Here is a 56,694-nt window from a genome sequence, read left to right on the forward strand (position 1 = left end):
GTTTTTTAGATGTGTTTGCTCGCACGAACATCATCAATCAAATCGGCGTTCTTGTTTCTGTGTTTCCCGGGATTTCGTGAAGAACCTTTTTTTTGCACGGTCACTTGATCCAGAGCGTTGAAGGGCGAAATAGCCACAGGCAAAACCGCTAAAGCGGATTACAGTTAAGGAACATCGTCGAACAAGAACGGTGGGCTTTTGACCAGACCTGTGAGGAACACCGTATGCCGTGGAAAAACTCGGAATCACGCTACAGCACTGTATCAATCACGCTGCACTGGTTGATGCTGGTGCTGCTGGCGCTGGTTTACGCCTGTATCGAATTTCGTGGGATCTTTCCCAAAGGCAGTGGCGGCCGAGCATTGATTACCGAATCGCACTTCATGCTGGGCCTGACGGTGTTCGTGCTGGTCTGGCTCAGACTATTCGCCCGCAGCCTGGGCCCGGCACCGCAAATTTTCCCGGCTTCCCCTCATTGGCAAGTCACGCTTGCCAGGGTGATGCACTGGGCGTTGTACATTTTCATGATCGCGATGCCGATACTGGGATGGCTGGTGACCAGCGCCAAGGGGCAACAGGTGATGTTCTACGGTATAGACCTGCCGATGCTGATTCCGGAAGACAAGACGCTGGCCAAGCAAATCCAGGGTTGGCATGAGCTGGGCGGCACCATCGGTTACTGGCTGATCGGCCTGCATGCGTTGGCGGGAATTTATCACCACTATGTCGTGGGTGATAACACGTTGCTGCGGATGATGCCCAAGCGCAGCTGAACACCACTCATTGAAACCCGCGGCGGCCTTGCAAGCCGCCGGTGTGGATGAAGATCAAGCGCGTGCCCCTGGCGAATGTTCCCGCCTCGATTTGCTGCTTGAGCATCAACAACGCTTTACCGGTGTACAACGGTTCGAGCGGAAGGCCGCTGGTTTGTTCGGTCTGTTCGATGAAGCCGAGTAACAGCGGATCGACCTTGGCAAAGCCGCCCCGGCTGGCATCGAACAGCTCGTAAGCCGAATGCTGCAAGCCGGCCTCGTGGATGATTGATACGACCTGTTGCGCGACCCCGTGATCGTCAGGCACCGCCAGCGCGCCGTACACCTTGCGTCTACCCGCCTCGGCCAGCACCAGGCCAGCCAGCGTCGTGCCCGTTCCGCAGGCCAGCCACCAACCGTGGTAGTCGCTCCAGCCCAGTTCGCTGAGCTGCTCACTGGCCATTGCCCTCAATTGCATACAGCCCAAGGCGCCCGGCAAACCGCCGCCCCCTTCCGGCACCGGGTACAGATCGGGATATTGCGCCTGCCACGGCTGCCAGAAACCCGCTTCGTGCCGTGCTCGATAACCGCCGTAACCCAGCCAGTGCAACTCCATGCCGAATGCCTGCAAGTCGTTCACCGTCGGGGTGTCTTGCGGATGGCCGCGCAGCAGTCCCACCGTATTGAATCCAAAGCGCTTGCCCGCGGCCGCCAGCGCATGCAGATGATTGGAGTGAGCTCCGCCCAGGCTGATGATGCCTTTGGCACCCATCCGGTCGGCGGCTTTGAGGTGTTCGATGAGTTTGAACCACTTGTTGCCGCTGATCAGTGGATCGATCAGGTCAAGACGCAGGATGGCGACTTCGATGCCGGCGGTGCTTAGCCAGTCGAGGTGCAGGGGTTGGAGCGGGGCCTGGGGGAGCCAGTCGTTGGGAGGGAGAAGCATCGGTGCTGGCTCTGGGTAAAGAGCCAGCATCTTAGCAGCCTTGAGAATGCCATCGCGGGCAAGTCCGCTCCCCCATCTGATCTTCGGTGCGACACAGATCGAGTGTGGGAGCGGGCTTGCTCGCGATGGCCATTGGCGCGCTGAACCTGCCGTTACAACTCGGCAGCCAACCGCGAACCCTGATTGATCGCGCGTTTGGCATCCAGCTCCGCCGCCACATCCGCGCCACCGATCAAATGCACATTCTGCCCCGCCGCCACCAGGCCCTCCTGCAATTCACGCAGCGGATCCTGCCCGGCGCAAATCACGATGTTATCCACCGCCAGCAGTTGCGGCTCGCCGGTTTCACCGATGCGGATGTGCAGGCCTTCGTCGTCGATCTTCAGGTATTCAACGCTGTTGAGCATCTGCACCTGCTTGTTCTTCAGACCGGTACGGTGAATCCAGCCGGTGGTTTTACCGAGGCCGTCACCGACCTTGGATTTCTTGCGTTGCAGCAGGAACACGTCCCGCGCCGGTGCATGCGGCTCAGCCTTGATCCCCGCGACACCGCCGCGCGCTTCCAGATGCGTGTCGATGCCCCACTCTTTCCAGAACGCTTCACGGTCCTGGCTAGTGGACACGCCTTGATGCACCAGGAATTCCGACACGTCGAAACCGATACCGCCCGCGCCAATCACCGCCACACGCTTGCCGACCGGTTTGCGCTGCAGAATCACGTCCAGGTAACTCAGCACCTTGGCGTTCTCGATGCCGGGAATGGCTGGAGTTCTCGGGGCGATACCCGTGGCCAGAATGATCTCGTCGTAGCCGCCATCAACCAGTTTCGCCACATCGACACGGGTGTTCAGGCACACCTCGACATTGGTGGTCTGCAGCTTGCGGTTGAAGTAGCGCAGGGTTTCGAAGAACTCTTCCTTGCCCGGCACGCGTTTGGCGACGTTGAACTGCCCGCCGATTTCGCTGGCCGAGTCAAACAGCGTCACCGAGTGCCCACGCTCCGCAGCAACGGTCGCTGCCGACAGCCCGGCAGGACCGGCACCAACCACGGCGATTTTCTTGATCTGTTGCACCGGCAAATAGTTGAGCTCGGTTTCATGGCACGCGCGCGGGTTGACCAGGCAACTGGTCAACTTGCCGCCGAACGTGTGATCCAGGCACGCCTGGTTGCAACCGATGCAGGTGTTGATTTCATCGCCACGGCCAGCGGCAGCCTTGTTGACGAACTCCGGGTCGGCGAGGAACGGACGCGCCATGGAGACCATGTCGGCATCACCTTCGGCCAGAATCTGTTCAGCCACTTCCGGGGTGTTGATCCGGTTGGTGGTAATCAGTGGAATGTTCACCGAACCGCGCAGCTTGGCCGTGACTTTGCTGAACGCCGCACGCGGGACTTTGGTCGCGATGGTCGGGATCCGCGCTTCGTGCCAGCCAATGCCGGTGTTGATGATCGTTGCACCGGCCTGCTCGATGGCTTTGGCCAGCGTCACGATTTCTTCCCAGGAGCTACCGCCTTCCACCAGGTCGAGCATCGACAAGCGGAAGATAATGATGAAGTTGGGGCCAACGGCTTCGCGCACACGACGCACGATTTCCACTGGCAGGCGCATACGGTTTTCGTAGCTGCCGCCCCAACGGTCGGTGCGGTGGTTGGTGTGGGCGGCGAGGAACTGGTTAATGAAATAACCTTCGGAGCCCATGATCTCGACACCGTCGTATTCGGCTTTTTGCGCCAGGGTCGAGCAGGTGACGAAATCGCTGATTTGCTTCTCGATGCCTTCCTCGTCCAGCTCTTTGGGCTTGAACGGGTTGATCGGCGCTTGAATGGCGCTCGGCGCAACCTGTTTCGGGCTGTAGGCGTAACGGCCGGCGTGGAGAATCTGCATACAGATCTTGCCGCCCGCCTCGTGCACCGCGCGGGTCACGATCTGGTGCTTGAGCGCTTCTTCCTCAGTGGTCAGCTTGGCCGCGCCGGAATAGACGCCGCCCTCATCGTTCGGGCCGATACCGCCCGTCACCATCAGGCCAACGCCGCCACGGGCACGTTCGGCAAAGTAGGCTGCCATGCGCTCGAAACCGCCGGGTTTCTCCTCAAGACCGGTGTGCATCGATCCCATCAGGGTGCGGTTGCGCAGCGTGGTAAAACCCAGGTCCAGCGGGGCCAACAGGTGCGGGTAGTGAGCGGCGGCCATTCGGTAACTCCACATCGAGCGATCACGGGAAAAATGCAGGAGCTCTTCGGCTCCCGTCAGTCATGGTGGACAGACTAAGAGTCGCGTCCCTGTCACTCAATGACCGAAACTGACAACTTATTGATCCAAATGCGCAGCGCCCCTTGGCAAGCACCGGCATGCGCCCTACCCTAGTCGCGAACCCTGCACCCGGCTGTTGACTGTTTCCCCATGCGCAAACTTTTGTACCTGACGTTCTCCATGGCCCTGATCGCCGCCCTCACGACCTACGCCATGTGGGCCGCGGACCGTCCGGTGGGTCATTATCTGTCGGACTTGCGCATCAATCTGGCGATCGATCAAGGCACGCCTGCCGATCGCGGCAATCTGCTGGGCATCCAGCCCGAGCTGTTCCCCACCGACTATCAAAGCCCCGCGCGCCTGCACCGCAAGCTGGCGGCCTACTTGCAGAAAGCCCAGGACCAGGGCCTGTTGAATGAAAAGACCATCGTCGTGCTGCCCGAGCATGTCGGCACCTGGTTGATGGTCACCGGCGAAAAAGATGAGCTGTACCAGGCCACCACACTCAAGGAAGCCATGAACTGGCTGGCGGTGAGTAATCCCGTGCAGTTCGTGCGTGCGCTGATCAGCGCCAAAAGCGAAAGTCGTATCGATGATGCCCACTTGCGGATGAAGGCCAAAGGCATGGCGAAGGATTACCAGGCGCTGTTTGGTGGCCTGGCCAAAGAATTCCACGTAACGCTGGTGGCCGGCACGATCGTGTTGCCCGAGCCGAGCGTTATTGAGGGCACGCTGAAAATCGGCCGCGGTGCGTTGTACAACAGCAGCGTGGTGTTCGGGCGCGACGGGCTGCCGATCGGCCAGCCGCAGCGCCAGATGCATCCGGTATTCGATAAAACCGAGGTCCTCGGCGCCAATGAAGACCATACCCTCAATGTCGTCGATACCCCGGCCGGACGCTTGGGCATACTGATCGGCAGCGACAGCTGGTATCCGGACAATTACCGCAAGCTTGACGACCTGGGCGCGAAGTTCGTCGCGGTTCCGGCGTTTGTGGTCGGGCGCGGCACCTGGGACAAACCCTGGCGCGGATACAAGGGATTGTCCACGCCAGGCTCCGTCAGCCTCAAACCCGGTGAGATCAGCGAAGGCCAGGCCTGGCACCGTCTGACACTGACATCGCAACCACCGAGTAGCCAAGCGGTGGCCGGCATGAGCGTGTTTCTTCGTGGTCAGTTCTGGGACCAGGGCAGCGCCGGTCAAAGCTTTCTCAGCAACAACGGACAACAGTTCGCCGACGGCAACGCCCGTGGCGCGCGGTTGCTGAACCTCTGGTTGTGAATCATGAAACCACTGCCGATGCGCCTCGGGGATCTGTCGGTAGGCTTTGTTCATAGCCTGGCCGACGCTGTGCGCAGCCATGGAGCAGACCCTCAGCCATTGCTTGACCAATACGGCCTGGATACGGCGCGGCTGGCCGAGGCCGGTGCGCGGCTGTCGATCCCCCGCTACATGCGTCTGGGCCACAGCGCCATTCAACTGACCAACGATCCGGCGCTGGGTTTGCGCATGGGCCAGCTGAGTCGCCTGAGCCAGGCCGGCCTTGCCGGAATCACTGCGGCGCAGGCTCCGACCGTGCGTGAAGCGGCACGCTGCCTGATTCGCTTCGAGGCGCTGTACGGCTCCAACTATCGGGGGCAATCGAGCTTTCTCGAAGACGCTCAAGGTGCGTGGCTGCGGTTCTACTCGATCAGTCCTTATAACGCCTACAACCGCTTTGTGGTCGACTCGATCATCGCCGGCTGGTTGCAGCAATTGTCCGCCCTCAGCGTCGAGCCGCTTCATGCCGAGCGGATCGACATTGAGTTCAGCGAACCGGACTACCGTGAAGCTTATGCGGTGCTGGGTGATTGTCCGATTCAGTTCGGCGCCGAACACAATCAATTGCGCCTGAGCCTGGCCAGTCTCGCCCAACGCAACCCGCAGCACTGCCCGAGTACCTGGCGCCACTTGCTGCAGCTGTGTGAACGGGAACTGGAGCAATTGACACGCACCCGCAGCCTGCGTGAACGCATCACTCAGTTGCTGGGGCCATTGCTCAATGGTGGCCGGGAACCCGACCTGGAGGAAGTGGCGACACGCCTGAAACTGCCGACCTGGACCTTGCGACGTAAACTCGCCGAGGAAGGCACTCAGTTCCGCGCCATTCTCAATGACACGCGTCGCGACCTGGCCATGACCTATATCCGCGACACGGAACTGGCGTTCGGCGAGATCGCTTACCTGCTGGGATTTGCCTCAGCCGAGGCCTTCCAGCGGGCTTTCAAACGCTGGAATGGCCAGACACCCGGCGAGTTTCGCCGCAGTCATCGCCAAACCGCGTAACGCTTACAACTCTGTAGCGTCTTCCGCGGGCTCCAGCGGGTCCAGTTCAAACGCCTGATACTCGAGCAACTCTTCTTGATAGTCATCCATTGCTAAATCCCCCACATCACTCGTTAAAAAAATGCCTGAATAAATGACCAGCGCCTTGAGCATAAAGTGCCCACGTGAAGGAAAAATGACGCAGGCACGCCGACCAGCGGCTACTTATAAAACGTAGCAGGCAGTCAGGTATTTATCACAGGATTTTTTCGATAGAGGCTGTAGGACTTCAGCCGGGTTTGACGTGGATCAATCCAGAAGCCATTTCGGGATCGGTGTCGTGCGACCCGATCCCGAAATGTTTGCCGATTACTGAGCGGCGGTCGGCATGGCCGGAATAGGCTCGCTCGGTGGTGGCAGGGTTGATTGAGGCGGTGGTGCAACCGTTTCGGTGGACGATGACGGCTCGGAGTTTTCAACCGGAGTGATCGGCGCTGTTTCAGCAGGCGGTGCGACCGGCTCCGAAGCGGCAGGTTCCGATGCGGGGGCTGGTGCTGGTTCAGCTGCAGGTTGCGATACGGGTGCCGGCGCTGGTTCCGCTGCAGGTTGCGCTGCCGGTGCTGGCGCAGGCTCTGCTGCTGGCGCTGGCGTCGGAGCCAAAGGAGCCGGAGCAGCCTTGGCCTCAGGCACACCCAGGTCGGTCTTGGGTTTCTCGACGATGTGCGCAGCCTTTTTCGCTTCCGGCGGCAGGAACAGCTCGACCAGGGTAAAAAAACGTTCGTAGAACTTGGCCGACGATACGGTTTCGCTCGCCACCTTGACCATCGAATCATCGGACGAGCCGATCGGCATCGATACCGAACCCAACACGCCCACGCCCACGCTGGCGGAGTTGTTGGTTTTCTTCAGCGCATAACGATCCTGCAAGGCGTTGGCGAACATGGTCGCGTGATGCCCTTCGCTGCCATCATCGGCACACACCACGCTGAAGCTGATCTCCATGTGGGTCTCGCCAGTCTGCTGGAAGCTTTTGTGTCCACTGACCAGTTTCGCGTCGGTACTGGTGATGATGTAGCCTTGGCTGAGCAGCGCCCGACGGGCGGCTTCGCAGGTCTGAGCATCAGTCACCGGGTAACTGCGCGAAAACGTCCCGGAATCATTGAAGTTCTCATGCTCATAGATGGGGGCTTTCTTCGACGAGCAGCCGGCGGCGGCAGCCAGCAACAGCGCCAAGCCGACAACCCGCATGGGAATTGATTTAAACATTGAACATCCTGAGGAAAACGGTCCGGGGCGTATTGTGCAACAGATCGATGCTTAGCGGAGCATCGATTAGTGTCTTAAAACAGATACACGTCTACTGACTGCCATTTACCGGAAAAAGTCGCGAGGTAAACATACAAGCGACGGACAACCCATGGCGCTTTGATTGCACCCATAAAAAATCCCGGCCTTTCGGCCGGGATTCTTGTGTTACGGGCGACTCGGTCAGGCGTCAGAAACGCTTGATTTCGGCCTGGCTTTCCAACAGCTTGCGGTAAGCCGCAAAGTCTTGCTGGCCAATGCGCGAGGCGAGGAAGCGACGGTATTGAGCCTTCTCTTCATCTGTCGGCGCAGCCGCTTCGTTCACACCGTTCAGTTGAACGATCACCAGGTTGCCATCAGCCAGGGTCACGCTATTGAAGGTCGGTTTGTCCTTCGCGGCAGGTTTCGGCATCCGGAACAGCGCTTGCAGCACGGTAGGGTCAATCCCTTCCTGAGCGCGAGTCACGGCTTGGGTCACTTTCCAGCTCTGACCGTCGATTGCCTTGTTCAACGGGGTCTTGCCATCGCGCAGGCTGGCGATCAACTCATCAGCCTTGGTCTTGGCGGCCGAACTGGCGTGTTCCTTGGCCAACTGTGCACGAATGCTGGTGTTGACGGCTTCCAGCGGCAGCTGTGCAGGCTTCAAGTGTTCCTTGGCGCGCAGCACGATCACGGTTTCCGGATCCAACTCGATGGCGGTGCTGTTGGCACCCTCATCCAGCACTTCAGGACTGAACGCGGCGGTAACCACGGCACGGCTGGCTGCAACACCTTCGCCACCCTCGCGGCCGAACGGCTTGGAGGTGTGAACGGTCAGCTTCAAGTCCTGCGCCGGCTGGGCCAGGTCGGAGGACTCGAACGAAGAGTCTTCCAGTTGCTTGGTCGCCTCGACGAAACGCTGCTCGACCTGCTGGGTTTTCAGCTCGCGGGTCAGCTTGTCTTTCAGGCTCGCCAGCGTCGGCACTTCAGGCGCTTCAACGCCCAACAGCTTGATCAGGTGGTAACCGAAGTCGGTGCGAACCGGTCCGGAAACCTGATCCTTGGCCAACGCATACAGCGCGGTTTCGAATGCCGGATCGTAGACGCCAGGGCCTGCGTAGCCCAAGTCACCGCCGTTGTTCGCCGAACCTGGATCCTGGGAGAATTCCTTGGCCAGGGCCTCGAATTTCTCGCCCTTGGCCAGACGCGCCTGAATCTCTTCGATCTTGGCCTTGGCTTGCGCCTCGGTCACTTTATCGTTCACTTCAATCAGAATGTGCGCAGCCCGGCGTTGCTCGGACAGGTTCGCGATTTCTTTCTGATACGCCGCTTGCAGATCTTCGTCCTTGACGGAGACCTGATCAAAGAAGGAAGACTTCTTCAATTCCAGGTAGTCGATGACGACCTGATCCGGTGTCATGAATTCCTTGGCGTGTTCGTCGTAATAGGCCTTGACCTCTTCGTCGGTGAGTTTCACCGCTGCCGGGTCAACCTTGACGTTCAGGGTCGCCATGTCGCGAGTCTGTTTTTCCAGACGGGCGAAAGCCAGAACCTGTGCGTCGGTGACGAAACCGCTACCTGCCAGGCCAGCGCGCAGCTGACCGATCAGCATTTCCTGAGCCAGCATCTGGCGGAACTGCATACGGCTGTAGCCCAGTTGACGAATCACCTGGTCGAAACGCTCGGGACTGAACTTGCCGTCGACCTGGAATTCAGGCGTTTGCAGGATCACTTGGTCCAAAGCCGCTTCGGAGAAAGCGAATTTCGAGTTTTCTGCGCCTTGCAGCAGCAGTTTGCGATCGATCAAGCCCTTGAGGGCTGATTCGCGCAGCATTTTTTCGTCGAGCAAGGAAGCGTCGAAATCCTTGCCCAGCTGTTGCATGAGTTGACGGCGTTGCATATCGACCGCCTGGCTCAGCTCGTTCTGGCTGATTTCTTCACCATTGACCTTGGCCGCATCATTCTTGTGCGTCGTGGCCTTGAAGATGGCGTCGAAACCGGTCAAAGCCATCAGTGCAACGACGACCCCGATAATGGTCTTGGCAATCCAGCCTTGTGAATTGTCCCTGATATTCTGCAGCATGCGTCCCCCAGAAACGGTTGAACTTCAAAATTAGGCAACCGTGGAGCGTGGGTAGAATCCGGATAGAAGAAAGGCGCATCCGAGGATGCGCCTTCTCGTAACTGGCGGAGCGGACCGATGACTCGAACTTGCGAGCCTCGGCGTCTCGGATCGGCAACTCGCCGACTGGACTACCGCTCCGCTGCCAGGTCAGGTATGACCCCGACCCGGATAGGCAAAAACCTGAATCGAACTTAGTTGACAGCTTCTTTCAGTGCTTTACCGGCCTTGAAACCTGGTTTTTTGGCTGCTGCGATTTCCAGCTGCTTACCGGTCTGTGGGTTACGACCAATGCGAGCTGGACGATCAGTTACGGAGAAAGTACCGAAACCAACCAGAACAACAGAGTCGCCAGCCTTGAGAGCGCCAGTGACGGATTCGATTACAGCGTCCAGCGCACGGCCAGCAGCAGCTTTCGGGATATCAGCGGATGCAGCGATAGCATCAATCAGTTCCGACTTGTTCACTCTAAGTCCCCTTATATCTATTTGAGTATGATTCTAAGTTTTTTGGTGAAAGCAAAAACGAGTGCTGAATGGCCTACAGACACTAAAGAGCCGCTTTATAACAAGGGCTCTAAAAAGCTGTCAAGGAAGCCCCCCAGGCAAATGCGTACTAATGCGTGCTAATTCTTTCCTTAGAGTCAGACTCGCGTTTTTCATCCTTTGCAACTATCTCTGGAACCACATCAGGCAGGGGCTCCGGCGCGTATTGCAGCGCAATTTGCAGGACCTCGTCAATCCATTTAACCGGTTTAATCTGCAGATCTCGCTTGATATTGTCAGGAATTTCCTTCAAATCGCGCACATTCTCTTCAGGAATGATCACCGTCTTGATTCCGCCACGGTGAGCGGCGAGCAGTTTTTCTTTCAAACCACCGATCGCCAGCACCTGACCACGCAGTGTGATCTCGCCTGTCATGGCGACATCCGCGCGCACTGGAATGCCGGTCAATGCCGAGACCAGTGCCGTGCACATGCCCACACCGGCGCTAGGGCCGTCTTTAGGGGTAGCCCCTTCCGGCATGTGGATGTGCGTGTCGCGCTTCTCGTGGAAGTCCAGGGGAATCCCCAGGCTCTTGGCACGGCTGCGAACAACGGTCAGCGCCGCGGTGATCGATTCGACCATCACGTCACCCAGCGAGCCGGTCTTGATCAACTGGCCTTTACCCGGCACGACGGCGGCTTCGATGGTCAGCAATTCGCCGCCCACTTGAGTCCACGCCAGCCCGGTAACCTGACCGATCTGATCCTGCGATTCAGCCAGGCCATAGCGGAATTTGCGCACGCCGAGGAAGTGCTCGAGCATGTCGGCCGTGACCTTCACCGAGAAGCGTTTTTCCAGCGCGTGCTCTTTGACCGCCTTGCGGCAGACCTTGGCAATCTGGCGCTCCAGCCCACGTACACCGGCTTCGCGGGTGTAGTAGCGGATGATGTCGCGGATCGCCTCGGCGTCGAATTCCAGCTCGCCTTTCTTCAAGCCGTTAGCCGTAATCTGCTTCGGCGAAAGGTACTTGACCGCGATGTTGATCTTCTCGTCTTCGGTGTAGCCCGGCAGACGAATCACTTCCATCCGGTCGAGCAGCGCCGGTGGAATATTCATGGAGTTCGAGGTGCAAAGGAACATCACATCGGACAGGTCGTAGTCGACTTCCAGATAGTGATCGTTGAAGTTGTGGTTCTGCTCGGGGTCGAGCACTTCCAGCAACGCCGACGCCGGGTCGCCACGCATGTCACTGCCCATCTTGTCGATTTCATCGAGCAGGAACAGCGGGTTGCGGACGCCCACCTTTGTCATCTTTTGAATCAATCTTCCTGGCATCGAACCGATATAAGTACGGCGATGACCACGAATTTCCGCCTCATCACGCACGCCACCGAGGGCCATACGGACGAATTTGCGGTTGGTGGCATGAGCAATCGACTCCGCCAGAGAGGTTTTACCCACCCCTGGAGGACCGACCAGGCACAGCACCGGTCCGCGAATTTTCTTCACGCGTTTTTGCACGGCGAGGTATTCGAGGATCCGTTCTTTGACTTCTTCCAGACCGTAGTGGTCTGCGTCGAGAATGTCTTCTGCGCGCGCAAGGTCCAGGCGCACTTTGCTCTGGGCCTTCCAAGGCACCTGAACCAGCCAGTCGATGTACGAACGCACCACGGTCGCTTCCGCGGACATTGGCGACATTTGTTTCAGCTTGTTCAGTTCACCCTGGGCCTTGGCCAGGGCATCTTTGGGCAGGCCAGCGGCATCGATGCGCTTTTTCAGCTCTTCGATTTCGTTGTGGCCTTCGTCGCTGTCGCCGAGCTCCTTCTGAATGGCCTTCATCTGCTCATTCAGGTAGTACTCGCGCTGGCTGCGCTCCATTTGTTTCTTGACACGACCGCGAATGCGTTTTTCGACTTGCAGCAGATCGATCTCGGCATCCAGCAACGCCAGAACGTGCTCGACCCGGGCCGACAAATCGATGATTTCGAGGATTTCCTGCTTCTGCTCGATCTTCAGAGCCATGTGCGCGGCCATGGTGTCGACCAGGCGCCCAGGCTCATCGATGCTGTTGAGCGACGACAGGACTTCAGCAGGGACTTTTTTGCCCAACTGCACATATTGTTCGAACTGGGCCAGCAGGCTGCGGACAAACACTTCCGACTCGCGCTCAGGCGCTTCAGTTTCGTCGATCAGCGAGACTTCGGCACGGCAGTGGCCGTCCACTTCGCTGAAGCGTTCCACGGCGCCTCGCTGCTCGCCTTCGACCAGAACCTTGACCGTGCCGTCAGGCAGCTTGAGCAGCTGCAGGACAGTCGCAATCGTACCTACGCGATAAAGTGCATCTTCACCGGGATCGTCGTCAGCAGGGTTTCTCTGAGCCAGCAGAAGGATCTGCTTGTCGCCCGTCATCGCGGCCTCGAGGGCTTCGATGGATTTCTCGCGCCCCACGAACAGCGGGATAACCATGTGCGGATAAACCACAACATCACGCAATGGCAGGAGAGGCAATTCGATGGTTGTCTTCATGATTTCGCCTCTACGGCGGCCATAAGGCCGTAAACAGATGGAAGTAAGCTTGAAACCAAGATGGGGGTTGCCCTGAAAAAAAACAAGCGCAAAGCGGGTGTTAAAAACGCTTTAAAAGAAAAGGGGCCCGAAGGCCCCTTCTTTGTTCCAGCAGCGTGACGCTTAGGCGTCTGGCGCAGCCTTGGCAGCCGGCTCACTGTTTTCATAGATATACAGTGGCTTGGACTTGCCTTCTATGACGCTTTCATCGATCACGACTTTACTCACCTCGGACTGCGAGGGGATTTCGTACATCGTGTCGAGCAACACACCTTCGAGAATCGAACGCAGGCCACGGGCACCGGTTTTTCGTTCCAGCGCACGTTTTGCGACCGATTTCAGCGCGTCGGCCCGGAACTCCAGGTCCACACCTTCCATCTCGAACAACTTGGCGTACTGCTTGGTCAACGCATTTTTCGGCTCGGTGAGAATCTGCATCAGCGCAGCTTCATCAAGCTCGTCCAGCGTGGCAAGTACCGGCAGACGACCGACGAATTCCGGGATCAGACCGAACTTGACCAGATCGTCAGGCTCGACTTCACGCAGGGACTCACCGACTTTCTTGCCTTCTTCCTTGCTGCGAACTTCCGCGTTGAAGCCGATGCCGCCCTTGGTGGAACGGTTTTGAATAACCTTTTCCAGACCTGAGAACGCACCACCGCAGATGAACAAAATGTTACGGGTGTCGACCTGAAGGAATTCCTGCTGCGGATGCTTGCGACCACCTTGCGGCGGAACGGAAGCGACCGTGCCTTCGATCAACTTGAGCAGGGCCTGCTGCACGCCTTCACCGGAAACGTCCCGGGTGATCGACGGGTTGTCAGACTTGCGCGAGATCTTGTCGATCTCATCGATGTAGACAATGCCCATCTGGGCCTTTTCCACGTCGTAATCGCACTTCTGCAGCAGCTTCTGAATGATGTTCTCGACATCTTCACCCACGTAACCCGCCTCGGTGAGGGTGGTTGCATCGGCGATGGTGAACGGAACGTTCAGCAAGCGGGCCAGTGTTTCGGCAAGCAGGGTTTTACCCGAGCCTGTCGGGCCGATCAGCAAAATGTTGCTTTTGCCGAGTTCGACGTCGTCATTCTTTTTGTCACGCTGGTTCAGGCGCTTGTAGTGGTTGTACACCGCTACTGCCAAAACCTTTTTCGCACGCTCCTGACCAATCACGTATTGATCAAGGATGCCGCTGATTTCTTTAGGCGAAGGCAATTTATGCGCGCTGCTTTCGGCCTGGGCTTCCTGCACCTCCTCTCGGATGATGTCGTTGCACAGGTCGACGCACTCGTCGCAGATAAAGACCGAGGGGCCGGCAATCAACTTGCGTACTTCATGCTGGCTTTTGCCACAGAAGGAGCAATAGAGCAGCTTGCCGTTGTCCTCGCCGTTGCGGGTGTCAGTCATTCGTTCGATCCAAATCCGATAGGCTTGCAACACAAGATGAAGGCTATTGCGGGCTTTTTCAAGCCCGCTGGTGATCGGACCCGCCGACCAACCTTATTTTGAGCTGCTTAATTAAGCGGGGCGCTGGTTGATCACTTCATCGATCAGCCCGTACTCACGCGCTGCTTCTGCACTCATGAAATTGTCGCGGTTGGTGTCGCGCTCGATTTCTTCAAGAGTGCGCCCGCTATGCTTGGCCATCAGCGTGTTGAGACGCTCACGAATGAAGAGGATTTCCTTGGCATGGATTTCGATATCCGAAGCCTGGCCCTGGAAACCGCCCAGTGGCTGGTGAATCATCACACGCGAGTTCGGCAGGCAGTAACGCTTGCCCTTGGCACCGGCAGTCAACAGAAACGCGCCCATGCTGCACGCCTGACCGATACAGGTGGTCGACACGTTTGGCTTGATGAACTGCATGGTGTCGTAGATCGACATGCCCGCCGTCACCGAACCGCCCGGGGAGTTGATATAGAGATGGATGTCCTTGTCCGGGTTTTCCGCTTCAAGGAACAGCAGTTGCGCACAGATCAGGTTGGCCATGTAGTCCTCTACCGGACCAACCAGAAAGATCACTCGCTCCTTGAGAAGGCGCGAGTAGATGTCATAGGCGCGCTCGCCACGAGCAGATTGCTCGACAACCATCGGGACCAGGCCGCCTGCGGCCTGGATATCAGAGTTCTGCTGAATATACGAATTACGGAACATGCTCTGCAGTCACTCCCAAATAGTTATGTCTTGAATACGCATAAGCCAGCACGAAGGCTGGCTTATGGTGTGTGCTTCTTACCGCAAAAACGATCAGTCGGCTTGTGGAGCTTCTACCGGCTTGACTGCTTCTTCGTAAGAGACCGATTTGTCGGTCACGCTAGCTTTCTGCAGAACAGTATCCACAACTTGCTCTTCCAGCACAACAGAACGAACTTCGTTCAGTTGCTGGTCGTTCTTGTAGTACCAGGACACAACCTGCTCAGGCTCCTGGTAGGCCGAAGCCATTTCCTGGATCATTTCGCGAACGCGGGTTTCGTCAGGCTTGAGGTCGAACTGCTTGACCACTTCGGCCACGATCAAACCCAGCACAACGCGGCGCTTGGCTTGTTCTTCGAACAGCTCGGCCGGCAGTTGATCAGGCTTGATGTTGCCACCGAACTGCTGAACAGCCTGCACGCGCAGACGGTCGACTTCGTTGGACAGCAGAGCCTTAGGCACTTCGATCGGGTTGGTGGCCAGCAGACCGTCCATCACCTGATTCTTGACCTTGGATTTGATTGCCTGACGCAGCTCGCGCTCCATGTTCTTGCGAACTTCGGCGCGGAAGCCTTCCAGACCGGTTTCCTTGATGCCGAATTGAGCGAAGAATTCTTCGTTCAGCTCTGGCAGTTTTGGCTCGGAAACAGTGTTCACGGTCACGGTGAACTCAGCGGCTTTGCCTGCCAGGTCGAGGTTCTGATAGTCCTCTGGGAAGGTCAGGTTCAGAACGCGCTCTTCGCCGGCTTTAGCGCCAACCAGACCGTCTTCGAAACCAGGGATCATGCGGCCGGAACCCAGCACCAGTTGAGTGCCTTTGGCGGAACCACCGGCGAACACTTCACCGTCGACCTTGCCGACGAAATCGATGTTCAACTGATCTTCGTTCTGGGCAGCGCGATCGGCCACTTCGAAACGGGTGTTCTGCTTGCGCAGCACGTCCAGCATCTTGTCCAGATCGGCATCAGCCACGTCAGCGCTCAGGCGCTCTACGGTGATACCTTCGAAACCGGCAACGGTGAACTCAGGGAACACTTCGAAGATCGCGACGTATTCCAGATCTTTGCCGGCTTCCATCGATTTAGGCTCGATCGAAGGAGCGCCAGCCGGGTTCAGCTTCTGCTCGACAACCGCTTCGTAGAAAGAAGACTGGATCACATCGCCTACTGCTTCCTGACGCGCATCAGCACCGAAACGGCGCTTGATTTCGCTCATTGGCACTTTGCCTGGACGGAAGCCAGCAATCTTGGCCTTTTGGGCAGTCTGCTGCAGACGCTTGTTGACCTGAGTCTCGATGCGCTCAGCCGGCACGGTGATGCTCATGCGGCGCTCAAGAGCAGAAGTATTTTCAACAGAAACTTGCATGGATATTCCTCGTTGCACAGACGTTAGCCGGCCGTTTCCGACCCCAGAATCAAGGGCATGCATTCTAGTGGGTCAAACTCAAGAAGTCACCCTACTGAAAACGGGTAAAAAAGCAGCAGGCAATTTATAGGCGGGGACAAACGGTTATGCCTCGCCCTGTTAGCAAATACAGCCAGTCATGCCAGGGCTTTGCACCAATCCTTCTATATATAGAAGAAATCGGCAATCCATCCCTGACAGCCGACCCCACGAGGGGACCGACGGGCGGATCGGCATCATCGAGAAACAAAAATACGATGAAAACCCCACCCCTACGACGACCCAGGACATGCAGCCGCTTAATACTCGAACCGCTAAAACAAAAAAGGCGCCAGACTATTAAATCTGGCGCCTCTCGAAATATGGGGTGGACGAAGGGGATCGAACCCTCGACAACGGGAGTCACAATCCCGTGCTCTACCAACTGAGCTACGCCCACCATATTGCCTTGCAAGGAAGCCAAACAACTACCTTGCTGCGCCTCAACCAGGCCAACGGCCCGGGTAAAGCTTTATTTGGTGCGGATGAAGAGACTCGAACTCTTACACCTTGCGGCGCTGGAACCTAAATCCAGTGTGTCTACCAATTCCACCACATCCGCGGTTTGAAGCTGTTAAAGCAAAGGCGCCAGACTGTTAATCTGGCGCCTTTCGAAATATGGGGTGGACGAAGGGGATCGAACCCTCGACAACGGGAGTCACAATCCCGTGCTCTACCAACTGAGCTACGCCCACCATATTGCGCTACTTGTGCCAAAGCTGCCTAATGGCGCACCCGGCAGGACTCGAACCTGCGACCATCCGCTTAGAAGGCGGATGCTCTATCCAGCTGAGCTACGGGCGCCTTATTAATCTGTACTCTTGGAGGACTACAAACTAAGTGCTTTCCAGTCTCGCAGAACCGTAATCCCGCTCGACCTTCTTATCCAGTGCTAGGCTGTGCCCGACAAGTGCGACGAATAGTATAGAGCGCCCTGAAGGCCGTCAAATCCTTTTTATAAAAAATTCATTTAATTAAAGGGGTTAGGGGAATTTGCAGACCAAGCGCCTTTGCCCTCACCGCATGACATGCGAGAATACGTTCTCTTTTTTTCCCCTCTCGATGGTTAATCACGCGCAATGACTGCACAACTAATCGACGGCAAATCGATCGCCGCCAGCCTGCGCCAGCAGATCGCCAAACGAGTCACCGAGCGTCGCGAGCAAGGTTTGCGCACGCCCGGCCTCGCGGTGATCCTGGTCGGCAGCGATCCTGCCTCTCAGGTTTATGTCTCGCACAAGCGTAAAGACTGTGAAGAGGTAGGCTTCATTTCCCAAGCCTACGACCTGCCTTCCGAAACCACTCAAGAAGCCTTGACCGATCTGATCGATCGCCTGAACGAAGACCCGGCAATTGACGGCGTCCTGCTTCAGCTTCCGTTACCCGAACACCTGGATGCGTCCAAATTGCTCGAGCGCATTCGTCCGGATAAAGACGTCGACGGCTTCCATCCCTATAACGTTGGCCGCCTGGCCCAGCGCATTCCGCTGCTGCGCCCCTGCACGCCCAAAGGCATCATGACCTTGCTGGAAAGCACTGGTGCAAACCTGTACGGGATGGACGCCGTTATTGTCGGCGCTTCCAATATCGTGGGTCGTCCGATGGCGATGGAATTGCTGCTGGCCGGTTGCACCGTGACTGTCACCCACCGTTTCACCGAGGACCTCGCCGGCCATGTCGGCCGCGCCGATCTGGTGGTCGTTGCCGCTGGCAAGCCAGGCCTGGTCAAAGGTGAGTGGATCAAGGAAGGCGCGATCGTGATCGACGTCGGCATCAACCGTCAGGAAGACGGCAAACTGGTGGGTGACGTGGTCTACGAAACAGCCCTGCCCCGCGCCGGATGGATCACGCCAGTGCCAGGCGGAGTGGGTCCGATGACACGCGCCTGCCTGCTGGAAAACACTCTGTACGCAGCGGAAACACTGCACAGCTGAGTTCGTGTAAAGACGCCAGCGACAATCAAAAGAACCCCGCCGATAGCGGGGTTCTTTTTGCCTCCCGTAAAAGACTGACCATCCGCCGGAAAATGACTTTTATTTCATGTTTCCAAAGAGTTTCAGCTCCTACTTGAACAACCATCGACAGTTATTCAGCCATACTCCAGAATGTCGCGCTTTTACGAAACAGCCCGTTACAGAACGGCTTATCAACACATTAAGAGTCTGCCAGCGTGAAAATCCGTCTTTCCATCCTGAGCCTATTTTTTGCATTTACAGGGACGTTCATCACGCCAGCGGTTAACGCCGCTGATACCACCTCAGCCCCCCGCGATACATCACACCTTAAGATCGCTTCCGGCAGCGCATTGCTGATGGATCTGCAGACCAACAAGGTCATCTACGCCAGTAACCCCGACGTGGTTGTACCCATTGCCTCGGTCAGCAAACTGATGACTGCTTTGGTCGTGGTTGAAGCCAAGCAGAACATGGATGAGTACATCTCCATCAACATCAGCGACACGCCTGAAATGAAAGGGGTGTTTTCCCGGGTCAAACTCAACAGTGAAATGCCGCGCAGGGAAATGCTGCTGATTGCGCTGATGTCCTCGGAGAACCGTGCCGCCGCCAGCCTTGCGCATCACTATCCGGGCGGTTACGTCGCATTCATCGCGGCCATGAACGCCAAGGCCAGGGCGCTGGGCATGACCAATACTCACTATGTCGAGCCGACGGGCCTTTCGCCTCGCAACGTCTCGACGGCGCGTGACTTGAGCAAATTGCTGATCGCTGCTCACAAGTACCCGATCTTGACGGAGCTGAGCACCACCAAAGAAAAAACCGTTTCGTTTCGCAAGCCAAACTACAGCCTGGGTTTCCACAATACCGACCACCTGATCGGCAAGCCGAACTGGGACATCAAACTGACGAAAACCGGCTTCACCAACCAGGCTGGCCACTGCCTGGTATTGGTCACCAGCATGGGCAATCGTCCGGTAGCACTGGTGATCCTCGACGCGTTCGGCAAATACACGCATTTTGCCGATGCCACCCGTATACGTAACTGGGTCGAAACCGGCAAGGGCACCACCGTGCCGTCCGTAGCCCTGCAATACAAGTCGGAAAAAAACCTCAAGCACCGTCAGAGCGGCGTTGTTGAAGCGTCGAAATAATCCGGCGACCGCAAAAACAAAGCCCCGATAATCCGGGGCTTTTTTTCGTCTGGCATTAATCGTTGGGCAGCGGCATCTGGTCGTCATCCGGAATGCCATCCCCGGCACTGGGGTCTCGAGTGCCGCGGGGATGCTCCGTCGGCACGACCATCGGACGCGCCAAAGGGTCTCTTAACGGATCATCGGGATCCATCACCGGATCAACGCCCTCTTCAGGGGTTGTGGGAACACTGTCCGGACGTTTGTCGTTGAAACTCGAATCGGTAGACATACACACCTCACCACAGTTGAGATCAGTGTTTCAGGTCGGCAAGCGGGTCATAAGGCTTGGCGGGTGTCTTGCCCTCCTCGCCCGGTTTTATGTCTCTGGGCGCCTTGGCAGGGCCAATGGGATCGACCTGAGGATCGGCCAGGTCCGGCGAATCCGGATCAAAACCCAATTCATCACCTGAAGAATGTTCAGACGAGTGCGGGCCAGAGGGGGTATTGGATTGAGCCATGGACGCCTCCTTGGGGCTGGCCCGCAGAAGTGCGGGCCTTTCCACTTGGAGGTCAGGTTCGCGCAGCGGTGCCAGGCACATGACGAACGGAAGCTTACTGCGTACTCAACGCTTTCTTCGCGCGTTCGGCCGCCTGCTCCTGCCCTGCCTGACCGAGATCACTCGCTGCCTTCAGCCAGCGCTGCGGGTCAACGTTGGCCGGGATTTGATTGGGCTTCTGGATCAGTACGGCCCAGCCGCCAGCGTCCTTGAACGATGACTCAAAGGAGCTGAAGCTCATCAGGTTGCGGTGATTCATTCCGGCGCGCAGCAACACCGTTTGCTTCTGGCGGTTGTAACCGGCAAGGATGGCGTAACGCGGTCCGGCCCACATTGCCGAGCCTTCGGTAAAGCGCAACATCACCGGGTAACCGGCGGCGACCTGGGTCAACAACGCCGGTAAACGGCTGTCGAGGGGATACACCACCATCCCGTATTCACGGGCAAGGTTTTGCATGTTCTGCTGTAACTGGGCTTCAGCGCCCGGCAAGTGCAGCGGTTTCTCAAGCAGCCCCGGCGTAATCACGATGCCTTGCTGCGAGAGCATGCTGGCCAATACCTGGGGACCGCTTTGAAAGTCCTGGCCCCGATAGAACGTGCCGCTGAGCTCGACACGTTCCGGCAGACGCTTGATCTCAGGCGCCACGCTTCCCGCGCAACCCGCCAACCCTGCGACGCAGCCGACCACCAGCAACGCCGTTCGAATCCGAGAAAATACCCGCTCCATTATCACTCTCTTGTTCAGACGCCGGGCAACACGCTCCCGGCTTGGCCGTCGATCATAGGACGCCGCAAGGCGCCGGTATAGCCTTTACCTGCAGTTGAGTGCATTCGATAGAGCGAACAGGTTGGGGACTGCTGACCTTTGGTCAATGGCTGGAAACACAGCAACGACTAGACTGTCATTTGCAAAGAGTGTGCGCCCGCTGCAGGGCGAAGAGGAGGCACTGATGAGCCTGACAATGACAATCGTGATGCTGGTGTCTGGCTGGCTGGCAGTGGCCACCGCCATGTTGTGGGGTGTCCTGCGTGTTACCCGTCGCCATCATCACCACCCGGTTCAATCGGCGCCTGTGGCGAAGACCGATGAACCGCCTGTGCACCGGGCGCCGGTGCACTGACGTATTTTGAATTGATAAAAAAACGGCCGCCTGGACTCTTTCGAGCACAGGCGGCCGTTTCGTTTATCGGCGATTAAGCTTCAGCGACAATGCGCTTCTGCCTGGCGCGCCGCGACATCATGTTCAATGCCTCGATCGTCGCCGAGAACGCCATGGCTGCATACACATAGCCTTTCGGTACGTGGGCACCGAAGCCTTCGGCGATCAGCGTCATGCCGATCATGATCAGGAAGCCCAGCGCCAGCATCACCACCGTCGGGTTGTCGTTGATGAACCTGGCCAGCGGGTCAGCCGCCAGCAACATCACCAGCACCGACACCACCACCGCGATGATCATGATCGGCAAATGCTCGGTCATGCCGACAGCTGTAATGATGCTGTCGATCGAGAACACCATGTCCAGCATCAGAATCTGCCCGATCGCAGCCGCGAACCCCAGGGTCACAGTCGAGGTCGCGGACTTCGAGTCTTCCGGCGCCGGGTCCATGCTGTGATGGATCTCGGTGGTCGCCTTCCACAACAGGAACAGGCCGCCGGCGATCAGGATCATGTCCTTCCAGGAGAACGCGTGGCCGAGGATATCGATCACTGGCTCAGTCAACTGGACGATGAACGCGATGGTGCTCAACAAGCCCAGTCGCAGGATCAGCGCCATGCCGATACCGATGCGTCGCGCTTTCTGCCGATGCTGCTCCGGCAATTTGTTGGTCAGAATCGAGATGAAGATCAGGTTATCGATGCCGAGCACGATTTCCATGACGATCAACGTGGCCAGGGCAACCCAGGCGGTGGGGCTTGCAGCAAGTTCTAAAAGGTATTCCATGGGTCAGTCCTGACTCGTTGTAGACGGTTTAGATTTCCTGGGACGAAGATTCGACTTTCTGCTTGTCTTCGCGCGATGGCTCTTTCTTGCTGATCAGGCCACCCGTGGCATCGCTGATCGCTTGCTCGGCAGTCTTGTGGGTGTCGTCGATCGCCTGTTTTGCACTTTCGGCAGCCTGACCCATCAGTTGGTGAGCGCTTTTCTCGGCCTGTTCGCAACCGGCCAGCACCAGTAAAGACGTGATCAGCAGCGCCGTGGTTTTAAGCTTCATGTGACTTCCTCGATAGTACAAACCGGACCGAACTGATGGCCCGTCGATAGCGAGGCATTCTAGGCAGGCAAACACTTCAGGAAAATTCGTATTTTCAGCGGTTATACTTCGGTTTTTACGAACTGTAGGTCGTCATGCTTAATTATCGACAGCTGCATTATTTTTGGGTGGTCGCCAAAACCGGCAGCATCGTGCGCGCCTGCGAGCAACTGAACCTGACGCCACAAACCATCAGCGGGCAGATTTCCTTGCTCGAACAGACCTATGGCATCGAGCTGTTCAGGCGCGTCGGCCGGCAGTTGGAACTCACCGAGGCCGGACGCCAGACGCTGCCTTACGCCGAGCAAATGTTTCAACTGGGTGGCGAACTGGAGTTGATGCTGCGGGCGCAGCCCAACGAACAACAGATTCTGTTCCGGGTTGGGGTGGCCGACGTGGTGCCCAAGTCCATCGTTTATCGTCTGATTGCGCCAACCATGGAATTGAGCGAGCCGCTGCGCATCACCTGCCGAGAAGACAAACTCGAACGCCTGCTCGCCGACCTGGCGATTCAGCGCCTGGACCTGGTGATTTCCGACAGCCCGATGCCCTCGCACCTCGACATCAAGGGCTACAGCCAGAAGCTTGGGGAATGCGGAATCAGTTTTTTCGCGACTTCGGCACTGGCAGCGCAGTATGGCCAGGACTTCCCGCGCAGCCTGCACGGCGCACCGCTGTTGATTCCCGGGCCGGAAACCGTGGTGCGCAGTCGCTTGCAGCGTTGGTTTGCCGAGCAGCAGATCCAGCCGCGCATCGTCGGTGAGTTCGACGACAGCGCGCTGATGCAGGCATTCGGTCAATCGGGCAGCGGGATTTTCATTGGCCCGAGCGTGATTGCCGATGAAGTGAAACGCCAATACGGCGTGGAGTTGATTGGCCAGACCGACGCGGTGACCGAGTCGTTCTACGCCATTTCAGTGGAACGCAAGGTCAAGCACCCTGGCATTGTCGCCATTACCGAAGGTGCCCGACGCGAGCTGTTCACCGACGATTGAAGCCTCAGGCGCAGACTTCGCGCGGCTTCATGGTCATCAGCGCCATCGCCAGCAGAATCGACACCAGGATAAACGCGGCGGCTGCAAAACCCAGCCCGCCCAGGCCGACGCTGTCGATCACGCGTCCGCCGACCATCGCGCCCAGGCCGATCCCGAGGTTGGCCCCGGCAATGTTCAGCGAGGCGGCAAAGGCTGGCGCCTCGGGTGCAGCCTTCATCAAGCGCACATGGCTGACCAGGAACAAGGCCGCCTGAGTCACGCCCCAAATGCCCATCGCCGCCGCCAGGCCGAGTGGTGAATGAATATTCGGCACCAACGCCACCATGCCGGCGATCATGAATGCACAGAACATCATGGACGCGATCAGCGGATTACGATCCACCGCGCGGCCGCCCAGCGAGTTGCCGATCAGCCCGACCGCGCCGAAGCCCATCAGGCACCAACCGACCACCGTACCGTTGAATCCGGCCAGGCGCTCAAGGATGTCAGCCAGATAGGTGTAAGCGGTGAACATGCCGCTGAACACCAGGATCGACAGCAACACATGCCCCACCATCAACGGGCTGCGCAGAATCTTGAATTGCGAACGAAAGCTCACCTGATGTTGATGCAGGTTGGTCTTCGGCAGGTAAACGAACAGCAACAACGCCTTGGCAAACGCGATCACCGCCAGAATGCCGAAGGCACTGCGCCAGCCAAACGCGTCGGAAATCAGCGTGCCGACCGGAATGCCAAACACCGTCGCGCAGACAATGCCGAAGCCGATCTTGGCGATGGCGCGCCCGGCATAATCAGGCCCGACGATGTCCACCGCCGTTTCACTGGCCAGCGCCCAGAACACCGGCAACCCCAGCGCCGGGATCAAGCGGGCGATGGCCATCACCCAGATGTTCGGCGCAAATGCGGCGAGGGTGTTCGCCAGGCCGAACATGATCAACACCGAGATGAACAGTTTGCGCCGCTCGAAACGGGCGAAGTACGCGGTCAGGAACGGCCCGAACGCGGCGACGGTGAAAGCGAACAAGGTCACCAGCAAACCCGCTTGGGGGATGCTGACGTCCAGGTCTCGGGCGATCGCCGGCAGCAGGCCGACGATGATGAATTCCGTGGTCAGCACGGTAAAACCCGCAGCGGACAACAGAAGAATGGGCAACAGCATGCAGAACTCCAGAAAACGACGACACCAGCGATAACCCGAGGGCCCACTGGCATGACTTGAAAATGAGGATGGCGAATCTTAACAGAGTGTTTCCAATCAGGGTTGCACGAACCTGCCTATCTCGTTGATCACGCGGGCGGCAGATCGTCACAGGTCTGAAGGATCAAGCGCACCCTGTGATAAAGTCCGCGCCCCGCGATACGTACACCCTGTTCATCGGCCATTCAGTGGCATTGATGTCGCGACACCCCCGCACCTAATAATCAGAGATGCCGTTTTATGACTGCTTCATCCCCTTCGCTATTGCAACGCCTGAAACGCTTGAGCCTGGTCTCGCAAATCGTCATCGGCCTGATCGCCGGGATTGCCTTGGCGTTGTTCGCGCCGGACGTGGCGAAGTCCACCGCGTTCATCGGCAAAGTGTTCGTGTCGGCACTCAAAGCCGTCGCGCCAATCCTGGTGTTCGTGCTGGTCATGGCTTCGATCGCCAACCACAAGCACGGCCAGGAAACCCACATCCGGCCGATTTTGTTTCTGTACCTGCTCGGTACGTTTGCCGCCGCCGTCGTAGCGGTCGTTGCCAGCACGTTGTTCCCGTCGAGCCTGGTACTGGCCACGCATGACGTCGCGGTGAGCGCGCCGGGTGGCATCGGTGAAGTGTTGCAAAGCCTGCTGCTGAGCGTGGTCGACAATCCGGTCAGCGCGCTGATGAACGCCAACTTCATTGGCATTCTGGCTTGGGCAATCGGCATGGGCATCGCCATTCGTCACGCCGGTGACACGACTCGCGAAGTGCTGGGCGACCTGTCCAATGGCGTGACCTTGATCGTGCGCCTGGTCATCCGTTTCGCGCCTTTGGGGATCTTCGGCCTGGTGGCGTCGACGCTCGCCACCTCGGGTTTTGGCGCCTTGATCGGCTATGCGCACCTACTGGCCGTGTTGCTGGGCTGCATGCTGTTCGTGGCGCTGGTAATGAACCCGGTGATTGTGTTCTGGAAGTTGCGTCGCAATCCCTATCCGCTGGTGCTGACCTGTCTGCGGGAAAGCGGTATCACCGCATTTTTCACCCGCAGTTCGGCGGCGAACATCCCGGTCAACCTGGAACTGAGCAAGCGCTTGGGCCTGCACGAAGACACTTACTCGGTCTCGATTCCGCTGGGCGCCACGATCAACATGGCCGGCGCGGCGATCACCATTACTGTGCTGACGCTGGCCGCCGTGCACACACTGGGCATCGCCGTCGACATTCCGACCGCCATCCTGCTGAGCGTGGTTGCGGCAATCTGTGCCTGCGGCGCGTCTGGCGTGGCCGGCGGTTCGCTGTTGCTGATTCCACTGGCGTGCAGCCTCTTCGGCATCCCGAGTGAAATCGCCATGCAGGTGGTGGCGGTCGGTTTCATCATCGGCGTATTGCAGGACTCGGCGGAGACGGCGCTGAACTCTTCCACAGATGTGCTCTTCACGGCTGCCGCGTGCCTGGGTGAAGAACAGAAAGCGCAGCGCCTGGCGTAACAAAGATCGAAAGATCGCAGCCTCGTTTCACTCGACAGCTCCTACATTGAGATGCGTAGCGCCTGTAGAAGCTGTCGAGTGAAATGAGGCTGCGATCTTTTGACTCACAAAAAATAAAGCCCGCCAAGGTTTGCACCTTGGCGGGCTTTTTAATGCCTGGACGGTTTAGAACGCGCCCATGTAATCGCGCTTGCCCACTTCCACACCGTTGTGACGCAGCAGTGCGTAAGCCGTGGTCACGTGGAAGAAGAACTGCGGCAGGCCGTAGGTCAGCAGGTAGGCCTGGCCGGTGAAGCGCTTCTCTTTCGGCGTGCCCTGACGGGTGATGATCTCGATGCCTTCCTTGCCATTGATCTGCTCTGGCTTGATCTCGCCGATGAAGGCCAAAACCTTGGCGATCAGGGCTTGCAGCTCAGCGAAAGTGGTTTCGCTGTCGTCATACTTCGGCAATTCAACCTCAGCCAGACGCGCGGAAACGCCTTTGGCGAAATCAACGGCGATCTGCACCTGGCGCACCAGCGGGAACATGTCCGGGTACAGGCGCGCTTGCAGGAAGGCGTTTGGGTCAATGTTCTTGGCGGTGGCGTGGGCTTCGGCCTTGTTCAGAACGTCGCTCAGGGCATTGAGCATTTGTTTGAAAACCGGAACCGATGCGTCGTACAGGGAAATGGTCATGGCAGTCTCGTGTGATGACAGGAGTGAATCGTGGGTCGATTATAACGATGCACCGCGCTTGCGGCGGGTCTTTTATCCGGCGTCAAATTGAGGATCAACGGCAATCAGCCCCCAGCCGGAGCAGTAACGCCGAACGACCCGGCTTGAGATACGGTTCGATCTCGCCGATCTTGCACGACGCCAGGTCCTGCAGCTCAGGCGGCAGCGGCTCCTGAACGAATAGTCGCGCGTCCGATTGTTTCACCTCGTTCACCTCTGCAACCGTGAGTGCTTCCACGGGCCGGCCCATGTAATAGACCAGGCGAATGTCCGGCTCACCAACACTGTAGGCTTTCTGATCCGGTTGCCTGGCCGCCAGGGTGGCTACCTGTTCAAGCCCGCCGAACCGATGCGCCAGCACCTGCCCTTCAATGAACACATAAAACACCAGAAACCCGGCCAGCGTGATGTAAGGCACCGTGGCCAGGCCCACCCGCCAACGCCCTTTCGCGCCTTCAAGCAACCCGGTCCAGCGCAGCGCCAGCAGCAGCGCGATAGCCGGGTAAACCGGCAACAGGTATTTGCCGTGTTTCTCGGTGAACATGGAAAAAACCAGCAATGGCAGCAGGCAACAGCACAGCAACATGCCCGCTTCACGACGCGAGCGAATCAGCGCCCAGAACGCTCGAGGCCGCACAAATACAATCAACCAGAAAGGAAAGAAATCACCGGCCAGGTACAGCAGATAGGCATACCAGGCCTCGGCACCCTGCCCGTCGATTTTGTTCACGATGTCTTCGCTGATGATCGACGCCCAAATGCCCCACCCCTGACTGAAAGACACCGCCACATACCAGGAGCTGCCCAGCACTACGGCAATGACCCAGCCCCAGCCATCACACAGGTAGGCCTTGGCGCGGGAATCTTTATAGATCAGGGCATAAGCCAGAATCGGTGCCGTTACCCACAACAGGCAAACCGGCCCCTTGGTCAGCAGCGCACACCCCAACAGTACGTAGCTGAGTCGACTCCAGCCGATTCGGCCCTGACTGAAGACATACTGCCAGGCCGCCAACAACGCGCCGAAACACAGCAGGGTCAAAAACATCTCGATTTCAGAGCGGCGGGCGAACAGGCTGAACGCGCCATTGGCGGCCAGGAACACCGCCGCAAGCAAGCCCGCCTGATGTCCGGCAAGACGGGTGCCATACAGGTAAATACCGATGCAGCACATCGTCGCAGCCAGGGCCGATGGCAAGCGCACGCTCCACTCGGACAAACTGCCCAGCATGCCTGTCGACAACAGACCGACCCAATAGAAGAACGGTGGCTTGGACAGGTACAGCTCACCGTTCATGTATGGCAGCAGCCAGCTCCCTGCTTCGCGCATTTCACGGACGGTGACGGCCCGGCGAGCTTCGTTGACGCTGAGGAACGGCACACTGCCAAGGCCCCAGAAAAACAACAACACGATGGCAATAACGACGAGCAAGGTGACATTACGGGTCAAAAATCGACTGTAATCCAACTTCATCAAAGCTTCTCCGCACCAACTCCCAGAGTGCCTTTCGCTTTTGTGAACCGATAGAACAGGTTGGGCTCGCTGACGATATAGAGCTCGCCATCTGCGTCCATGGTCATGCCTTCGGCTTGCGGCACATTTTTCTTGAGGTCGCCCGCCAGGCTTAGCAGGGACATAATGCTGACGAAATTACCCTTTTCGTCCAGTTCGGTCACGTTGTTGGACTCTTCGCTCAACATCAGCAAATGCCCTGTTCGCGGATCGTAAAAGCATTCGGAAAGGTCCCGGCTGAACACACTGCGATCCACCCATGAGGTCAGGTCATCAATGCGAATCTGCAATGACCCACCCAGGGAGGCGAGCATGCCCGTGACCGAATACAGCTGCCGCGGGTCGCGCTCCTTGACCGCCAGGACGCGATCATTGGCCACGTCATAGGTCACGCCCTCGAACCCTTTGTTGTGGTTGCTCAGGTTGACCCCGATGGCGAGAAACCTGGCGTCCTTCACATGGATGGGGCCCGGGGCGTCCGGTAAGGTGATGATGTCCAGTTGCTGCTTCACTTCGTCGGCGATCACCACGCGTCCGCCGCCGATGTAAGCGATGCCTTCGGCGTCCTGAAACCCGATCAGCGGATAGTGTTCAAGCACATCACCGTCACGGCTCAACGCCAGAATCTCCATGGGCTCGCCGTTGGTAATACCGAGCATGCGCCCATGATCGAAATCATAGGCAATGCCCGACAAATTGGTCACGCCGGGAAGTGGCTTTGCGTCGATAACCGACAGGTAGTCCGGCAGCCAGATATTTTTGTCCGGGGCCTGATTGCCGTACCACTTGTTGTGCCAGTGCCCATACAACTGCGAGTGCCAGGAAAACCGTAGGCAAACCGCGAAGAGCAGTGCCAACGCAACAACAAGAACGATCACTCCTACCTTCCAGGGTTTGCTCATGCTCTTCCTTAATTCCAAGTAAAGCGATACACGTGGTCCGGTTGTACTGCGTGACATTTGCCGTTATCGGCATCGGCGCCAACGATCGACCACTCTGCACGGGATGTCTCGCCGAGTTCACGTGCGCCCTGGGGGTTGAAACACTGCTCCAGCAACTCGTCCGGCACCAATGCGTAGGCCTGAGGGTGTTCACGCAGCCACTGCGCGGCCTGCTCGACGGTGGAGCTGGCCATCCCGAAATGCACGATCGGCTGGCGGGCGTACAACCAGTGACCTTCGCGCCACTGGACCATTACCAGGTCAGCCCCGTGCGTCATGGTCGCCGCCTGCGCCATGATTTCTTTATGAGGGTTGGCGCCGTCCTTCATCGGTTCGATAAACCCACGGGCGAACCACAGCACGAACCAGCTCACCACCACCGCCTGAAAAATCCGCCGTCCGCGCGGGCGCTTGGCGAACCAGCGCTTGAGCAACCAGGGAATCAGCGGCGCCGAGACCAGCACCAACCCAGGCAGTGCCGGGTAGATGTACAACTTGCGTTTGCCACTGGCCAGACAGAAAAACAGCACGACCAGCGCTACCCAGCCAAGCAGCACCAGCACTCGACCGTCACGCTTGGCAAGCTGCCTGCGCCAGGCGGGCACCAGCCACGGCAGGACCAGGAACAGCGGCAACCAGTATTGGGGAATTACGTTGACGAAGAAGTACCAGAACGGCTCTCGATGATCCCACGCAGCGGCATAGCGCCCCGCAGTCTGGCGCAACAGGATCTCGCGCGCATACGCCACCTCGTCAGCCGAGCCATTGAGCACGATGGACAAGGCCAGGGGCAGCAACCAGATGGCGATTGCGCCCAAAAAGACCAAAAAGCCCAGAGACCACTTGCGCGCTTCGCCGGGCATGGCCACCACACCCGACCAGCCTTTGCGCACCGCATAGGCATACGGAATCAGCATCAGCGCCGGAACGAAGCCAACCCCTTTGGTAATGACGCCAATGCCCATCGAGGCGCATCCCACGTAAAACCAGCGCCAGGCCGGGCCGACCAGCAAGTGACGCGCCAACCCGTACATGCCCAGGGACGTGAACAGAATCAGGAAGCTGTCGATCTGGCCGGTCCGCAGGATGCTGTAGGTCTGATAGGTGGCCAGGTACAAGAGCGCCGCTGTGCGACCGATGCGCTGATTCCATAACCGGCGGGCCAGGTCGTAGACCATGGCGGTGACCGTCACGGCCGAAAAAAGGCCGGGGATGTACAGGGCGATATCAGGTTTGCCGGTGAGCCAGGTAAAGAACGCCACCGCCCACATGAAAATCGGCGGTTTGTCCCCGTAGATCTCCCCGGCACGGTGAGGAATCAGCCACGAACCGTTATGCAGCATCTCCAGCGCCACACCGAGGAAGCGTTCCTCGTCCACGTTCAGAGGCTGACGCAGCCCCAGTCCCGCACCGATCAACAAGAAAGCAAGCAGCATCAAGCCCAGGCATTCAACCCGGGGGGAAAGGGATCTGCGCATGATTTATTCCTTCGGGTGCCTGCTTTTCGCAATCAATTGCAGGTTGCGGAAATAGACGATGGAACCGAACGCCTGACCGGCGATGAACACCGGGTCTTGTCGGTAAATCGCATAAAAAAGCAGCAAGGTGCTGCCGACGATGCTCAGGTACCAGAAGCTCACCGGGATCACACTGCGTTTCTTGTATTCGCTGTACAGCCACTGCAAGACAAAACGACCGGTAAAAGCAATCTGGCCGGTAAAACCGACCACCAGCCACAACGTTTCTCTTGAGAGATTCATTCCTGAACCTCCTGGGCATCGGTATTGAGCCGGGTGCGTTTGATCAGCCACCAGACGCCGAACAGATCGAGAATGCCTACCAGCGCACGATCGAGGTTGCCGTACTTGGACACCCCGGCGGTACGGGCCCGGTGGTTGACCGGATGGACGACCATTCGGCCGTTATGGCGCTGGATCAGCGCAGGAATGAAACGATGCATATGGTCGAAGTACGGCAGGCGCAAAAACGCCGCACGCTCGATCACTTTCAACCCGCAACCGGTGTCGGGCGTGTCGTCCCTGAGCAGGCGGCGACGCAGGCCGTTGGCAAATCGCGACGCCCAGCGCTTGCTTGCCGTATCACGACGATTGACCCGATGCCCGGCGACCAGTTGCAGGTCGGCGACACCGTGCTGGCTGCGCACCAGCGCCAACATCCCGGGAATGTCCGCCGGATCGTTCTGACCATCACCATCGAGTGTGGCCAGCCATTGCCCACGAGCAGCCTGAGCCGCGTGGTAGAGCGAGGTACTTTGGCCCAGCGAACGGTCATGATGCAGGATACGCAATTCGCTCAAGCCACCATTTCTGATCTGCCCCAGCTCCTGCAACGTGGTATCGGTGCTGCCATCGTCGACGACTATGATTTCATAACGTTCACCGGCCAAGGCAACACGAATTTCCTCAATCAAAGGCACCAGGTTGTTTGCTTCATTCTTTGCTGGAATCAGCACGGATACAAAAATGTCATGGCTCATACAGGCCCTCTTTTTCCTTGGTTTTTTTATCAAGGGCGAACGAATTACACCTGATAAAAGTGGCGATACCACTTCACGAATTCTTTGACGCCGGTTTCAACGGCGACCTGTGGACTGTAATCGACCCAGTTGGACAAGGCCGAAACGTCAGCCCATGTCTTGACCATGTCGCCTGCCTGCATTGGCAGGAAATTGCGTTCCGCTTTCACCCCCAGTGCGGACTCCAGGCAATCGATGAAGTCCAGCAGCGCGACCGGTTCGCCGCGCCCGATGTTGAAAATCCGGTTGGCACCCTCAGCCGGTCCTTGCGCGAGCGGCGGCCGGGTGCGCAAACGGGCGATGCCTTCGACGATATCATCGATGTAGGTGAAGTCACGCGACATCAGCCCCTGGTTGTAGATGTCGATCGGCCTGCCGTTGAGAATCGCTTCGGTAAACTTGAACAGCGCCATGTCGGGACGCCCCCAAGGACCATAAACGGTAAAAAACCGCAGACCGCTGGCTTTCATCCCATAGAGATGGCAATAGCTGTGCGCCATCAACTCATTGGCGCGTTTGCTGGCGGCATACAGGGAAATCGGATGGTCGGCGGCATCTTCAACGCAGAACGGCATTTTGCCATTGGTGCCATACACCGAGCTACTGGATGCATAAATCAAATGCTCGGGGCGATGATGCCGACAGGCTTCCAGCACATTCAGAAAACCGGTCAGGTTCGATTGCGCGTACACATCCGGGTTGTCCAGCGAGTAGCGAACGCCTGCCTGGGCTGCCAGATGAATGACATGGCTGAATGAACGCTCCTCGAACAGCGCCATCAAGGCGGGCTTGTCGACGATATCCAGTCTCTGGAAGTGGAAGCCCGGCAATGCCTCCAGCTCCTTGAGCCGAGCCTGTTTGAGTTCGACGCTGTAGTAATCGTTGAGATTATCGATACCGACGACTTCAAGACCTTCCCGGCACAAACGCTGAACCGTGTGATACCCAATAAAACCAGCGGCGCCGGTGACCAGAATGGTCATAGCGAGGCCCCGCCGATAAGCGCATTATCGGGGGACAATGACAACGTCAATTTCATGCCTTGCTCCAGAGTGCAGTCACAGACCCGTGGCATCGTCGATATGCCGGGGCCCGCGTCCTTGTGCGGTTAGGCCCGCGACCCCGCATACGGTGCCCGCAGAATTGTAAAAAAAACGTTAACGAATTATGTAGATTTCATGGCTTTAGGCAAGCAGAAGCAACAAATTTGGTTGCCATCGGCGCCCGCCGATCTAAAGTGCTCGCCAGCGGATTAAACAATATGAATCGGGTAAGGATGCAGCATCATGAGTATCGAGCAAGAGACGACGTTTGACGAGCCTCGGCTCAACAGCACGGAAATCCGGATTCTGGGGTCACTGATCGAAAAACAGGCCACCAGCCCGGAAACCTACCCACTGACCCTCAATGCTCTGGTGATCGCCTGCAACCAGAAAACCAGCCGCGAACCGGTGATGAACCTCACTCAGGGCCAGGTCGGCCAAAGCCTGCGCGCGCTCGAAGGCCGAGGCTTCACCAAATTGGTCATGGGCAGTCGCGCCGACCGCTGGGAGCACAAGGTCGACAAGGCGCTGGAACTGGTGCCGGCGCAGGTGATCCTGACGGGGCTGCTGTTCCTGCGTGGCCCGCAGACGGTCAATGAGCTGCTGACCCGCAGCGGGCGCATGCATGAATTCGAGGACGCCGAACAGGTCGTGCATCAACTGGAGCGCTTGATTGCTCGTGGCCTGGCCCTGCTGATTCCGCGTCAGGCCGGGCAGCGCGAAGACCGCTACATGCACGCCCTGGGTGATCCGGCGGATATCGAAGCCATCCTCGCCGCGCGGCAAAACCCGGCAGAACGTGGCGCAGGTAGCGGCGTGTCGATTGAACGAATCGAAGAGCTCGAAGCGCGAATTGCAGCGCTGGAAGAACGCCTGGCCCGCCTCGAATAACCCGATGATAAAGATCCAGGCGTGCGAACGAGCGCGGCATTCGCGGGCAAGTCGGGTCAGCTACGGGCAAACTCCACCGCTTTTTGAAACTGTTCCTCGGTCGGACGTACGCCGGTGTACAGCACAAATTGCTCCAGCGCCTGGATCGCAATCACTTCCAGCCCGGTGATCACCCGCTTGCCTTCGGCACGTGCGCGTACGATCAGCGGTGTTTCCGAGGGGATCGCGACGACATCGAAGACCGTCTCGGCTGCAGCGATGGTTTCAGCATCAAAGGCCAGTTGATCGGCCTCCGGGCCACCGCTCATGCCAATCGGCGTGACATTGATCAGCATTTGCGGGCGCCGGCTACCCAGTTCCGCCTGCCACTCATAGCCCAATGACTGCGCCAGCGCACTCCCGGCGAGTTCGTTACGGGCGACGATCAGGCCATCTTTATAGCCGCCATCGCGCAACGCGCTGGCCACGGCCTTGGCCATCCCGCCGCTGCCGCGCAGCGCAAAAGTCGAGTCCTTGGGCACTGCGTGGGTGTCGAGCAATTGCGCGATGGCAATGTAATCGGTGTTGTAGGCCTTGAGGTGACCGTCGGTGTTGACGATGGTGTTAATCGATTGAATGGCCGCGGCGGACGCGTCCAGCTCATCAACCAATGCGATACACGCCTCCTTGAACGGCATCGACACCCCGCAACCGCGAATCCCCAACGCCCGTATACCGCCGACCGCACCCGGCAAATCCTGACTGCTGAAGGCCTTGTAATAAAAATTCAGGCCCAATTGTTCATACAGATGATTGTGAAACCGCAGGCCGAAATTACCGGGGCGCCCGGAAAGCGACATGCATAACCGGGTGTCTCTGTTGGGGTTCATCTGCATGAAACTTCTCCTTCAATAGCACTTTCAGATGGACGGGATTAGCCATTCCATCCGCTGTATTCGATCATAACGGCGGGTCCGCACAAGGTAGCGCCGGACCGTCAGCAAACCGGTACAGACCTTACACAAAATTTACCAATCGGCTGTGCTGATTTTGAAAAAAACGCTGTCTTAGATGTATCCCCGCGACAATCCTTGGGTCTATTGCAGACCCAAGCGCCGGGTCGAAGAACCGAGGAATTATCATGATCCGTAAAATCCCCACAGTAGCTTTGCTGATTGGCGCACTCGCTATCGCAGGGCAAGCGCAAGCCCATGGCGGCGGTGGCGGTTGGCAAGGTCCAGCGGTATTTGGCGCGATCGTTGGCTCGGCCATCGTCGGTTCGGCCATCATCAACAGCAACCGGCCTGTTTATGTGGAACAACCGGTTTACGCGCAGCCGCAACCTGTCTACGTGCAACCGGCGCCACCGGTTTACTACCAGCCGGCACCGGTCTACGTGCAGCAACCGGTCTACTACGGACCTCCGCCGGTTTACTACGGACCGCCACGTGGCTATTACGGCCCACCGCGCGGTTACTACGGCCCTCCTCACGGTTATGGCCGCTGGTAACAGCGCTCATCAGGCCCCTGCCTCATCAGCGTAATGCTGATCACTTCAGAAAGTTTTGAGGTTGGGGGTTGGGGGCATATCCGTTTCTTCGGTCATGGCGGCTATTGGTTCCGCCCTGACGGCGGGTTACTTGGAAAAGCGCCAAGTAACCAAGCGCTAGCGCCCCTGACGTACGGTGCCTCGCCTAGGCTCGGCATTCCCTCACTCCGGTCCTGCTCCGTGGGCCCGCCGCCATCGGCCATCCATGGCCGGGGGCGGCTAACCCGGCATCCCTGCCGGGTTGCCCACTACGCAGAACCTGCGTTCGGCCTTCCGATGGGGCAGATCAAGATCAAGATCAAAAGCGCAAGGCGAGCTAACGCTCGGCCTGATGAGTGGTGAGGAGCAAAAGCTCTGCGCCGGCCTGCTCTGCTTTATGTGGGAGTGAGCCTGCTCGCGATGCTGTTGCTGTTGATCGTTCCCACGCTCCGCGTGGGAATGCATCCCGTGACGCTCCGCGTCACCCTTGCGCAAGACTCAAGCCTGGTGTCGTCAGCGGAACGCAGAGCGTCCCCGGCGGCATTCCCACGCGGAGCATGGGAACGATCAGGACGCGCAAGCGTTGAAGAACCAGGTCGGCCCGTAGGCCGCCTCGTTTTGCTTTGGCGGCGCACGCCCCCTCGTGAGGCCGAGCGCAGGTTCTGCGCAGTGGGCAACCCGGCATGGATGCCGGGTTAGCCGCCCCAGGCCATGGATGGCCGATGGCGGCGGGCCCACGGAGCAGGACCGGAGCGAGGGCATGCCGAGCCTTAGCGAGGCACCGAACGTCAGGGGCAAAGCGCTTTGGTTACTTTCGCGCTTTTCGAAAGTGACCCGCCGTCAGGGCGGAACCAATAGCCGCCGTGACCGCAGAAACGGATATGTCCCCAACCCCAACCCCAACCCAACCCCAAAAACTCCTCAAATGAACAACATCACTCCTAATCAGCAGGGCTTTTTTGTGACCGTTCGTCGACAAACGTCTGGAAAAATCGCGTCAAGGTCGCTGTCGGGACAGCGCTGGCGGTTCATGTTGGCAAGATTGACTCGAACGCCCTTCCCCCTCGCCGGGGAAAACGGTCATATTTATGTCATGTCCGGTCCGCAAGCTTGGACATATGCGTAAACAACAGGTTGATAAAAACAAGGACGACCTCATGCCAACGCAAAACCCGCACCGCATCGTCGGCTTGTGCACATCCAGCAAGGTGTACAACGCACTGACCGAACTCAAGCACCTGGAAGGCCATCGCAGCGCCAAATTTCTCTCGCTGCTGGCCGAAAACCTGGTGCGAAAAGGCCTGCTCAACGAGCAGGAAGTGGTTCACATGCTCGATCTGGTGGTCGACTGAGCCCAAGACTCATCCGCGTCAATGTCGACTATCGAGAGTGTTGATTGTCCGTTCAAACGCCAGATCCGTAAGGTAGCCCCATCGATTGATGGAGGTACTTATGTCCCAGATTCAGATCATGTCCGTTATCGGCAGCGCCGTTCCCGCACCGCTCAGAGAGTTGGGATTGCTCGCCTGCTGGTATCTCGTACAGGACGGCGAGCCGATTAGCGGCCCGCTCACTTCGCTGCCGGCCGCCCAGGCATTGTCCCAACGTATCGGCATAGGCCAGTTCAGTGCCTAAGGCAGCTGCACTCGCGGCTTTGTTTCGATGAAGATTCCCCAGCTCGACATGAACAGCGCCGCGATCAAGGGCCCGATCACAAAACCGTTCAGGCCGAAAATCGCCAGGCCACCCAGGGTTGAGATGAGGATCAGGTAGTCCGGCATCTTTGTGTCCTTGCCCACCAGGATCGGTCGCAGCACGTTATCCACAAGTCCGATCACAAACACCCCGAACAACCCCAGCACCACCCCCTGCCAGACGGCCCCGGTGAACAGGAAAAATGCCGCCACCGGCGCCCAGATAATCCCCGCCCCCACCGCTGGCAACAGCGACAGAAACGCCATCAATACCGCCCAGAGCAACGCGCTCGGAATGTCCAGAAACCAGAAAATCATACCGCCCAACGCGCCCTGCGTGATCGCGACCAGTAGATTGCCCTTCACTGTCGCGCGCACCACGCGGTTGAACTTGAGCTGCAAACGGCGTTTCTGGTGCTCTTCCAGGGGCACCGCGGAACGAACTTTCCGAGCCAGTTCAGCGCCATCCCGCAGAAAAAAGAACAGCAGGTACAGCATGATGAAAAAACTCACCACAAAATCGAACGTGCCCTGACCGAAGCTGAAGACCTGGGTGGCGACAAACTCATTGCCCGTCACCGCACTTTTGATGATTTTCTCCCGCAACCCGTTCAGCTCGCCGACCCCGGCTCGATCGAGCAAATGCTGGAAGTACGGCGGCAGGCTGTGCTTGAAGTGCGTCACATAGCCCGCGATGTCCAGCTCGCCGCTTTCGATATTCTTGTAAAGCATGGCCCCTTCCTGGACCAGCAGGATACTGAGGATGATCACCGGCAGGATCGCAATCACCAGGCAGATACTCAGGGTAATCAACGACGTCACGTTGCGCTGCCAGCCGAACCTCAGTTGCATCCGACGCTGCAAGGGCGCGAACAGGATCGCGAGGATCACCGCCCAGAACACCGCGCCGTAGAACGGCAGCAAAATCCAGATAAACGCAATGGTGACCAGCCCTAGCAGGATCACCAGCGATTTGTTTTGTACCGTCTCTAGATTCATGTCCGATCCATATCAGTGCGCAGGGGGGGCGCATGCTCTTGTGCTGAAGAGCGGTGCTGATGCTTAGTCAGCCACGGTTCGCGCGAGTGCCATCCGTTTGTTCATCAAGCATAGATCCAGATCAATAAAGCCCGCGGACCAGTGAATTACCCTTGCCGGCTTTTGCGGTCGACACAGCCATGACTCTGCTCGCTCCCGAATTGCTGGCCCCGGCCGGCACCTTGAAAAACATGCGTTACGCCTTTGCCTACGGTGCCGATGCGGTCTATGCCGGCCAGCCGCGCTACAGCCTGCGGGTGCGCAACAATGAATTCGATCACGCCAACCTGGCCCTCGGCATCGCCGAAGCCCAGGCGCAGGGCAAACGCTTCTACGTGGTGGTGAACATCGCGCCGCACAACGCCAAGCTCAAGACCTTCCTCAAGGACCTGGCACCGATCATTGCCATGGCGCCCGATGCGCTGATCATGTCCGACCCCGGCCTGATCATGCTGGTACGCCGGCATTACCCGCAGATGCCGATCCACCTGTCGGTGCAGGCCAACACGGTGAACTGGGCCAGTGTCGAGTTCTGGCAGCAACAGGGCTTGAGCCGGATCATCCTGTCGCGAGAACTGTCGCTGGAAGAGATCGCCGAGATCCGTCAGCACGTCCCGGCGATGGAGCTTGAAGTTTTCGTCCACGGCGCGTTGTGCATGGCCTACTCCGGGCGCTGCCTGTTGTCGGGCTACATGAACAAGCGCGACGCGAACCAGGGCAGTTGTACCAACGCCTGCCGCTGGAAATACACGGCGACTCAGGCCACTGAAAATCATCTCGGTGAAATCGTCCAGACCTTCCAGCCCGAGCCGACCCTGGGTATCGGTGCGCCGACGGATCAGGTGTTCCTGTTGCAGGAAGCCAATCGCCCGGACGAACTGATGCCGGCCTTCGAAGACGAACACGGCACCTACATCATGAACGCCAAAGACCTGCGCGCGGTGCAGCATGTCGAACGCCTGACGCAGATGGGCGTGCATTCGCTGAAGATCGAAGGCCGGACCAAATCGCATTTCTATTGCGCACGTACCACCCAGGTTTACCGCCGGGCAATCGACGATGCGGTGGCCGGTCGCGCCTTCGATCGCGGCTTGATGACGGACCTGGAGTCCCTGGCCCAACGCGGCTACACCGAAGGTTTCCTGCGTCGGCACGTGCATGACGAATACCAGAACTATCAGCACGGCAGCTCGGTTTCAGAGCGCCAGCAGTTTGTGGGCGAGCTGACAGGCGAGCGGCGAGACCGGATGGCGCAAGTCACAGTGAAGAACCGGTTTGGCCTGGGCGATCACATGGAACTGATGACGCCCCAAGGCAATTTCCACTTCGATCTGCACCAGTTGCAGAACGCCAAAGGCGAGCCTATCGACGTGGCGCCCGGTGATGGACACACGGTGTATGTGCCGATACCGGATGCGGTCGATCTGCGGTTCGGGTTGTTGATGCGCGATGTCGGGGCGATGTAGTCAACAGCCGCGCCTCAAGCTTAAAGAATCACTTCGCGATGCCGACCACTTCAGTTCACATGTATGTGGCGCGTATCGCCTGGAATGCCTATGAGGGTTGCTGACCTTGTGCCTCGATCGTCAGTACACCGACCGTGGATTGCCAGTGTCGTATGCCGTCGATACCGACAAGCTGACATTCATCGGCGACTGGCGAGTGATGTCTGTCGGTTCGTCGTTGGGCTATCAAATCACTCAACAACGGCGCAGTTCGCTCGAAGGCAATTCGGTTGAAACGCAAACCCTTGAATGTGTGGTTGAACGCCAGATAGATGCTTCGCAGGTCAACTCGTCTTTGCAGGGCGGTGCCAAGGAGTTGAGTTCCAGGCTGCACGGTGGCGAACTTAAGGCCGCTACTACGATGTATTACCTTCAGGATTACGGTTATTTTTTGCGGACGCGCTATCACTCTGGATGGATCGCTGATGTGCGAACGACCCTGGTTAGTGTCGAGTGATTGGCTCGGCGTAAAAACCGGGGGCATTGGCTGTGATGTTGTTTTGGGGTTGGGGTTGGGGTTGGGGTTGGGGTTGGGTACATATCCGTTTTTGGGGTAACCGCGGCTATTGGTTCCGCCCTGACGGCGGGTTACTTGGAAGAGCGCCAAGTAACCAAGCGCTTGCGCCCCTGACGTACGGTGCCTCGCCTAGGCTCGGCATTCCCTCACTCCGGTCCTGCTCCGTGGGCCCGCCGCCATCGGCCATCCATGGCCGGGGGCGGCTAACCCGGCATCCATGCCGGGTTGCCCACTACGCAGAACCTGCGTTCGGCCTTCCGATGGGGCAGATCAAGATCAAGATCAAGATCAAAAGCTGAAGGCGAGCTAACGCTCGACCTGATGAGTGGTGAGGAGCAAAAGCTCTGCGCCGGCCTGCTCTGCTTTATGTGGGAGTGAGCCTGCTCGCGATGCTGTTGATCTTGCTGTAGCTGTTACTGTTGATCGTTCCCACGCTCCGCGTGGGAATGCCGCCGGGGACGCTCTGCGTTCCGCTGTCGACACCAGGCTTGAGTCTTGCGCAAGGTGACGCGGAGCGTCACGGGATGCATTCCCACGCAGAGCGTGGGAACGATCAGGGTCAGGATCACGACGCGCAAGCGTTGAGCAAACAGGTCGGCCCGTAGGCCGCCTCGCTTTGCTTTGGCACTGCACGCCCCCTCGTGAGGCCGAGCGCAGGTTCTGCGCAGTGGGCAACCCGGCATGGATGCCGGGTTAGCCGCCCCCGGCCATGGATGGCCGATGGCGGCGGGCCCACGGAGCAGGACCGGAGCGAGGGCATGCCGAGCCTTAGCGAGGCACCGAACGTCAGGGGCAAGAGCCCTTGGTTACTTGGGGCTTTTCCAAGTGACCCGCCGTCAGGGCGGAACCATAAGCCGCCGTTACCGCAGCAACGGATATGTACCCAACCCCAAAACTTTCTAAAGAGAACAGCCTTAGGCGCAGGAAACAGGATGCAATCCAGCCGACAAACGAATGTCAGGCACCCGCCGAAAACCGGTCGCGACTGTTGGTCAGATGCAACCACATGGCAGCGCGCGCCGCATCCGGATCCTGACGCTTGATGGCGTTGAGAATTGCCTCGTGTTCAAGATTGGCGAGCTGCCCCAACTTACTCAAATCCGCCGCACCACGCTCGGCCGCATTGACCCGGGTTCGCGGAATCATCGCACTGCCCAGGTGCTGCATGATTTCCGTGAAGCACACGTTGCCGGTGGCTTCGGCGATCAACAGGTGAAAACGCTTGTCGGCTTCAACGCAGCTGTCGTTGTTAGTGAGCAGGCTTTGATAGTCATCGAGCGCTTCGCGCATTTGCACCAGTTGCTGATCAGTGCGACGCATCGCCGCCAGTGCCGCAGCCTGGGTTTCCAGGCCCATGCGCAACTCCAGAATGCTGCGCACCCCAAGGGCTGTGTCGACATTCAGGCGCAGCCCCTGCTCCGGTGCACGCTCCAGCACAAAGGTGCCGATACCGTGACGGGTTTCCACCAGGCCCGAGGCCTGCAATTTCGAGATCGCCTCACGCACCACGGTACGACTGACCCCGTGCTCCTGAACAATCGTGTTCTCCGACGGCAGCTTGTCCCCCGGCAGCATCTGGCCGAGCAGGATGCTCTGGCTCAGTTTGGCCACCAGGTCATGGGCCAGGTTGTGGGTGCGCTTGCGGGCAGGCGCGTCGAGGTCTTCTTGCATGGTGATCGTCCGGTAGCAGGGCTATCGGAATCGTAGCACTGAGCCCCACTGGAATCTCAAGAAAAGCTTGCCTTACTTGTATGACAACACTCAAGAAAGGCCACGTTTTCGAGCTAACAACAGGCCAAGCGAAAGAATAAAAGAATAGATAACGACGTCTATAGCGCCATTTTGTTGGATCTAAGCGCTTGCGCATCGAAAAAACCTAGTTGTATGATGTCTATCAACACGCAATGCCTCAGCTTCACCCCGCATAAAAATAATCAGTGGGAGAAAAACCAAGTGACTACATCCATATCCGGGATGCACGACGGCGCCGATTCAGTCCTGAAATCCGCCATCTCGAAAGTGAAACGCCATGTCCTGCCGCTCTTCGTCATCATGTTCATCGTCAATTACATTGACCGCGTGAACATCGGCTTCGTCCGCGCCCACATGGAGCAAGACCTGGGCATAGGCGCTGCCGCCTACGGCCTCGGTGCCGGCCTGTTCTTCATCGGTTACGCGCTGTTCGAAGTACCCTCCAACATGCTTCTGCAAAAAGTTGGCGCACGCATCTGGCTGACCCGCATCATGCTGACTTGGGGCCTAGTGGCCGCCTGCATGGCCTTCATCCAGAACGAAACCCACTTCTACATCCTGCGATTCCTGCTCGGCGTAGCCGAAGCCGGGTTCTTTCCGGGGGTGATTTATTACTTCACCCGCTGGTTGCCAGGCGTTGAGCGCGGCAAGGCGATTGCCATCTTTCTCAGCGGTTCGGCCATTGCTTCGCTGATCTCCGGCCCGCTGTCCGGGTTGCTTCTGCAGGTCAGTGGATTCGGCCTACACGGCTGGCAGTGGATGTATTTCATCGAAGGGATGTTTTCAGTCGGGCTGTGCGTGTTCGTCTGGTTCTGGCTCGACTCAAAACCCCATGACGCCAAATGGATGACCCGCGCCGAACAAGACGCGCTGGTCAAAGCCATCGACGACGAACAACTGGCCCGCGAAGCCGCGACGCCGATCAAACCGTCGCTGGGCACGCTGCTCAAGGATCGTCAGATCATCCTGTTCTGCCTGATCTACTTCTTTATCCAGCTGACCATTTATGCCGCGACCTTCTGGCTGCCAAGCATCATCAAGAAAATGGGCGACCTGAGCGACATTCAGGTCGGGCTGTTCAACTCGATTCCGTGGTTGTTGTCGATTGTCGGCATGTACGCCTTTGCCTCGCTGTCGGCCAAATGGAAGCACCAGCAAGCCTGGGTCGCTACCGCATTGCTGATCGCCGCCGCCGGGATGTTCATGTCCACCACGGGCGGGCCGATCTTCGCGTTTGTCGCCATCTGCTTTGCTGCACTGGGTTTCAAATCGGCGTCCTCATTGTTCTGGCCGATTCCCCAGGCCTACCTGGATGCGCGGATCGCCGCCGGTGTGATCGCGCTGATCAACTCGGTGGGCAACCTCGGTGGCTTCGTCGCCCCCACCACTTTCGGCCTGCTCGAAGAACATACCGGCTCGATTCAGGGCGGACTCTACGGCCTGGCAGCCACTTCGATCATCGCGGCAATCATCGTCTTCGCCGCACGCAATAAACCGAAAACGGCGCCCGCCGTTGCGCTGGGCAAACCAACGCCCAACCACGCCTGAATCGCGATTTACAAGGACATGACAATGAACGCACAAGACACCGCAAAAGCCCCGATCATCACCAGCATGCAAGTGGTGCCGGTGGCGGGTCATGACGGCATGCTGCTCAACCTGAGCGGCGCCCACGGGCCGTTTTTCACCCGCAACATCGTGATCCTCAAGGACAACGCCGGCCACACCGGCGTCGGGGAAGTGCCGGGTGGCGAGCGTATTCGCCAAACGCTGGAAGATGCGCGCGCCCTGGTAGTTGGCAGCCCGATCGGCACGTACCAGAAGATCCTCAATCAGGTTCGCCAGACCTTCGCCGATCGCGATGCCGGCGGGCGTGGCCTGCAAACTTTCGACCTGCGCATCACCATTCACGCGGTCACCGGCCTTGAGGCCGCCCTGCTCGACTTGCTCGGCCAGCACCTCGACGTGCCGGTCGCCGCCCTGCTCGGCGAAGGCCAGCAGCGCGATGAAGTAAAGATGCTCGGGTATCTGTTTTATGTGGGCGATCGCCACCAGACCGACCTGGCTTATCGCAGCGAACCGGATGCCGACAACGACTGGTTCCGCGTGCGTCATGAGAAAGCCATGACCGCCGACGCGGTGGTGCGCCTGGCCGAAGCCGCGCACGCTCGCTACGGCTTCAAGGACTTCAAACTCAAGGGCGGCGTACTCAGCGGCGATGAAGAAATCGAAGCCGTCACCGCGCTGGCTGAACGCTTTCCCGAGGCGCGCATTACGCTCGATCCGAATGGCGCCTGGTCACTCAAGGAAGCCATTCGCTTGTGCCGCGACCAGCATCGCGTGCTCGCTTATGCCGAGGACCCGTGCGGCGCGGAAAACGGCTATTCGGGGCGCGAAGTCATGGCTGAATTCCGCCGCGCCACTGGCCTTAAAACCGCGACCAACATGATCGCCACCGACTGGCGGGAAATGGGCCACGCGATCCAGTTGCAATCGGTGGACATCCCGTTGGCCGACCCACACTTCTGGACCATGCAGGGCTCGGTCCGCGTGGCGCAGATGTGCCACGAATGGGGCCTGACCTGGGGCTCGCATTCCAACAACCACTTCGACATTTCCCTGGCGATGTTCACCCACGTCGCGGCCGCCGCGCCGGGGGAAATCACCGCCATCGACACACACTGGATCTGGCAGGACGGCCAGCGCCTGACCAAGGCACCGCTGCAAATCGTCGGCGGTTGCGTGCAGGTGCCGAAAAAACCGGGGCTGGGGGTTGAACTGGACCTGGACCAATTGGCCAAGGCCCATGAGTTGTACAAAGGCATGGGCCTGGGCGCGCGCGATGACAGCGTGGCCATGCAGTTTCTGATTCCGGGATGGAAGTTCGACAACAAGCGGCCGTGCCTGGTGCGCTAAACCCACATCGGTACACCTCAAACTGTGGGAGCGAGCTTGCTCGCGATGGCGGTTTAACAGTCAATGATGAAGTTGAATGTTATGACCTCATCGCGAGCAAGCTCGCTCCCACAAGGGGTCATGTTGACTGACTCATCTGTGCCGCTTGCTGCAGCCAGTCCTTGAACGCCGTCATCGCTGACGTTTCCGCCCGCGACTGCAAGCGGGTCAGCCAGTAGCTGCCGGTGGTGATGCCAATAGCGAACGGTTGCTCGATCGCCCCTGTCGCCAATTGCCGGGCAAACATCAGCGGCGGCGCCAAGGCCACACCTGCACCCTGTAGCGCGGCCTCCATCATGGCCAGCGAGGAGTCGAAGACGATGCTCCTGGGTGGTGGCGTATGCGGCGGCAACCCGGCAGCCAGAAACCACTCGGGCCACTCGTCCGTGCGATAGGAACGCAACAGCGTCTGCTTGAGTACGTCGGCCGGCTCTCGCAACTGCTCGGCGATTTGCGCAACGCAAAGCACCGACAATGGCGCTTCCATCAGCTTTGACGCCTCGATCCCGTGCCACGCTCCGGCGCCAAATCAATCGCGTAATCCAGCCCTTCAGCCGCCACGTCCACCCGGTTGTTGTGGGTCGACAGGCGCAAATCGATGAACGGATGTTTCGCCTGAAAATCCGCCAGTCGCGGCAACAGCCACCCCACCGCGAACGTCCCAACGGCGCCCACGGTGACCACTTCGCGAAAATGCCCACCCTCGAAACACCCAAGTGTGTCGGCAATTCTGTCGAAAGACTCGCGCAGCACCGGCAACAATGTCTCCCCTTCACTGGTCAGCATCAAGCCTCGGGGCAAGCGCTTGAACAGTGTCACGTTAAGCTGGGCCTCAAGGCTTTTGACTTGATGGCTCACTGCCGCGGGCGTGACGTAAAGCTCCACCGCCGCCCGGGTAAAACTCAAATGGCGCGCGGAGGCCTCGAAGGCGCGTAATGCATTTAGCGGCAGATGAGGTCGAATCATGCCTACTCCCAAATTTTTCTAATGGCTAACCCGAAATATCATCGTTTGTCGATTGCGGCTCGACTGCCTAGATTTGGCCCGCCCGTTAACGGTACGGTGTTGCAAAACCGTTTGCAGTGCAGCGGTTAACGTCATGACAACTCATGGAGAGTGGTTCACATCATGCTCAAAATCAATCGACCAAGACTCGCGTCCTGCAGCGTTCTCACGCTATTGCTGGGGGCCAGCCACTGTATCGCCGCGACTCAGTCCGACGCTCAACTCGATGCCTTGGTGAAAGCGGCCATCGGGCCGGTCATGCAGCAGCAGAATATCCCCGGGGTTTCGATCGCGATTACCCAGAACGGCCAGCAGCATTACTTTAACTACGGCGTGGCCTCCAAAGAGGACGGTAAACCGGTCAGCAAAGACACGTTGTTCGAAATCGGCTCGGTGAGCAAAACCTTCGCCACCACACTGGTTGCCTACGCCCAGGTCAGCGGCAAACTGTCCTTGGCTGACCGGGCCAGCCAGGTCTGGCCCGAATTGCGCGGCAGCGCGTTCGACACCATCAACGTGTTGCAACTCAGTACTTATACGGCCGGAGGACTGCCGCTGCAGTTCCCTGACGAGGCCGATCATCCAGACAAAATGCTCGCCTACTTCAAACAATGGAAACCTGTTTATGCCCCGGGCACCCACCGCCTGTATTCGAACCCCAGCCTTGGGCTGTCCGGTTATCTGGCGGCCAAAGGCATGGGCAAGCCGTACGATGAATTGATGGAAAAAACCTTGCTGCCGCAACTGGGGCTCAAGCACACCTTCCTCAACGTGCCGCAAGATCAAATGGGGCTTTATGCCCAGGGTTACAGCAAGGATGACAAACCGGTGCGGGTCAGCCCGGGTGCGCTGGATTCGCAGGCGTATGGGGTGAAAACCAGCGCTGCGGATTTGCTTCGTTATGTCGAAGCAAACCTGAAACCGGCGACGCTGGAAAAACCGTTGCAGCAGGCAATCGCCCTCACTCACAGCGGTTACTACACCGTGGGCGAGATGACTCAGGGCTTGGGTTGGGAGTTCTACTCCTATCCGGCCAGCCTCGACACTTTGCTCACTGGCAACTCGACAGAAATGGCGATGCAGGCACATAAGGTCCAGTGGCTGAACCCGCCGCAACCTGCGCCAGACACGGCATGGTTCAACAAGACCGGCTCTACGGGTGGTTTCGGTGCTTATGTCGCGTTCGTGCCGTCGAAAGACATCGGTATCGTGATTCTGGCGAACAAGAATTACCCGAACCCGGAGCGCATCCGGTTGGCGCACAAAATAATCAGTGCCCTCACTGAGTAATCAAACGCGCACCGCTCGATTTTCGGACAATAAAAATGGGCGACCCTTTAAGGTCGCCCATTGTTTGTAACGACGTCAGCTCAATGCCGGGTCGGCAAATGATCGTCAGGCGTATCGTTTCCCGGATCTAGATTGTCCCGCGCCTGATTCACCAACAACTGCGCTATCCCCGCCAACTGCTGAATCGCCCCCAACATTGCCCGGTTCGAGCCGTCCAGCTTGTGGGCAAAATTCGCAAGCACGGCATTCAGCGAAGCGAGCGTTTCGCTGGCCTGATGCAAGAGCGTGAGCGTGTCGACGCCAGGGGCAATCGTGAGAATCTGGTTGATCGGGACGGAACGCCTTGGCTTGCGCACACGAATGTTGGTGTCGCGCCCGCTCGTTTCGCCAAGCCGGACGAGCTTGAGGTGACTGACGTCGTTGGGGCGTTGCGCATCATTTTTGCCGAACTTCTTCATAGACGAGGCTCCTTTCTGGCCATTGGTGTTTTCGTCCCTGGATCCCTCAGTGTTGCGGACTCCCACGTCCGACCGCGATGGGTGCGGTGGCTGACGAAGGCTAACGGCGCGTTCTGACAGAATCCAGTTCACGCATTCCGACAGGACTTGCAGGAAATTTCCGAGACCAATGAAACCAATACGTCCATGCGCGCAACACTCGGTTTTTTGTAGTCACCCGCCGTGCAAAAAAAATGGGCGATCCCTTGAGATCGCCCATTGTCGTTACTGGGGCTGCAATCGTCGTCCGATCACATCCATCAAATCACAACCGTCACGCAGCGGAATCGCCAACACCCGCGCGAAGTCCTGCAATAGCAATGCATCACGGCCGACGCCCTCTCCGACGGATAGGGTTTCCAGCAGTTGAGTCACGCTGCGAATGCGATACGCCGCGGTGTCATGCAAAACATCTACCGGAGCGTCCGTGTCGATCAGCAACGACGCAATGGAGCAATCAATGCCCGTAATCGGCATATATCTGGCCATACTGAATCCCCCCCTCAATGCTGAACCGGCGGCTGAATGACAGGCTCACCTTCAGGCGGATCAACATTGTCCAGCGCTTGATTCACCAGCAATTCGGCGATGACCGCCAACTGCTGAATCGACAGCGCCACGTTTCGGTTCGAGCCTTCCAGCTTACAGGCCAGATCGGTAATCAGGACGTTCAGGGAAGCCAGGGTTTCGCAGGCGTGGCTCAGCAGGGTTGGTGTGTCGACGCCGGAATTCACCGCAAAGATGTGGCTGACAGGATCGACGCGCCTGGGGTTACGTAAACGGGCGCTGACCTTACGTTCTGTAGCTTCGGACAGGTGGATGGGGTCGAGTGGATCAGAATCCGCTGGGGATTCGGGGGGATTGGGACTTGTTTTTTTCATGTGCGAAGACCCTCGGTAATTAAGAAAAACTGCCGATCTCACTTCCACATGAGGGTGGCAGCTGTACGCAGGTGTGGAAGTCCGGGATACCAAGAGAAACCCAGTGCACTCAAGAGTGCTCCTGCGCATAGCCGCCATAAGCAACAATGTTGGCATAAAAAAACGCCAACATGTGTTTGCAGGTTCACACGCGCTCTCGGTAATCACCGGACTTCCACATCCGACCGCTGATTTTGCAGCGGCCGACGAAGGTTATCGGCAGGGTCCGCTACGCACCAGTTCATGAAGTACGACACGTCTTGCAGGAAATCTCCGAAGCCTGCGAAGGCCGATACATAGCGTCCTAGGACGCCGGCGATTTGGTAGCTTCGCCCTTTTTCGCACACCCCTTCGCGCATCTGCCCTTGAACCGTTTTTCAGCGACGGGACTATGCTGAATCAGGGTTTGAGGGCTGACTTCTGAAAGTGCTGTTGGTCGATGATCACGCGGTAGCACGCGTGGCGATCGGGATGATTCTGGGCCAGTGAAGGCCGTGAGATTGTCGGCGAATGCGACAACGGTGTGGACGCGCTCAGCAAGGCGTCCGGCTCAAGCCGGACGCCATTGTGTTCAATCATCCGGCATTTCAGGCGGCTTGGCGGGTTTGCCCGGTTTCCCCGGTTTCGCGCCTTTGGCGCCTTTGGCCGCCGGTTCGGCTGCAACAGGCGTAGCGACCGGCGGGGCTACCGCCTCTTTCTCGGCTGGCGGCAGCGCGTCGATGGTGTCGAAGATCTTCTTCAGATCGACTGATTTCGAGTCTTCCCCGGAGCTCTCGAACTTCTTCTCGCCGTCCTTGCCCACCAGGATGACTTTGGGCAGCGCCCCCGCACCGAGCTTCAGCGAGCGGATCAGGGCCATGGTGTCCTGTTGGCCGAGATCCTTGCCATCGACCTGGCCGAACATGTTCAACACCGTGTACACCCTGATGTTGCGCTGGGCGACACCGTCCTTGTTGGCCGGATCGTTGAGCGCCTTTTTCAGTCCCACCCAGACTGGGTCGACTGTGCTGGGAGCAATGACAATCAGTGGCCGGGCCCTGCCCTTTTCGATGTCCAAAGGTGAGCCATCATCGGCGGCGAGCAAGGGGCCGGCAAAAGCCAGCAGTGTAGTCAGGACCAAAGACCTGATGAGCATGCGCATCTCCTTTTGATATCCACGCTCTAATGATCGCGCATCGCGGTGATCGTTCCGGGTGACGCAACGCAATTATGTTTCGCCTTGACCCAAGCTTAGGTCAGGCCGGTCATTGCGCAACAGGCTGGGCTAATCTCATGGTTCAAGAAGGCCCGTCTGAACCGCCGTGAGGACCACGCCATGAGCGCTCAGTTGAACCACACCATCGTCTGGTGTCGTGACAAACAGACATCCGCAAACTATCTGACAGAAATGCTTGGGCTGCCCCGAGCGCAACCGTTCGGCCCGATGCTGATCGTCAAGCTCGACAATGGCGTGTCGCTGGATTTCTACAACAACGACCCGCCGATCGCGTCCCAACACTACGCTTTTTTGATCGGCGACGAGGATTTCGATGCGGCGTTCGCACGCCTGCAAGCGCGCAAGCAAACCTGGTGGGCGGATCCCGGCAAACAGCGCCCAAACGAAATCAATGACTACGGCGGTGGGAGACGGGTGTATTTCGATGACCCGGACGGGCATCTGCTGGAGATTTTCACCCGCGAGTGATGCGGCTGAAGGCCCCCCGAAAGACTCGAAGAGGGCAGGATGACTTCCAGCACCTGGCTTATAAAGAAATCGGGAGGCGTGCCGATAATTCAAAATAACTTCAGGTGCCTGTACGTTGTTTTGGGCGATGAGCAAGGAACACAAAATGATGTCTTCTCGTCAGTACGCCCTCAAGGCATCGGACGTGACGCTTTGCGCTCTGGTATGCCTGGCGGGAGTGGCCGTCACGGCCTTGGTATTGATTCTTTTCGTTGGGTCAGAGCAGCGCACCGTTAGCGTTGCGTTCCAACTGGAGGTCGACGAACGATTCAGTCGCCTTCAACGACGTTTTAATACTCAGGTCTTGAAACTGGACGTTGTAAGGCGTTTTTTTATCAACGCCGACGATATCACTGAAAAGGAATTTCTGGGATTCGTCACGCCATTGGTTGGAGAGAACGAAGCCTATAGCTGGGTGCCGAGAGTTCTCGAAAAGGATTTACAAACGTTTCGCGCCAAGGCACTCCTCAACGGCACCAGTGACTTTTCATATCATGAAATCAATCCCGTGACCGGCGAAATAGTCCCCCTCGCGAGTCGGCCGGAACACTGGATATTGCTCTACCTAATGAAGCGCGATGACGTGAAGATCGTACCTGGCATGGATGTTCTGGCTCGCCCGGGTCGCCAAGCCTTGATGAGCAAGGCACGAGAAACACATCAAATAGTCGTGTCGGAACCGTTGAAAATGACCAATGGGCAGGCGGGGGTTTTCTTTGTCGCCCCCGTATTCCACGAGTCCTCCGAGGCGCCATTGAACGATGACGGTTTGCAGGGGTTCGTAGTCTCCACCGTGCGCTTGGCTGCGTTGATGGAGCAAGGCATTCCATTACCAAGCCTGCAACGATTGAACGTGACGCTTTCATTGACCGACAAGCAGCATCAGGGGACAAATATTTATCAGAGCCTGGAGCCAGCGACCCCTTCAAGGCTCTATGCGCAGCGGCTGCTGAAAGTAGCTGACCAAAATTACTTGCTGCAGTTTCGGCCAAGCTCAACATTTCTGGTCGCCAACAGCCACCCACTGTATATCAGCATGATTGTCGTGTTCGGAGCAGGGTTGACGCTGCTGATGACCTTGTTGGTTTACTTGCTGATCACGCAACGTGCACGCGCACTCTCGCTTGTTGATGAGCGCACCCAAGATTTGCGTTTACTGAACATTACCGACCACCTGACCGGGGTTTATAACCGCCGATACTTCGAAGAATTGATGGAGCGCCTGCTCACCGAGGCTAACGTGCGATACCAGCCTGTGTCGTTGATCATGTTCGACATTGATCACTTCAAGTACATCAACGACCGCTGGGGGCATCAGTGTGGTGATAACGTTCTGAAGTCGTTGTGCACACGAATACGTTCGTCAACACGCAAAACCGACCTGCTATGCCGAACGGGCGGGGAAGAGTTTGCATTGATCTGCCCGGATAGCGAGCTGGACGATACAAGACTGCTGGCAGAGAAGCTTCGAGCTCTGATAAGCACCCTCCCATTTGATGAGACAGGACAGGTGACCTGTAGCTTCGGCGTTGCGACGTGGATTCCATCGGAATCATTTGACGCCTTCGTTCGGCGTGCGGACAGCGCTATGTACAGCGCTAAATCAAGTGGTCGTGATCAAGTCCAGCTTGCCGATTCGTAACAGGCTGGATGTCGGGTTGTGTTCTTTGGAAAGACGACTGCTCAAGTAAAACCCTGCCGCTCGCGCAGAAAATCCTCCAGCTCCTTGATCGGCAGTGGCCGGCTGAATAGATAGCCTTGCACCTGATCGCAACCGTTCGCGCGCAGGAATGCCAGTTGCTCAGGGGTCTCCACCCCTTCGGCGATCACTTGCAGGTTGAGACTGTGCGCCAACTCAATGATCGTCCTGGCAATAGCGGCGTCCTGGGGGTTACTGGTCACTTCACGGATGAAGGCGATGTCGATCTTCAGTTTGTCGATCGGGAATCGTCGCAGGTAGGCAAGGCTCGAATAACCGGTGCCAAAATCGTCGATCGAAACCTTCACCCCCAGTTTTTGCAGGGTCTGCAAACTGGCGATGGTGTGCGAGGTGTTTTCCATCAACGAACTTTCTGTGAGCTCGATTTCAAGCCAGTGCGGATCGATCTGATGGTCGATCAGCGCTTGGCGGATGCTGTCGATCAGATCACCTTCGATGATCTGCTGACCTGAGACGTTGACCGCGATCTGAAAAGGCCCCTTCCCTGCGCTTCGCCATTCGGCGATTTGCTGGCACACATGGGTAATCACCCAATTGCCGACCTCGCTAATCAGCCCGAGGTTTTCCAGCATCGGCACGAACACCGCCGGAGAGACATTGGCCTGCCCCGGACGCGGCCAGCGCAACAAGGCCTCCAGCCCGCACACCTGGCCGTCGGCCAAGCCAATCTTGGGTTGGTAAAACAGCTCAAATGCCTGCTGTTGCACGGCCTCACGCAAGGCGATTTCCATCTCTTGCCGCGCCGATGCATCCACATTCATTTGCGCCGTGTAGAAACGAAAAGTGTCCCGGCCGACCTTCTTCGCCTGGTGCATGGCGGTGTTCGCGTGCTTGATCAAGCCGTGTGCGTCGTCGCCATCATTTGGGTACAGGGCGATGCCGATACTGGCGGTCATCGCAGTCGAATGGCCATCAAGCAGAAAAGGCTCGCGCAGCGTCTCGCGTATGCGCTCGACAGTTTGCAGGGGATCTGCCTGGCCCTCGCGAATCATCAGGATCAGGGCAAATTCGTCACCGTCCATGCGCCCCACTGTGTCGCTGACATTAAGGCAGTTGGTCAGTCGCTGACCCAGCTCCGCCAGCATTTGATCACCCAACAGGTGGCCCCAGGTTTCGTTCACGCTACTGAAATCGTCGAGGTCGACGGTCACCACCGCCAGCTGCCAATGACTGAGCGACGCTTGGGTAAGTCCCATCTGCAAAGTGGTGAAAAACAGGTTGCGATTGGGCAGTCCGGTCAACGTATCGTAATGGGCCATTTTCAGCATGCGCTGATCGGTTTCCTTACGCGCAGTGATGTCACGCGCAATGCCGACGATGATCCAGTCATCCCCGGTTTTGTAGGCCTGGCGGTGGACTTCTACCGGAAGGAAACTGCCGTCCTTGCAGCGGATACGCGTTTCCGTGGCTTCGCTGGGCCCTCTGCCGGCGATGATCTGATCATACAAAACCTCCAGCTGTTCGATGGAGTCTTCGCTGAGATCGGCCGGTGTCTTGCACAAGAGCTCTTCGGGGGTGTAGCCAAACACTTGACAGGCATGTCGGTTGAACTCGATCAGACGCATGGTGCTGCGGTTGATCAGGAAAATAGCATCACCCGACACGTCCATGGCCGAACGAAAACGTTCAAGGTCGATGGTGCGCTGTTGCAGTTGCTCTTCCAGCATCAGGCTGTGGTTTTTCAGGTAATCGCCAAAGGCCTTGAGCCTCAAGAGGTTGCGCACCCGTAGCCACAACTCGGCACTTTCCACGGGTTTACAGAGGAAATCTTCGGCGCCCGCTTCCAGGCCGGAAATACGCGCACTGTGCTCACCGAGAGCGGACAGCATGATGATCGGGATGTTCGACGTGGCCTTGTTCGTCTTGAGCTGGCGGGCAACTTCGAAACCGTCCATGCCCGGCATCATGATATCGAGCAGGATCAAGTCCGGCGGTTGTTGCGCGACCGCCACAAGAGCCTCTTCACCTGAGTGGGCTGTTAACGTCTGGTACCCCTGATGCTGCAATAGCACCTGCAACAATTTGCAGACATGGGGTTCATCGTCAACGATCAATAAAGTAGCGCAAGTGTCCGACATGTAGAAAGCTCAAGTAGAGGGCTGTTGAGGCAGATTGTTTTGCAGCAACGTGTCGATGACCCGGTAGAGCTCTTTGTAGCGCAGAGGTTTGATGATGTAAGCGTTACACCCCGCCAGACGGGTTTTTTCTTCATCTTCCTTCATGGCCATCGCGGTGAGCGCAATCACCGGAATCGCCGCTGTCAGCGCATCGCTCTTGAGCAATGAAGTGGCCTTGAGGCCATCAATTCCCGGTAGCTGGATGTCCATGAGAATCAGCGACGGCTGAAGCTCGCGTGCCAGCTTCAGACCGGTTTCTGCATCCGCCGCGCATATGACGCTGTGGCCGGCACTGGTGAGCAGCAGCCGGGCCAGGCGCATGTTGGCGGCGTTGTCTTCGACGATCAGGATTTCAGCCACGGCGCCTCCACATTGATTGAACGACGGATAGGCAGCCACGCCACAAATCGGGCGCCTGCTCCTTCAAGACTGGCAACCGCGACACTGCCGCCATGGAGCTCGGTCAATTGCTTGACCATCGCCAGCCCCAGGCCTGTGCCCTCGAATTTACGTGCCAGACTGCTGTCGATTTGGCTGAATGCCTTGAACAACTTGTCCATATTGGTCTGGGCGATACCGATGCCGGTGTCGCTGACACTCAACTCCAGAAACAGCTCGAAGCCGCTGTCCGGGATCGGGAAACCATGCACGGGCCAATCGCCTTCAAGCGTCCCTACATGTTCACGCGTCACCTGGCGCACCGCCAATGTCACCACGCCTCCAGGCGCACTGAATTTCACGGCATTGGCCAGCAGGTTGTAGATGATCTGTTTGGTCTTGCGCAAATCAAGTTCAAAGCTGCCGAACTCGGTCTCGGCTTCGAGTTTCAACTGGATGCGTTGCAGTGCGGCTTTCTCACGCACGATCAGCAAGCTGTTGCTCAGCAAACCTTGCAGCTCGACGGGCTCCAGCTCCAGTTTCATCATCCCGGCTTCGACCTTGGACAGGTCGAGGATGTCATTGATCAGCGATAGCAAGTGTTGGCCGCTGTTGAAAATGTCGCTGATGTATTCGCGCTGGGTCTCGGTCATGTCACCGACCATGCCGTCCCTGAGCGCTTCGGAAAAGCCGATGACGGCGTTCAACGGCGTGCGCAGTTCATGGGACATGGTGGCGAGGAACTCGGACTTCATGTGGCTGGCATGTTCGAGCTCGATATTCTTTTCTTCCAGCGTACGCTCGAAGCGCTTGCGCTCAGTCACATCCCGGGCAGCCGCGAACACGCCTTGCAGCTTGCGGTCACGGTCGTGAAAGGTCGCCGCGTTATAGGACACAACGGTTTCGGTGCCGTTGTAAGCGCGCACTGTGAGTTCGTAATCGCTGACCTTGTTTTCACTGAGCACGCGTTTGATTGCCGCATCGGCGCGAGCCGGATCGGTGAAAAAGTTTTTGCAGGGCGCACCAATCAACTCGTCCCGGGTACGGCCGGTGAGCGCCATCATTTGTTTGTTGACGTCGGAAATGATGCCCTGCGGATCCGTCATCATCAGGGCATCGATGTTCGACTCGATCAACGAGCGCGTATAAAACTGCTGATCGCGCAAACGCTGATCCAACAGGGCCTGGGCCGCTTCTTCCTGCTTGCGCGCGGTGTTATCGGTGCCGATCAGCAAGTAACCGATGATGGTTTCCGAGCTGTCGCGCAACGAGGTGACCGACACCATCGCCGAGAGGCGGCTGCCGTCCTTGCGAATGTAGGTCAACTCATAAATATCTTCGATGCCGCGGGAGGCCTTGAATACCAGCGCTTCGAAGCCGGGCGTGATTGGTGTCTTCAGTTCAAGGCTCAGGGCCGCTGCGCGGGTGATCAATTCGGCAGGGTCGGAGATATCGGCCGGCGTGATCCGGTTGACCACGTCTTCAGACTGATAACCGAGCATGCGTTCGGCGCCGACATTGAAGATCTGGATAACGCCTTTTTCGTCGGTGGCGATACTGGAAAAGTAGGCACTGTTGAAGATCGCGTCTTGAAGGGCGCCGGTCTTGAGCAAGGTTTTCTGGCGGCGAAACTCGACGATCTTCTCAGCGCGAGACAGAGGCTCGGTGGGCGGATGGTCTACTGGCGGCGTGTCCAATGATTCGTTTCCCGTTAACTCGCGAACCTGACCGTGATGACGGTGCCGTAAAGCGTGCTTACGGGAATCGCTCGAATGAGCGACCAGAGGTTTTTACACGATAGCAGAGGCTCTGCAGTGAGGGTAAGCCGGGAAGCTTTCGTTAGACTTTCAGACCATCAGGATTTGCTGATGGGGGACATCCTAGAACGCCAGTTTGTAGCCGATCAGCAACAGCATCGTGGCCAGGCAAGGGCGCAGTATTTCATCGGAGATCCGACCCGTCAGGTGACTACCGATATAAATCCCCGGCAGCGAACCGAGCAACAAGAAGCCCAGCACGTGCCAATCCATATTGCCCATGCTGGCATGGCCCAGACCGGCGACCAGGGTCAACGGCACGGCGTGAGCGATCTCCGTTCCGACGAGACGGCGGGTCGGCAGCAGCGGGTAGAGGATGAACAATGCAACGGTGCCCAGGGCGCCGGCGCCGATGGAGGTCAGCGCGACCATGGTGCCCAGGACCAGGCCGGTCACGACCGTCAGCGCATTGAGGCGCTTACCGCTGGGGTTGTAGTGGCCGCCGGCACGTTTGTGGGCGAAGTCGAGCAGGCGTTTCTTGAAGAGAATTGCCAGCGCCGTGGCAAACAGCACAAAGCCCAGCGCCTGTTTGATGACCGCGTTCATCGCCTCGGGCGATGTTTGCAATTGGCTCAGGAACCACAGGGTCAGCGCAACCGCCGGCACACTGCCCAGCGTCAGCCAGCCAGTAATCGCCCAGTCGATGTTGTTGTTCTTGCGATGAACCAGCACGCCGCTGGATTTGGTAATCGCCGCGTAGAGCAGG

54 protein-coding genes, 4 tRNA genes and 1 pseudogene (1 of these 59 only partly in view) are annotated in these 56,694 nt (G+C 58.0%); 20 read left to right on the plus strand and 39 right to left on the minus strand.

The window, feature by feature from the left end:
- The first annotated feature begins 224 nt into the window (after nt 1–224).
- Nucleotides 225–773, plus strand: a complete 549-nt coding sequence (locus HNR03_RS28785) for a cytochrome b (protein ID WP_222587678.1) — start codon at nt 225–227, stop codon at nt 771–773.
- 7 nt (nt 774–780) lie between these two features.
- On the opposite strand, the gene HNR03_RS28790 is transcribed toward HNR03_RS28785, so the two are convergent.
- Entirely contained in the window at nt 781–1,698 is a 918-nt protein-coding gene (locus HNR03_RS28790; RefSeq protein WP_259157502.1) for a 1-aminocyclopropane-1-carboxylate deaminase/D-cysteine desulfhydrase, read from the minus strand.
- Nucleotides 1,699–1,850: 152 nt separating this feature from the next.
- Nucleotides 1,851–3,890: an FAD-dependent oxidoreductase gene (locus tag HNR03_RS28795; protein ID WP_222587680.1), complete on the minus strand. Its 2,040-nt coding sequence runs from the start codon at nt 3,888–3,890 to the stop codon at nt 1,851–1,853.
- 210 nt (nt 3,891–4,100) lie between these two features.
- On the opposite strand from HNR03_RS28795, the gene HNR03_RS28800 reads away from it, so the two are divergent.
- Nucleotides 4,101–5,231 (plus strand): carbon-nitrogen hydrolase family protein, encoded by a 1,131-nt coding sequence (locus tag HNR03_RS28800; protein ID WP_222587681.1) that lies wholly within the window; start codon nt 4,101–4,103, stop codon nt 5,229–5,231.
- Nucleotides 5,232–5,234: 3 nt separating this feature from the next.
- The gene (locus tag HNR03_RS28805; RefSeq protein WP_259157503.1) at nt 5,235–6,275 is read left to right on the plus strand and encodes an AraC family transcriptional regulator; all 1,041 of its coding nucleotides are present in this window, start codon (nt 5,235–5,237) and stop codon (nt 6,273–6,275) included.
- Between the two features lie 3 nt (nt 6,276–6,278).
- Here the strand turns inward: HNR03_RS28805 and HNR03_RS28810 are convergent, their stop codons facing one another.
- The 12 genes from HNR03_RS28810 to HNR03_RS28865 all read right to left on the minus strand — a co-directional run bounded on the left by HNR03_RS28810 (nt 6,279) and on the right by HNR03_RS28865 (nt 17,151).
- The gene (locus HNR03_RS28810; RefSeq protein WP_222587683.1) at nt 6,279–6,428 is read right to left on the minus strand and encodes a hypothetical protein; all 150 of its coding nucleotides are present in this window, start codon (nt 6,426–6,428) and stop codon (nt 6,279–6,281) included.
- 195 nt (nt 6,429–6,623) lie between these two features.
- The gene (locus HNR03_RS28815; protein ID WP_259157504.1) at nt 6,624–7,520 is read right to left on the minus strand and encodes a DUF2242 domain-containing protein; all 897 of its coding nucleotides are present in this window, start codon (nt 7,518–7,520) and stop codon (nt 6,624–6,626) included.
- A 229-nt stretch (nt 7,521–7,749) separates the two neighbouring features.
- Nucleotides 7,750–9,621, minus strand: coding sequence for a SurA N-terminal domain-containing protein (locus HNR03_RS28820; RefSeq protein WP_259157505.1), 1,872 nt, complete (start codon nt 9,619–9,621; stop codon nt 7,750–7,752).
- A gap of 233 nt (nt 9,622–9,854) precedes the next feature.
- Nucleotides 9,855–10,127, minus strand: a complete 273-nt coding sequence (locus HNR03_RS28825; protein ID WP_222587686.1) for an HU family DNA-binding protein — start codon at nt 10,125–10,127, stop codon at nt 9,855–9,857.
- A 148-nt stretch (nt 10,128–10,275) separates the two neighbouring features.
- The gene (gene lon, locus HNR03_RS28830) at nt 10,276–12,672 is read right to left on the minus strand and encodes an endopeptidase La (protein ID WP_090185891.1); all 2,397 of its coding nucleotides are present in this window, start codon (nt 12,670–12,672) and stop codon (nt 10,276–10,278) included.
- Nucleotides 12,673–12,834: 162 nt separating this feature from the next.
- Nucleotides 12,835–14,118: an ATP-dependent Clp protease ATP-binding subunit ClpX gene (gene clpX, locus HNR03_RS28835; protein WP_007946893.1), complete on the minus strand. Its 1,284-nt coding sequence runs from the start codon at nt 14,116–14,118 to the stop codon at nt 12,835–12,837.
- A gap of 111 nt (nt 14,119–14,229) precedes the next feature.
- The gene (gene clpP / locus HNR03_RS28840) at nt 14,230–14,865 is read right to left on the minus strand and encodes an ATP-dependent Clp endopeptidase proteolytic subunit ClpP (protein WP_008062468.1); all 636 of its coding nucleotides are present in this window, start codon (nt 14,863–14,865) and stop codon (nt 14,230–14,232) included.
- Between the two features lie 93 nt (nt 14,866–14,958).
- Entirely contained in the window at nt 14,959–16,269 is a 1,311-nt protein-coding gene (gene tig / locus HNR03_RS28845) for a trigger factor (RefSeq protein WP_222587687.1), read from the minus strand.
- Between the two features lie 402 nt (nt 16,270–16,671).
- A tRNA-His gene (locus HNR03_RS28850) sits at nt 16,672–16,747 on the minus strand.
- Nucleotides 16,748–16,824: 77 nt separating this feature from the next.
- Nucleotides 16,825–16,909 (minus strand) — tRNA-Leu (locus HNR03_RS28855).
- Nucleotides 16,910–16,966: 57 nt separating this feature from the next.
- Nucleotides 16,967–17,042: transfer RNA gene (locus HNR03_RS28860), tRNA-His, on the minus strand.
- Between the two features lie 32 nt (nt 17,043–17,074).
- Nucleotides 17,075–17,151: transfer RNA gene (locus HNR03_RS28865), tRNA-Arg, on the minus strand.
- 275 nt (nt 17,152–17,426) lie between these two features.
- Between HNR03_RS28865 and folD the strand changes: the two genes are divergently transcribed.
- Both folD and pbpG read left to right on the plus strand, forming a co-directional pair.
- On the plus strand, nt 17,427–18,281 hold the full coding sequence (gene folD / locus HNR03_RS28870; protein WP_222587688.1) for a bifunctional methylenetetrahydrofolate dehydrogenase/methenyltetrahydrofolate cyclohydrolase FolD: 855 nt from the start codon (nt 17,427–17,429) through the stop codon (nt 18,279–18,281).
- A gap of 236 nt (nt 18,282–18,517) precedes the next feature.
- A complete protein-coding gene (pbpG, locus tag HNR03_RS28875; protein WP_222587689.1) occupies nt 18,518–19,456 on the plus strand; it encodes a D-alanyl-D-alanine endopeptidase in 939 nt (312 codons plus the stop codon).
- 55 nt (nt 19,457–19,511) lie between these two features.
- On the opposite strand, the gene HNR03_RS28880 is transcribed toward pbpG, so the two are convergent.
- The 3 genes from HNR03_RS28880 to HNR03_RS28890 all read right to left on the minus strand — a co-directional run bounded on the left by HNR03_RS28880 (nt 19,512) and on the right by HNR03_RS28890 (nt 20,722).
- The gene (locus HNR03_RS28880) at nt 19,512–19,727 is read right to left on the minus strand and encodes a hypothetical protein (protein ID WP_259157506.1); all 216 of its coding nucleotides are present in this window, start codon (nt 19,725–19,727) and stop codon (nt 19,512–19,514) included.
- A 22-nt stretch (nt 19,728–19,749) separates the two neighbouring features.
- On the minus strand, nt 19,750–19,956 hold the full coding sequence (locus tag HNR03_RS28885) for a DUF6021 family protein (protein ID WP_222587691.1): 207 nt from the start codon (nt 19,954–19,956) through the stop codon (nt 19,750–19,752).
- 94 nt (nt 19,957–20,050) lie between these two features.
- Entirely contained in the window at nt 20,051–20,722 is a 672-nt protein-coding gene (locus HNR03_RS28890) for a peptidase C39 family protein (RefSeq protein ID WP_259157507.1), read from the minus strand.
- Nucleotides 20,723–20,945: 223 nt separating this feature from the next.
- Between HNR03_RS28890 and HNR03_RS28895 the strand changes: the two genes are divergently transcribed.
- Entirely contained in the window at nt 20,946–21,116 is a 171-nt protein-coding gene (locus HNR03_RS28895) for a hypothetical protein (protein ID WP_259157508.1), read from the plus strand.
- Between the two features lie 73 nt (nt 21,117–21,189).
- Here the strand turns inward: HNR03_RS28895 and HNR03_RS28900 are convergent, their stop codons facing one another.
- Nucleotides 21,190–21,939 carry a TerC family protein gene (locus tag HNR03_RS28900; protein ID WP_222587694.1) on the minus strand — a complete coding sequence of 250 codons (750 nt, stop codon included), beginning with the start codon at nt 21,937–21,939 and terminating at the stop codon, nt 21,190–21,192.
- A gap of 28 nt (nt 21,940–21,967) precedes the next feature.
- Nucleotides 21,968–22,210, minus strand: a complete 243-nt coding sequence (locus HNR03_RS28905; protein WP_259157509.1) for a hypothetical protein — start codon at nt 22,208–22,210, stop codon at nt 21,968–21,970.
- 134 nt (nt 22,211–22,344) lie between these two features.
- On the opposite strand from HNR03_RS28905, the gene nhaR reads away from it, so the two are divergent.
- Complete coding sequence (nhaR, locus tag HNR03_RS28910) at nt 22,345–23,244, plus strand: transcriptional activator NhaR (protein WP_259157510.1); 900 nt, start codon at nt 22,345–22,347, stop codon at nt 23,242–23,244.
- Between the two features lie 4 nt (nt 23,245–23,248).
- On the opposite strand, the gene HNR03_RS28915 is transcribed toward nhaR, so the two are convergent.
- Complete coding sequence (locus tag HNR03_RS28915; protein ID WP_222587696.1) at nt 23,249–24,403, minus strand: MFS transporter; 1,155 nt, start codon at nt 24,401–24,403, stop codon at nt 23,249–23,251.
- A 279-nt stretch (nt 24,404–24,682) separates the two neighbouring features.
- On the opposite strand from HNR03_RS28915, the gene sstT reads away from it, so the two are divergent.
- Nucleotides 24,683–25,915, plus strand: a complete 1,233-nt coding sequence (gene sstT, locus HNR03_RS28920) for a serine/threonine transporter SstT (protein WP_259157511.1) — start codon at nt 24,683–24,685, stop codon at nt 25,913–25,915.
- Nucleotides 25,916–26,080: 165 nt separating this feature from the next.
- On the opposite strand, the gene HNR03_RS28925 is transcribed toward sstT, so the two are convergent.
- From HNR03_RS28925 to HNR03_RS28955, 7 genes are all read right to left on the minus strand, one after another.
- Nucleotides 26,081–26,590, minus strand: coding sequence for a DUF1993 family protein (locus tag HNR03_RS28925; protein ID WP_090185926.1), 510 nt, complete (start codon nt 26,588–26,590; stop codon nt 26,081–26,083).
- A gap of 94 nt (nt 26,591–26,684) precedes the next feature.
- On the minus strand, nt 26,685–28,103 hold the full coding sequence (locus HNR03_RS28930) for a glycosyltransferase family 39 protein (RefSeq protein WP_222587698.1): 1,419 nt from the start codon (nt 28,101–28,103) through the stop codon (nt 26,685–26,687).
- Entirely contained in the window at nt 28,103–29,044 is a 942-nt protein-coding gene (locus tag HNR03_RS28935; protein WP_259157512.1) for an SdiA-regulated domain-containing protein, read from the minus strand. The genes HNR03_RS28930 and HNR03_RS28935 overlap by 1 nt, the downstream gene beginning before the upstream one ends.
- A gap of 8 nt (nt 29,045–29,052) precedes the next feature.
- A complete protein-coding gene (locus HNR03_RS28940) occupies nt 29,053–30,561 on the minus strand; it encodes a glycosyltransferase family 39 protein (protein WP_259157513.1) in 1,509 nt (502 codons plus the stop codon).
- Between the two features lie 3 nt (nt 30,562–30,564).
- Nucleotides 30,565–30,843, minus strand: coding sequence for a lipid-A-disaccharide synthase N-terminal domain-containing protein (locus HNR03_RS28945; RefSeq protein ID WP_222587701.1), 279 nt, complete (start codon nt 30,841–30,843; stop codon nt 30,565–30,567).
- The gene (locus HNR03_RS28950) at nt 30,840–31,580 is read right to left on the minus strand and encodes a glycosyltransferase (RefSeq protein ID WP_259157514.1); all 741 of its coding nucleotides are present in this window, start codon (nt 31,578–31,580) and stop codon (nt 30,840–30,842) included. The genes HNR03_RS28945 and HNR03_RS28950 overlap by 4 nt, the downstream gene beginning before the upstream one ends.
- A gap of 44 nt (nt 31,581–31,624) precedes the next feature.
- Nucleotides 31,625–32,602, minus strand: a complete 978-nt coding sequence (locus tag HNR03_RS28955) for an NAD-dependent epimerase (protein ID WP_259157515.1) — start codon at nt 32,600–32,602, stop codon at nt 31,625–31,627.
- 303 nt (nt 32,603–32,905) lie between these two features.
- Between HNR03_RS28955 and HNR03_RS28960 the strand changes: the two genes are divergently transcribed.
- Nucleotides 32,906–33,553: a YceH family protein gene (locus HNR03_RS28960; RefSeq protein WP_259157516.1), complete on the plus strand. Its 648-nt coding sequence runs from the start codon at nt 32,906–32,908 to the stop codon at nt 33,551–33,553.
- A gap of 56 nt (nt 33,554–33,609) precedes the next feature.
- On the opposite strand, the gene HNR03_RS28965 is transcribed toward HNR03_RS28960, so the two are convergent.
- Nucleotides 33,610–34,428, minus strand: a complete 819-nt coding sequence (locus tag HNR03_RS28965; RefSeq protein ID WP_222587705.1) for a shikimate 5-dehydrogenase — start codon at nt 34,426–34,428, stop codon at nt 33,610–33,612.
- 245 nt (nt 34,429–34,673) lie between these two features.
- Between HNR03_RS28965 and HNR03_RS28970 the strand changes: the two genes are divergently transcribed.
- From HNR03_RS28970 to HNR03_RS28985, 4 genes are all read left to right on the plus strand, one after another.
- On the plus strand, nt 34,674–35,042 hold the full coding sequence (locus HNR03_RS28970) for a hypothetical protein (RefSeq protein ID WP_222587706.1): 369 nt from the start codon (nt 34,674–34,676) through the stop codon (nt 35,040–35,042).
- A gap of 778 nt (nt 35,043–35,820) precedes the next feature.
- The gene (locus tag HNR03_RS28975) at nt 35,821–36,186 is read left to right on the plus strand and encodes a hypothetical protein (protein ID WP_259157517.1); all 366 of its coding nucleotides are present in this window, start codon (nt 35,821–35,823) and stop codon (nt 36,184–36,186) included.
- Nucleotides 36,187–36,217: 31 nt separating this feature from the next.
- Nucleotides 36,218–36,412, plus strand: a complete 195-nt coding sequence (locus tag HNR03_RS28980) for a hypothetical protein (protein WP_003179723.1) — start codon at nt 36,218–36,220, stop codon at nt 36,410–36,412.
- Nucleotides 36,413–36,512: 100 nt separating this feature from the next.
- Nucleotides 36,513–36,695, plus strand: a complete 183-nt coding sequence (locus HNR03_RS28985; RefSeq protein WP_222587708.1) for a hypothetical protein — start codon at nt 36,513–36,515, stop codon at nt 36,693–36,695.
- Here HNR03_RS28985 and HNR03_RS28990 read toward each other — a convergent pair.
- Nucleotides 36,692–37,753, minus strand: a complete 1,062-nt coding sequence (locus tag HNR03_RS28990; protein WP_259157518.1) for an AI-2E family transporter — start codon at nt 37,751–37,753, stop codon at nt 36,692–36,694. The genes HNR03_RS28985 and HNR03_RS28990 overlap by 4 nt on opposite strands.
- Nucleotides 37,754–37,932: 179 nt before the next feature.
- Here HNR03_RS28990 and yegQ point away from each other — a divergent pair, with 179 nt between their 5' ends.
- Nucleotides 37,933–39,258 carry a tRNA 5-hydroxyuridine modification protein YegQ gene (gene yegQ / locus HNR03_RS28995; protein ID WP_259157519.1) on the plus strand — a complete coding sequence of 442 codons (1,326 nt, stop codon included), beginning with the start codon at nt 37,933–37,935 and terminating at the stop codon, nt 39,256–39,258.
- Between the two features lie 97 nt (nt 39,259–39,355).
- A complete protein-coding gene (locus HNR03_RS29000) occupies nt 39,356–39,754 on the plus strand; it encodes a hypothetical protein (RefSeq protein WP_259157520.1) in 399 nt (132 codons plus the stop codon).
- Nucleotides 39,755–40,771: 1,017 nt separating this feature from the next.
- Here the strand turns inward: HNR03_RS29000 and HNR03_RS29005 are convergent.
- Entirely contained in the window at nt 40,772–41,485 is a 714-nt protein-coding gene (locus tag HNR03_RS29005; protein WP_259157521.1) for a FadR/GntR family transcriptional regulator, read from the minus strand.
- Between the two features lie 282 nt (nt 41,486–41,767).
- Here HNR03_RS29005 and HNR03_RS29010 point away from each other — a divergent pair, with 282 nt between their 5' ends.
- Together HNR03_RS29010 and gudD are read left to right on the plus strand one after the other, a co-directional pair.
- Nucleotides 41,768–43,114 carry an MFS transporter gene (locus HNR03_RS29010; RefSeq protein WP_222587713.1) on the plus strand — a complete coding sequence of 449 codons (1,347 nt, stop codon included), beginning with the start codon at nt 41,768–41,770 and terminating at the stop codon, nt 43,112–43,114.
- Between the two features lie 24 nt (nt 43,115–43,138).
- Nucleotides 43,139–44,482, plus strand: a complete 1,344-nt coding sequence (gudD, locus tag HNR03_RS29015; RefSeq protein ID WP_259157522.1) for a glucarate dehydratase — start codon at nt 43,139–43,141, stop codon at nt 44,480–44,482.
- Between the two features lie 118 nt (nt 44,483–44,600).
- On the opposite strand, the pseudogene HNR03_RS29020 reads toward gudD, so the two are convergent.
- A pseudogene (locus tag HNR03_RS29020) lies at nt 44,601–45,487 on the minus strand (LysR family transcriptional regulator).
- Nucleotides 45,488–45,649: 162 nt separating this feature from the next.
- Here HNR03_RS29020 and ampC point away from each other — a divergent pair.
- Nucleotides 45,650–46,816, plus strand: coding sequence for a class C beta-lactamase (ampC, locus tag HNR03_RS29025; RefSeq protein ID WP_259157523.1), 1,167 nt, complete (start codon nt 45,650–45,652; stop codon nt 46,814–46,816).
- A gap of 80 nt (nt 46,817–46,896) precedes the next feature.
- Here ampC and HNR03_RS29030 read toward each other — a convergent pair whose 3' ends face one another.
- The 4 genes from HNR03_RS29030 to HNR03_RS29045 all read right to left on the minus strand — a co-directional run bounded on the left by HNR03_RS29030 (nt 46,897) and on the right by HNR03_RS29045 (nt 49,368).
- Nucleotides 46,897–47,274: a DUF6124 family protein gene (locus HNR03_RS29030; protein ID WP_259157524.1), complete on the minus strand. Its 378-nt coding sequence runs from the start codon at nt 47,272–47,274 to the stop codon at nt 46,897–46,899.
- 264 nt (nt 47,275–47,538) lie between these two features.
- Nucleotides 47,539–47,802, minus strand: a complete 264-nt coding sequence (locus HNR03_RS29035) for a hypothetical protein (RefSeq protein WP_222587718.1) — start codon at nt 47,800–47,802, stop codon at nt 47,539–47,541.
- A 14-nt stretch (nt 47,803–47,816) separates the two neighbouring features.
- A complete protein-coding gene (locus tag HNR03_RS29040) occupies nt 47,817–48,194 on the minus strand; it encodes a DUF6124 family protein (RefSeq protein WP_259157525.1) in 378 nt (125 codons plus the stop codon).
- Between the two features lie 610 nt (nt 48,195–48,804).
- Nucleotides 48,805–49,368, minus strand: a complete 564-nt coding sequence (locus HNR03_RS29045) for a DUF4174 domain-containing protein (RefSeq protein ID WP_259157526.1) — start codon at nt 49,366–49,368, stop codon at nt 48,805–48,807.
- 180 nt (nt 49,369–49,548) lie between these two features.
- Between HNR03_RS29045 and HNR03_RS29050 the strand changes: the two genes are divergently transcribed.
- Together HNR03_RS29050 and HNR03_RS29055 are read left to right on the plus strand one after the other, a co-directional pair.
- Nucleotides 49,549–49,917, plus strand: coding sequence for a VOC family protein (locus tag HNR03_RS29050; RefSeq protein WP_259157527.1), 369 nt, complete (start codon nt 49,549–49,551; stop codon nt 49,915–49,917).
- Between the two features lie 145 nt (nt 49,918–50,062).
- Nucleotides 50,063–51,598 carry a sensor domain-containing diguanylate cyclase gene (locus HNR03_RS29055; RefSeq protein WP_259157528.1) on the plus strand — a complete coding sequence of 512 codons (1,536 nt, stop codon included), beginning with the start codon at nt 50,063–50,065 and terminating at the stop codon, nt 51,596–51,598.
- A gap of 41 nt (nt 51,599–51,639) precedes the next feature.
- Here HNR03_RS29055 and HNR03_RS29060 read toward each other — a convergent pair whose 3' ends face one another.
- The 4 genes from HNR03_RS29060 to HNR03_RS29075 all read right to left on the minus strand — a co-directional run.
- Nucleotides 51,640–53,754: a bifunctional diguanylate cyclase/phosphodiesterase gene (locus HNR03_RS29060; RefSeq protein ID WP_259157529.1), complete on the minus strand. Its 2,115-nt coding sequence runs from the start codon at nt 53,752–53,754 to the stop codon at nt 51,640–51,642.
- Nucleotides 53,755–53,763: 9 nt separating this feature from the next.
- Nucleotides 53,764–54,153: a response regulator gene (locus tag HNR03_RS29065; protein WP_222587725.1), complete on the minus strand. Its 390-nt coding sequence runs from the start codon at nt 54,151–54,153 to the stop codon at nt 53,764–53,766.
- The gene (locus HNR03_RS29070) at nt 54,138–55,868 is read right to left on the minus strand and encodes a PAS domain S-box protein (RefSeq protein WP_259157530.1); all 1,731 of its coding nucleotides are present in this window, start codon (nt 55,866–55,868) and stop codon (nt 54,138–54,140) included. The genes HNR03_RS29065 and HNR03_RS29070 overlap by 16 nt, the downstream gene beginning before the upstream one ends.
- A 183-nt stretch (nt 55,869–56,051) precedes the next feature.
- Nucleotides 56,052–56,694, minus strand: the 3' portion of a protein-coding gene (locus tag HNR03_RS29075) for a sulfite exporter TauE/SafE family protein (protein WP_090186000.1). It continues 143 nt past the right edge of the window; the window shows 643 of its 786 coding nt (coding positions 144–786); its start codon lies beyond the right edge, outside the window; it ends in the stop codon at nt 56,052–56,054.

It is taken from the genome of Pseudomonas sp. JAI111 (assembly GCF_024809425.1).
Taxonomy (GTDB): Bacteria; Pseudomonadota; Gammaproteobacteria; order Pseudomonadales; family Pseudomonadaceae; genus Aquipseudomonas.

Excerpts from the sequence above, each read along its gene's own strand:
- HNR03_RS28975 (WP_259157517.1), top strand. The coding sequence starts at position 35,821 with ATGCCGAGCCTTAGCGAGGCACCGAACGTCAGGGGCAAAGCGCTTTGG.
- HNR03_RS28930 (WP_222587698.1), bottom strand. The coding sequence starts at position 28,103 with ATGAAGTTGGATTACAGTCGATTTTTGACCCGTAATGTCACCTTGCTC.
- HNR03_RS28790 (WP_259157502.1), bottom strand. The coding sequence starts at position 1,698 with ATGCTTCTCCCTCCCAACGACTGGCTCCCCCAGGCCCCGCTCCAACCC.
- HNR03_RS28960 (WP_259157516.1), top strand. The coding sequence starts at position 32,906 with ATGAGTATCGAGCAAGAGACGACGTTTGACGAGCCTCGGCTCAACAGC.
- tig (WP_222587687.1), bottom strand. The coding sequence starts at position 16,269 with ATGCAAGTTTCTGTTGAAAATACTTCTGCTCTTGAGCGCCGCATGAGC.
- gudD (WP_259157522.1), top strand. The coding sequence starts at position 43,139 with ATGAACGCACAAGACACCGCAAAAGCCCCGATCATCACCAGCATGCAA.
- HNR03_RS29040 (WP_259157525.1), bottom strand. The coding sequence starts at position 48,194 with ATGAAAAAAACAAGTCCCAATCCCCCCGAATCCCCAGCGGATTCTGAT.
- HNR03_RS28805 (WP_259157503.1), top strand. The coding sequence starts at position 5,235 with ATGAAACCACTGCCGATGCGCCTCGGGGATCTGTCGGTAGGCTTTGTT.
- HNR03_RS28965 (WP_222587705.1), bottom strand. The coding sequence starts at position 34,428 with ATGCAGATGAACCCCAACAGAGACACCCGGTTATGCATGTCGCTTTCC.
- HNR03_RS29035 (WP_222587718.1), bottom strand. The coding sequence starts at position 47,802 with ATGGCCAGATATATGCCGATTACGGGCATTGATTGCTCCATTGCGTCG.
- HNR03_RS29045 (WP_259157526.1), bottom strand. The coding sequence starts at position 49,368 with ATGCTCATCAGGTCTTTGGTCCTGACTACACTGCTGGCTTTTGCCGGC.
- HNR03_RS29055 (WP_259157528.1), top strand. The coding sequence starts at position 50,063 with ATGATGTCTTCTCGTCAGTACGCCCTCAAGGCATCGGACGTGACGCTT.
- ampC (WP_259157523.1), top strand. The coding sequence starts at position 45,650 with ATGCTCAAAATCAATCGACCAAGACTCGCGTCCTGCAGCGTTCTCACG.
- HNR03_RS28885 (WP_222587691.1), bottom strand. The coding sequence starts at position 19,956 with ATGGCTCAATCCAATACCCCCTCTGGCCCGCACTCGTCTGAACATTCT.
- HNR03_RS28990 (WP_259157518.1), bottom strand. The coding sequence starts at position 37,753 with ATGAATCTAGAGACGGTACAAAACAAATCGCTGGTGATCCTGCTAGGG.
- HNR03_RS29050 (WP_259157527.1), top strand. The coding sequence starts at position 49,549 with ATGAGCGCTCAGTTGAACCACACCATCGTCTGGTGTCGTGACAAACAG.
- HNR03_RS28935 (WP_259157512.1), bottom strand. The coding sequence starts at position 29,044 with ATGAGCAAACCCTGGAAGGTAGGAGTGATCGTTCTTGTTGTTGCGTTG.
- HNR03_RS28925 (WP_090185926.1), bottom strand. The coding sequence starts at position 26,590 with ATGACCATTTCCCTGTACGACGCATCGGTTCCGGTTTTCAAACAAATG.
- HNR03_RS28945 (WP_222587701.1), bottom strand. The coding sequence starts at position 30,843 with ATGAATCTCTCAAGAGAAACGTTGTGGCTGGTGGTCGGTTTTACCGGC.
- HNR03_RS28915 (WP_222587696.1), bottom strand. The coding sequence starts at position 24,403 with ATGCTGTTGCCCATTCTTCTGTTGTCCGCTGCGGGTTTTACCGTGCTG.
- HNR03_RS28800 (WP_222587681.1), top strand. The coding sequence starts at position 4,101 with ATGCGCAAACTTTTGTACCTGACGTTCTCCATGGCCCTGATCGCCGCC.
- folD (WP_222587688.1), top strand. The coding sequence starts at position 17,427 with ATGACTGCACAACTAATCGACGGCAAATCGATCGCCGCCAGCCTGCGC.
- HNR03_RS29005 (WP_259157521.1), bottom strand. The coding sequence starts at position 41,485 with ATGCAAGAAGACCTCGACGCGCCTGCCCGCAAGCGCACCCACAACCTG.
- nhaR (WP_259157510.1), top strand. The coding sequence starts at position 22,345 with ATGCTTAATTATCGACAGCTGCATTATTTTTGGGTGGTCGCCAAAACC.
- HNR03_RS28950 (WP_259157514.1), bottom strand. The coding sequence starts at position 31,580 with ATGAGCCATGACATTTTTGTATCCGTGCTGATTCCAGCAAAGAATGAA.
- lon (WP_090185891.1), bottom strand. The coding sequence starts at position 12,672 with ATGAAGACAACCATCGAATTGCCTCTCCTGCCATTGCGTGATGTTGTG.
- HNR03_RS28980 (WP_003179723.1), top strand. The coding sequence starts at position 36,218 with ATGCCAACGCAAAACCCGCACCGCATCGTCGGCTTGTGCACATCCAGC.
- HNR03_RS29030 (WP_259157524.1), bottom strand. The coding sequence starts at position 47,274 with ATGAAGAAGTTCGGCAAAAATGATGCGCAACGCCCCAACGACGTCAGT.
- HNR03_RS28905 (WP_259157509.1), bottom strand. The coding sequence starts at position 22,210 with ATGAAGCTTAAAACCACGGCGCTGCTGATCACGTCTTTACTGGTGCTG.
- HNR03_RS28795 (WP_222587680.1), bottom strand. The coding sequence starts at position 3,890 with ATGGCCGCCGCTCACTACCCGCACCTGTTGGCCCCGCTGGACCTGGGT.
- sstT (WP_259157511.1), top strand. The coding sequence starts at position 24,683 with ATGACTGCTTCATCCCCTTCGCTATTGCAACGCCTGAAACGCTTGAGC.
- HNR03_RS28890 (WP_259157507.1), bottom strand. The coding sequence starts at position 20,722 with ATGGAGCGGGTATTTTCTCGGATTCGAACGGCGTTGCTGGTGGTCGGC.
- HNR03_RS28985 (WP_222587708.1), top strand. The coding sequence starts at position 36,513 with ATGTCCCAGATTCAGATCATGTCCGTTATCGGCAGCGCCGTTCCCGCA.
- yegQ (WP_259157519.1), top strand. The coding sequence starts at position 37,933 with ATGACTCTGCTCGCTCCCGAATTGCTGGCCCCGGCCGGCACCTTGAAA.
- clpX (WP_007946893.1), bottom strand. The coding sequence starts at position 14,118 with ATGACTGACACCCGCAACGGCGAGGACAACGGCAAGCTGCTCTATTGC.
- clpP (WP_008062468.1), bottom strand. The coding sequence starts at position 14,865 with ATGTTCCGTAATTCGTATATTCAGCAGAACTCTGATATCCAGGCCGCA.
- HNR03_RS28810 (WP_222587683.1), bottom strand. The coding sequence starts at position 6,428 with ATGCTCAAGGCGCTGGTCATTTATTCAGGCATTTTTTTAACGAGTGAT.
- HNR03_RS28820 (WP_259157505.1), bottom strand. The coding sequence starts at position 9,621 with ATGCTGCAGAATATCAGGGACAATTCACAAGGCTGGATTGCCAAGACC.
- HNR03_RS28955 (WP_259157515.1), bottom strand. The coding sequence starts at position 32,602 with ATGACCATTCTGGTCACCGGCGCCGCTGGTTTTATTGGGTATCACACG.
- HNR03_RS29060 (WP_259157529.1), bottom strand. The coding sequence starts at position 53,754 with ATGTCGGACACTTGCGCTACTTTATTGATCGTTGACGATGAACCCCAT.
- HNR03_RS28970 (WP_222587706.1), top strand. The coding sequence starts at position 34,674 with ATGATCCGTAAAATCCCCACAGTAGCTTTGCTGATTGGCGCACTCGCT.
- HNR03_RS28895 (WP_259157508.1), top strand. The coding sequence starts at position 20,946 with ATGAGCCTGACAATGACAATCGTGATGCTGGTGTCTGGCTGGCTGGCA.
- HNR03_RS28940 (WP_259157513.1), bottom strand. The coding sequence starts at position 30,561 with ATGCGCAGATCCCTTTCCCCCCGGGTTGAATGCCTGGGCTTGATGCTG.
- HNR03_RS28900 (WP_222587694.1), bottom strand. The coding sequence starts at position 21,939 with ATGGAATACCTTTTAGAACTTGCTGCAAGCCCCACCGCCTGGGTTGCC.
- HNR03_RS28815 (WP_259157504.1), bottom strand. The coding sequence starts at position 7,520 with ATGTTTAAATCAATTCCCATGCGGGTTGTCGGCTTGGCGCTGTTGCTG.
- HNR03_RS28785 (WP_222587678.1), top strand. The coding sequence starts at position 225 with ATGCCGTGGAAAAACTCGGAATCACGCTACAGCACTGTATCAATCACG.
- HNR03_RS28880 (WP_259157506.1), bottom strand. The coding sequence starts at position 19,727 with ATGTCTACCGATTCGAGTTTCAACGACAAACGTCCGGACAGTGTTCCC.